Source organism: Gemmatimonas sp., from assembly GCF_027531815.1.
Lineage (GTDB): Bacteria > Gemmatimonadota > Gemmatimonadetes > Gemmatimonadales > Gemmatimonadaceae > Gemmatimonas.
This window is the reverse complement of the sequence record NZ_JAPZSK010000006.1, coordinates 57190-114684: the sequence shown is the minus strand read 5'-3', so window position 1 is coordinate 114684 and position 57495 is coordinate 57190. Positions and strand designations below refer to the sequence as shown.

55 protein-coding genes, 2 tRNA genes and 1 riboswitch (1 of these 58 only partly in view) are annotated in these 57495 nt (G+C 68.3%); of the genes, 50 read left to right on the top strand and 7 right to left on the bottom strand.

All coding sequences use genetic code 11. The features are described 5' to 3' along the window. From O9271_RS08110 to O9271_RS07910, 41 genes are all read left to right on the top strand, one after another. Positions 1-320, top strand: partial view of a sigma-70 family RNA polymerase sigma factor gene (locus O9271_RS08110; RefSeq protein ID WP_298268122.1) — the 3' portion only. The gene continues 289 nt to the left of window position 1, outside the view; 320 of the gene's 609 nt are visible here — the last part of the coding sequence; the start codon falls outside the window, past its left edge; the stop codon is at positions 318-320. Beyond that, the gene (locus O9271_RS08105; RefSeq protein WP_298268119.1) at positions 317-1243 is read left to right on the top strand and encodes an anti-sigma factor; all 927 of its coding nucleotides are present in this window, start codon (positions 317-319) and stop codon (positions 1241-1243) included. The genes O9271_RS08110 and O9271_RS08105 overlap by 4 nt, the downstream gene beginning before the upstream one ends. A gap of 129 nt (positions 1244-1372) precedes the next feature. Beyond that, complete coding sequence (locus O9271_RS08100; protein WP_298268117.1) at positions 1373-2680, top strand: hypothetical protein; 1308 nt, start codon at positions 1373-1375, stop codon at positions 2678-2680. After that, complete coding sequence (locus tag O9271_RS08095) at positions 2680-3378, top strand: hypothetical protein (RefSeq protein ID WP_298268116.1); 699 nt, start codon at positions 2680-2682, stop codon at positions 3376-3378. The genes O9271_RS08100 and O9271_RS08095 overlap by 1 nt, the downstream gene beginning before the upstream one ends. Positions 3379-3432: 54 nt before the next feature. Then, positions 3433-5559 carry a protein kinase gene (locus O9271_RS08090; protein WP_298268114.1) on the top strand — a complete coding sequence of 709 codons (2127 nt, stop codon included), beginning with the start codon at positions 3433-3435 and terminating at the stop codon, positions 5557-5559. Between the two features lie 93 nt (positions 5560-5652). Further along, positions 5653-6981: a CHRD domain-containing protein gene (locus O9271_RS08085; RefSeq protein ID WP_298268110.1), complete on the top strand. Its 1329-nt coding sequence runs from the start codon at positions 5653-5655 to the stop codon at positions 6979-6981. A gap of 283 nt (positions 6982-7264) precedes the next feature. After that, positions 7265-7648, top strand: coding sequence for a DUF5360 family protein (locus O9271_RS08080; RefSeq protein ID WP_298268107.1), 384 nt, complete (start codon positions 7265-7267; stop codon positions 7646-7648). 168 nt (positions 7649-7816) lie between these two features. Continuing rightward, complete coding sequence (locus tag O9271_RS08075) at positions 7817-8014, top strand: hypothetical protein (protein ID WP_298268105.1); 198 nt, start codon at positions 7817-7819, stop codon at positions 8012-8014. Positions 8015-8134: 120 nt separating this feature from the next. Beyond that, complete coding sequence (locus tag O9271_RS08070; RefSeq protein ID WP_298268103.1) at positions 8135-8443, top strand: hypothetical protein; 309 nt, start codon at positions 8135-8137, stop codon at positions 8441-8443. A 67-nt stretch (positions 8444-8510) separates the two neighbouring features. After that, positions 8511-10163 carry an arginine--tRNA ligase gene (argS, locus tag O9271_RS08065; protein WP_298268101.1) on the top strand — a complete coding sequence of 551 codons (1653 nt, stop codon included), beginning with the start codon at positions 8511-8513 and terminating at the stop codon, positions 10161-10163. Then, positions 10160-11104 carry a PfkB family carbohydrate kinase gene (locus O9271_RS08060; RefSeq protein ID WP_298268099.1) on the top strand — a complete coding sequence of 315 codons (945 nt, stop codon included), beginning with the start codon at positions 10160-10162 and terminating at the stop codon, positions 11102-11104. Before argS ends, O9271_RS08060 begins: the two co-directional genes overlap by 4 nt. Continuing rightward, complete coding sequence (purM, locus tag O9271_RS08055) at positions 11101-12156, top strand: phosphoribosylformylglycinamidine cyclo-ligase (protein ID WP_298268097.1); 1056 nt, start codon at positions 11101-11103, stop codon at positions 12154-12156. The genes O9271_RS08060 and purM overlap by 4 nt, the downstream gene beginning before the upstream one ends. Then, positions 12156-13175 (top strand): hypothetical protein, encoded by a 1020-nt coding sequence (locus O9271_RS08050; protein ID WP_298268095.1) that lies wholly within the window; start codon positions 12156-12158, stop codon positions 13173-13175. The genes purM and O9271_RS08050 overlap by 1 nt, the downstream gene beginning before the upstream one ends. Positions 13176-13230: 55 nt before the next feature. Continuing rightward, complete coding sequence (ribD, locus tag O9271_RS08045; RefSeq protein ID WP_298268093.1) at positions 13231-14307, top strand: bifunctional diaminohydroxyphosphoribosylaminopyrimidine deaminase/5-amino-6-(5-phosphoribosylamino)uracil reductase RibD; 1077 nt, start codon at positions 13231-13233, stop codon at positions 14305-14307. 7 nt (positions 14308-14314) lie between these two features. Then, a complete protein-coding gene (locus O9271_RS08040; protein WP_298268091.1) occupies positions 14315-14968 on the top strand; it encodes a riboflavin synthase in 654 nt (217 codons plus the stop codon). Then, on the top strand, positions 14965-16209 hold the full coding sequence (locus tag O9271_RS08035; RefSeq protein ID WP_298268089.1) for a bifunctional 3,4-dihydroxy-2-butanone-4-phosphate synthase/GTP cyclohydrolase II: 1245 nt from the start codon (positions 14965-14967) through the stop codon (positions 16207-16209). Before O9271_RS08040 ends, O9271_RS08035 begins: the two co-directional genes overlap by 4 nt. 7 nt (positions 16210-16216) lie before the next feature. Continuing rightward, positions 16217-16711, top strand: a complete 495-nt coding sequence (gene ribH, locus O9271_RS08030) for a 6,7-dimethyl-8-ribityllumazine synthase (RefSeq protein WP_298268088.1) — start codon at positions 16217-16219, stop codon at positions 16709-16711. After that, entirely contained in the window at positions 16708-17220 is a 513-nt protein-coding gene (nusB, locus tag O9271_RS08025; protein ID WP_298268085.1) for a transcription antitermination factor NusB, read from the top strand. The genes ribH and nusB overlap by 4 nt, the downstream gene beginning before the upstream one ends. Beyond that, a complete protein-coding gene (locus O9271_RS08020; protein ID WP_298268082.1) occupies positions 17217-18365 on the top strand; it encodes a glycosyltransferase family 4 protein in 1149 nt (382 codons plus the stop codon). Before nusB ends, O9271_RS08020 begins: the two co-directional genes overlap by 4 nt. Then, positions 18365-18676, top strand: a complete 312-nt coding sequence (locus O9271_RS08015; RefSeq protein ID WP_298268080.1) for an HPF/RaiA family ribosome-associated protein — start codon at positions 18365-18367, stop codon at positions 18674-18676. Before O9271_RS08020 ends, O9271_RS08015 begins: the two co-directional genes overlap by 1 nt. Then, positions 18673-19647, top strand: a complete 975-nt coding sequence (hprK, locus tag O9271_RS08010; protein ID WP_298268078.1) for an HPr(Ser) kinase/phosphatase — start codon at positions 18673-18675, stop codon at positions 19645-19647. The genes O9271_RS08015 and hprK overlap by 4 nt, the downstream gene beginning before the upstream one ends. Continuing rightward, the gene (locus tag O9271_RS08005; protein ID WP_298268075.1) at positions 19647-20060 is read left to right on the top strand and encodes a hypothetical protein; all 414 of its coding nucleotides are present in this window, start codon (positions 19647-19649) and stop codon (positions 20058-20060) included. The genes hprK and O9271_RS08005 overlap by 1 nt, the downstream gene beginning before the upstream one ends. A 24-nt stretch (positions 20061-20084) precedes the next feature. Next, positions 20085-20579: a PTS sugar transporter subunit IIB gene (locus tag O9271_RS08000; RefSeq protein ID WP_298268073.1), complete on the top strand. Its 495-nt coding sequence runs from the start codon at positions 20085-20087 to the stop codon at positions 20577-20579. After that, positions 20579-21289, top strand: a complete 711-nt coding sequence (locus O9271_RS07995) for a PTS sugar transporter subunit IIC (RefSeq protein WP_298268071.1) — start codon at positions 20579-20581, stop codon at positions 21287-21289. The genes O9271_RS08000 and O9271_RS07995 overlap by 1 nt, the downstream gene beginning before the upstream one ends. Further along, the gene (locus tag O9271_RS07990) at positions 21282-22115 is read left to right on the top strand and encodes a PTS system mannose/fructose/sorbose family transporter subunit IID (RefSeq protein ID WP_298268069.1); all 834 of its coding nucleotides are present in this window, start codon (positions 21282-21284) and stop codon (positions 22113-22115) included. Before O9271_RS07995 ends, O9271_RS07990 begins: the two co-directional genes overlap by 8 nt. Then, the gene (locus O9271_RS07985) at positions 22115-22381 is read left to right on the top strand and encodes an HPr family phosphocarrier protein (RefSeq protein WP_298268066.1); all 267 of its coding nucleotides are present in this window, start codon (positions 22115-22117) and stop codon (positions 22379-22381) included. The genes O9271_RS07990 and O9271_RS07985 overlap by 1 nt, the downstream gene beginning before the upstream one ends. Continuing rightward, positions 22382-24115, top strand: a complete 1734-nt coding sequence (gene ptsP, locus O9271_RS07980; protein WP_298268063.1) for a phosphoenolpyruvate--protein phosphotransferase — start codon at positions 22382-22384, stop codon at positions 24113-24115. A gap of 110 nt (positions 24116-24225) precedes the next feature. Further along, positions 24226-25398, top strand: a complete 1173-nt coding sequence (gene metK / locus O9271_RS07975; protein WP_298268060.1) for a methionine adenosyltransferase — start codon at positions 24226-24228, stop codon at positions 25396-25398. Between the two features lie 148 nt (positions 25399-25546). Further along, positions 25547-26065: a bifunctional nuclease family protein gene (locus O9271_RS07970; RefSeq protein ID WP_298268057.1), complete on the top strand. Its 519-nt coding sequence runs from the start codon at positions 25547-25549 to the stop codon at positions 26063-26065. A gap of 26 nt (positions 26066-26091) precedes the next feature. Next, a complete protein-coding gene (locus O9271_RS07965) occupies positions 26092-27342 on the top strand; it encodes a hypothetical protein (protein WP_298268054.1) in 1251 nt (416 codons plus the stop codon). After that, positions 27343-27558: riboswitch (cobalamin riboswitch) on the top strand. A 144-nt stretch (positions 27559-27702) separates the two neighbouring features. Further along, complete coding sequence (locus tag O9271_RS07960) at positions 27703-28644, top strand: helical backbone metal receptor (RefSeq protein WP_298268052.1); 942 nt, start codon at positions 27703-27705, stop codon at positions 28642-28644. Then, positions 28641-29657, top strand: coding sequence for an iron ABC transporter permease (locus O9271_RS07955; protein ID WP_298268050.1), 1017 nt, complete (start codon positions 28641-28643; stop codon positions 29655-29657). Before O9271_RS07960 ends, O9271_RS07955 begins: the two co-directional genes overlap by 4 nt. After that, complete coding sequence (locus O9271_RS07950; RefSeq protein WP_298268048.1) at positions 29654-30475, top strand: ABC transporter ATP-binding protein; 822 nt, start codon at positions 29654-29656, stop codon at positions 30473-30475. The genes O9271_RS07955 and O9271_RS07950 overlap by 4 nt, the downstream gene beginning before the upstream one ends. Beyond that, the gene (locus O9271_RS07945; RefSeq protein ID WP_298268046.1) at positions 30472-32628 is read left to right on the top strand and encodes a TonB-dependent receptor plug domain-containing protein; all 2157 of its coding nucleotides are present in this window, start codon (positions 30472-30474) and stop codon (positions 32626-32628) included. The genes O9271_RS07950 and O9271_RS07945 overlap by 4 nt, the downstream gene beginning before the upstream one ends. 206 nt (positions 32629-32834) lie before the next feature. After that, positions 32835-33914, top strand: a complete 1080-nt coding sequence (locus O9271_RS07940) for a hypothetical protein (RefSeq protein WP_298268044.1) — start codon at positions 32835-32837, stop codon at positions 33912-33914. Positions 33915-33964: 50 nt separating this feature from the next. Continuing rightward, positions 33965-34741, top strand: a complete 777-nt coding sequence (gene recO, locus O9271_RS07935; protein ID WP_298268042.1) for a DNA repair protein RecO — start codon at positions 33965-33967, stop codon at positions 34739-34741. A 218-nt stretch (positions 34742-34959) separates the two neighbouring features. Then, a complete protein-coding gene (locus tag O9271_RS07930; protein WP_291261623.1) occupies positions 34960-35415 on the top strand; it encodes a hypothetical protein in 456 nt (151 codons plus the stop codon). Between the two features lie 229 nt (positions 35416-35644). Then, positions 35645-38266, top strand: coding sequence for an ATP-dependent chaperone ClpB (clpB, locus tag O9271_RS07925; protein WP_298268040.1), 2622 nt, complete (start codon positions 35645-35647; stop codon positions 38264-38266). A gap of 10 nt (positions 38267-38276) precedes the next feature. Continuing rightward, on the top strand, positions 38277-39314 hold the full coding sequence (locus O9271_RS07920) for a hypothetical protein (RefSeq protein WP_298268036.1): 1038 nt from the start codon (positions 38277-38279) through the stop codon (positions 39312-39314). Then, positions 39311-39787 carry a nucleoside deaminase gene (locus tag O9271_RS07915; RefSeq protein WP_298268033.1) on the top strand — a complete coding sequence of 159 codons (477 nt, stop codon included), beginning with the start codon at positions 39311-39313 and terminating at the stop codon, positions 39785-39787. The genes O9271_RS07920 and O9271_RS07915 overlap by 4 nt, the downstream gene beginning before the upstream one ends. 62 nt (positions 39788-39849) lie before the next feature. After that, positions 39850-40899 (top strand): hypothetical protein, encoded by a 1050-nt coding sequence (locus tag O9271_RS07910; RefSeq protein ID WP_298268030.1) that lies wholly within the window; start codon positions 39850-39852, stop codon positions 40897-40899. A 10-nt stretch (positions 40900-40909) separates the two neighbouring features. On the opposite strand, the gene O9271_RS07905 is transcribed toward O9271_RS07910, so the two are convergent. From O9271_RS07905 to O9271_RS07880, 6 genes are read right to left on the bottom strand one after another with little or no spacing between them, the layout of a single operon-like run. After that, positions 40910-41890 carry a D-2-hydroxyacid dehydrogenase gene (locus O9271_RS07905; protein ID WP_298268028.1) on the bottom strand — a complete coding sequence of 327 codons (981 nt, stop codon included), beginning with the start codon at positions 41888-41890 and terminating at the stop codon, positions 40910-40912. Positions 41891-41894: 4 nt separating this feature from the next. After that, positions 41895-42719 carry an ABC transporter permease gene (locus O9271_RS07900; protein WP_298268026.1) on the bottom strand — a complete coding sequence of 275 codons (825 nt, stop codon included), beginning with the start codon at positions 42717-42719 and terminating at the stop codon, positions 41895-41897. Then, positions 42716-43672 carry an ABC transporter permease gene (locus O9271_RS07895; RefSeq protein ID WP_298269296.1) on the bottom strand — a complete coding sequence of 319 codons (957 nt, stop codon included), beginning with the start codon at positions 43670-43672 and terminating at the stop codon, positions 42716-42718. Before O9271_RS07895 ends, O9271_RS07900 begins: the two co-directional genes overlap by 4 nt. A 46-nt stretch (positions 43673-43718) precedes the next feature. Then, positions 43719-45335 (bottom strand): peptide ABC transporter substrate-binding protein, encoded by a 1617-nt coding sequence (locus tag O9271_RS07890; RefSeq protein ID WP_298268023.1) that lies wholly within the window; start codon positions 45333-45335, stop codon positions 43719-43721. A 4-nt stretch (positions 45336-45339) separates the two neighbouring features. Then, positions 45340-47019, bottom strand: a complete 1680-nt coding sequence (locus O9271_RS07885) for a DUF885 family protein (protein ID WP_298268020.1) — start codon at positions 47017-47019, stop codon at positions 45340-45342. Further along, on the bottom strand, positions 47016-48155 hold the full coding sequence (locus tag O9271_RS07880; protein WP_298268017.1) for a Gfo/Idh/MocA family oxidoreductase: 1140 nt from the start codon (positions 48153-48155) through the stop codon (positions 47016-47018). Before O9271_RS07880 ends, O9271_RS07885 begins: the two co-directional genes overlap by 4 nt. 322 nt (positions 48156-48477) lie before the next feature. Between O9271_RS07880 and O9271_RS07875 the strand changes: the two genes are divergently transcribed. Both O9271_RS07875 and O9271_RS07870 read left to right on the top strand, forming a co-directional pair. Beyond that, positions 48478-48564: transfer RNA gene (locus O9271_RS07875), tRNA-Ser, on the top strand. Positions 48565-48630: 66 nt separating this feature from the next. Continuing rightward, positions 48631-48717, top strand: a tRNA-Ser gene (locus O9271_RS07870). A 76-nt stretch (positions 48718-48793) separates the two neighbouring features. Here the strand turns inward: O9271_RS07870 and trxA are convergent. Then, positions 48794-49594 carry a thioredoxin gene (trxA, locus tag O9271_RS07865; RefSeq protein WP_298268015.1) on the bottom strand — a complete coding sequence of 267 codons (801 nt, stop codon included), beginning with the start codon at positions 49592-49594 and terminating at the stop codon, positions 48794-48796. 109 nt (positions 49595-49703) lie between these two features. Between trxA and O9271_RS07860 the strand changes: the two genes are divergently transcribed. From O9271_RS07860 to O9271_RS07830, 7 genes are all read left to right on the top strand, one after another. Continuing rightward, positions 49704-51299, top strand: coding sequence for a M28 family peptidase (locus O9271_RS07860; protein ID WP_298268013.1), 1596 nt, complete (start codon positions 49704-49706; stop codon positions 51297-51299). Next, positions 51299-52516: an ATP-grasp domain-containing protein gene (locus tag O9271_RS07855; protein WP_298268011.1), complete on the top strand. Its 1218-nt coding sequence runs from the start codon at positions 51299-51301 to the stop codon at positions 52514-52516. Before O9271_RS07860 ends, O9271_RS07855 begins: the two co-directional genes overlap by 1 nt. 52 nt (positions 52517-52568) lie before the next feature. Continuing rightward, positions 52569-53795, top strand: a complete 1227-nt coding sequence (locus O9271_RS07850; protein ID WP_298268009.1) for an ATP-grasp domain-containing protein — start codon at positions 52569-52571, stop codon at positions 53793-53795. A gap of 247 nt (positions 53796-54042) precedes the next feature. Next, positions 54043-54519, top strand: a complete 477-nt coding sequence (locus tag O9271_RS07845; RefSeq protein ID WP_298268007.1) for a hypothetical protein — start codon at positions 54043-54045, stop codon at positions 54517-54519. Positions 54520-54619: 100 nt separating this feature from the next. Beyond that, on the top strand, positions 54620-55171 hold the full coding sequence (gene pyrR, locus O9271_RS07840) for a bifunctional pyr operon transcriptional regulator/uracil phosphoribosyltransferase PyrR (protein WP_298268004.1): 552 nt from the start codon (positions 54620-54622) through the stop codon (positions 55169-55171). A gap of 3 nt (positions 55172-55174) precedes the next feature. Further along, a complete protein-coding gene (locus O9271_RS07835) occupies positions 55175-56134 on the top strand; it encodes an aspartate carbamoyltransferase catalytic subunit (RefSeq protein WP_291268045.1) in 960 nt (319 codons plus the stop codon). After that, positions 56135-57433: a dihydroorotase gene (locus O9271_RS07830; protein ID WP_298268002.1), complete on the top strand. Its 1299-nt coding sequence runs from the start codon at positions 56135-56137 to the stop codon at positions 57431-57433. It abuts the gene before it with no gap. The last annotated feature ends 62 nt before the right edge of the window (positions 57434-57495 follow it).

Genomic DNA, 57495 nt, shown 5'->3' with positions numbered 1-57495 from the left:
ACGACGTGCACGAAACACTCGTCGCCAGTTCGAGCGACTCGGTCTTCGACGAAATCGTGGGCCGGCTCGATCGCGAAGTCTTGCAGGCGGCGCTCGCCGCCATCCCGGAGGATTTCGCGACCGCCGTGGAATTGCACGACATCGAGGGGTTCACATACGCCGAGATCGCGGAAACCGTGGGGGTACCCATCGGCACCATCATGAGTCGTATGTCCCGCGGGCGACGATTGCTCGCGGCGGTGATCGCCGAACGGGGACGAGAGTGGGCACTGGGGCCGCAGCCGGAGTCCGGTGTCCGTCGCATGCCGAGGTCGTCATGAATGAGTTTCCGAGTGGGGCTGCATCCGTCTGGCTGCCACACGACTGGCGGCGTGAGGTCGAACAGCACGACATTATCGCTTCGTTGTTGGCGGCCTATGTCGACGGGGAGTTGCCGCCGGAGACCGCGACGCAACTCGATGCGCACCTGCGTGAATGCGCCCGATGCGCCAGAGACGTGGGGATGCAGCGCCAACTCGCGGCCGGCCTGGGGCAGATCGGTGGCCCGCTGGCCTCGGCCGCACTCCACACACGTATTCGGCAGTCCATCGCCGCCCTGCCGGCGCCGGGAATCGCCCCGCAGTCAGCGCTGTCTGGGACGCGAGGCTGGCGTTTCGGTCGCTGGGGCTGGGGGGCCGTCGTCGTACTCATCGCGGCTCTCTGGCTGGGCCGTGTCCTGCTGCCGGCGCATACCGCCGCGGAAACGGGCGCCGAGGGTGTTCCCGTTGCTGTGGTTGGCGACGCCCCGTTGCTCGACTCGCTCGCCGTGCAGTGGCGTGCGCTGTCCCCGGAGAATCTGCCGGGGCGGGAGCGCGACGTGGATGCGATTCGGCGCGCGCTGGGGGGGCCGGTCTTCCCGCTCGAGTCGCCTGGGCTCGATCTCGCCGCAGCGTGGACGACCACTGCGTGGGGGGAACTGCTCGGCGTGCTCGCCTATCGCTTCGATGGCCGACTGGTGGTGCAGTTCACGATCCCGGAAGCGCTGCTTGCGAGATCGGGATCGTTGAGTGCCGCGCTGGCACGGTCCCCCGTGGTCCTCACGGGTGAGGACGCTCTCAGCATGGTGCTGTGGCGCACGCCAGGCGGCGCGACGGTGCTGCTCGGGAACACGTCGGTGGACCAGTTGCGTGCATTCCAAACGGCGTCAGCGGCACGCGAGCGGGTGGGGACCAGCAGCACCGCGGAGCGAGTCCGCCGCCCATGAGCGCAGCAGCAAACTGCCCTGTGGTGGGCCGTACGCATTGCCAATCGCACGTACGGCCCGCCTATTGGGGACGTGCTTGCTCACACAACTTCCTCGCGTCGACTGTGCCCATGGTGGCTCCTCACCGCCGTGCTCTGGCTTGCGAGCGCGACGGGTGCCGGCGCGCAACAGCGCGACACCGTGTCCCGGGAATCGTCGGTCACACTCGATTCTCTCGCGGCGCGACTCGCCCGCACCGATTCGGCGCTAACGCTGCTGCGACAGCAGATCGCGACCGAATCGGCCAGCAGTGTGCGCTTGCGGTCGCGAATTCAACTGGATCTCTCTGCCCGTGTGGTGGTGAACAGCGCCGTGACGCGGGGAGCGGTGTCCGCTGCCGAAGTACCCGTGTTCGCCGCGCCCGTACGTGGCGCTGCCGCGACGGCCGCGCGCCCGTCGGTGTTCAGTATGACGATGCGGCAGGCCCTGCTGGGGGGCAGTGCGAGTATGGACAGTGTCGCCGGCGCCACGCTGCTGGCCGACTTCGAACTCGACTTCTTCGCGCGCGCGCTCGACGCCACGCCACCGCTCTTTCCCGAGCCGCGGCTGCGCACCGCACGGGTGTTTCTCGTGTGGCCGCGCGCTGAGGTAATGGTGGGCATGGAGACGCCGCTCGTCTCGGACCTCAATCCCATCAGCGTGGCCGGGGTGGCCATTCCGGTGTTCGCGGCGGCGGGGAACCTCTGGAACTGGTTGCCCCAGTTTCGGCTCACGCGCACGCTGGTGACGCGCGGGGAGTGGGCGGTGGCGGCTCAGGGCGCGATACTGTCCCCCAATGCCTCCGAGCGACCGCTCAGCAACACGGTCCCCACTGACATCGGTCAGGCCAGCGGACGCCCGGCACTCCAGTCGCGCGTGCGTCTCCGGCGTGGGCACGACCTCGACGACCGTGCCGCGCAGGGCGTGTGGACGTCGGGCCTCGAGGTGGGACTCGGGACGCATTCGGCATGGCTGCAGTCGGTGCCCGGCGTTAACCGTCGCAGTTGGGCGGTAACCGCCGACCTTCACGCGGCCCTGGGGCACGGTCTCGAACTGCGCGGCGAGGTGTATCGCGGAGCGATGCTCCGTGGGCTTGGCGGCGGTGGGATCGGCCAGAACTTCGGGACGCGCAGTGTGCCCGGCAACGAGTTTGGGCCCCCGTTGACCAACACCGCGGGCTGGCTGCAACTCAACACGCAGTGGCACCCCGTGCTGGTGCACGGCGTGGGATGCGGCACCGATCGCGTGCACGGCGGCAGCGCCGATCGTCGGCGCAATGGTGTCTGTGCCGTACATACGACGTGGCGGCCGGCGATGCCCGTGTTTCTGAGCGTGGAATATCGAGGATTTCGTACCCGATATCCCGACGGGCTGTGGCGCGCGAGTCATTGGAATCTGTCGGTGGGCGTGGATCTCTGATGCGAACGCTCGCCCACGGGCGATGTGCCCGCATGCTGCTGGTGCTCTCCTGCGCGGCGCTCTGCACCCAGCCCGCCCGTGCCCAGGGACACGTACGCGGACAGGTGCGGTTGATAGAGCGGGCTGGGGCGCCGTCCGCTTTGCTGACCGACGTCATCATATCGCTCGACGGTGACGCGGGGGGCGCCAAGCGCCCCTCGTGGCTCGACAAGGCGACCGTCGGTATGCGCCTGCGTGAGTTCGAACCACATGTGCAGATCATCGGCGTGGGCGGCAGTGTGGCGTATCCCAATCAGGATCCATTCAGCCATAACGTGTTCTCGAACTCGTCGCTCGGGGCCTTCGATCTCGGCCTGTATCGGTCGGGAAAGACACGCTCGGCCACGTTCAGCGCGCCCGGTGTGTACGCCGTCTATTGCAACATCCACGCGCGCATGGCGAACTACGTGGTGGCAGTCCGTACGCCGTACGTTACGCGCGTCCGGACGAACGGCACGTTCGAGATTGCCAACGTACCGGCCGGTACGTGGACGTTGCGCGTGTGGCATGAGCGCGCGGCGGAGCACATCGAAACCATCCGGGTGACCACTGAGGATCTCGCGCTCACGCTCGCGCTCGATGCGCGGGGCTACGTTGCCAAGGCGCACAGCAACAAGTTCGGCCAGCCGTACGCGGCAACGCGCGCCGACCGGTACTGAACGGTGTCCGCCCGGAGCGCTGCGCCGAGGGCGTGGCATCGGCTGTCGTGGCGCGTGTTCACCGGAACCGCGGCGCTGGTGTTGCTCCTGTTGGCGATGGTGCTCGCCTTGGGGACCGTCGGGGCGCGTCGGGCGGCGCGCAACGCGGCGCGGCAATCGCTCGAGCAGTCGGCCGATCTCGTGGCACAATTGCTGGCGGGGCGGGGCCGGAGCCTCGGTGGCGGGGCGCGGGTGTTCGTGCAGGGACCGTACTTCCGGACGCTCGTCGCCGAGCGCCGCCGTGACGACATCCTCGACCAGACCTTCGAAGCCGCTGAACAGCTCGAGGCCTCGTGGGTGTTCATCACCGACGACAACGGCAACCTGATCGCCAAGTCGGACGAGCCGTCGGCGTTCGGTGAGCCCATGGCCCGCGTGCCGTTGGTATCGGGGGCGCTGCGAGGGCAGGTCACGACTGGGTTCGGCGGCTCGGGCGACTCGGTGCTGTTCCAGGCCACCGCCGTCCCCATCGCCGCGCCCGGTGGCATGCCGTTCGGTGTGCTCGTCGCCACGCGTGTCCTCGACAGTCTCGCCGCGGCCGATATCGCGCTGGCGACCAATCAGGCGGTGCTCTTCTTCGTGCTCGATGCCGAGGGGCGCAAGCGCATGGCCGCGACAAGTCTGGCCAGCGACACCGCACTCCGCCGTGCCGTAGTGCAGGCGGTCTCCCCCACGGCGCCCGCGGCAGGCCGTGCGCATCAGGAGGTCGAGTTCGACGGTCGCACATGGATGCTGCATCGCAGCACGCTCGCGACTGCCGGTGGAACGCCCGTCGGCGGGTATGTGGTTTTGCGGCTCGCCGACGACGCACTCGTCAGTCTGGAGCCCGTACGTCGCTCGCTGCTGCTCGCCGCGATCCTCGGCCTGCTCGGCGCCCTGATCGCCGCACGGCTGACATCGCGAGCGGTGGTACATCCTGTCGCGGCCATGACGCAACTGGTGCGTCACGTCGTGGAGCAGGGTGGGGCACCGGCCAACCCGCTGGGCAGTACGCCAACGGGCGCATTGTATGGCTCCGCGGAACTGTCGGCGCTCGCCGACGCGGTCGACTCCCTGGTTGTTGAATCGAACGATCAGGATACGGTGCGAGCGCTCCTCGCGGCGCATCCCATGATTGGGGCCGAGTTTACCATGAAGCCGCGAGCCACCACGGCGCGTACACTGGCGTTCCGCCCCACGGCGTCGCGCGCGACGGCGTGGGCGCCGGGGATGTTGTTCGCACAGCGCTATCGCCTCGACGAGGAACTTGGCCGCGGTGAACTGGGCATCAGCTTTCGTGCCCGAGACACGGCCCGTGGCCAGGTGGTGGCGCTCCGTCTGCTCCCGACGGAGCCTTCCGCGGCCGAGGGCACGGCGGCATCGCCGCGGGGCGACATGGTCGCCCCGCCACGACCTGCCGTGGTTCACCGACATCTGGTGCAGACCCTCGACGTCGGCGAGGCCGACGGCGTGCGATTCGTGAGTGTCGAATTCGTGGACGGTCTATCGCTGGCCGATCTCCTGCAGCTGCGTGGGGCGCTCGACACGTGTGCTGTCGCCGCCATCGCGCGCGCCATGCTGCGTGGGGTGGCCGCGTTGCATGCGCACGACATCACGCATGCGAACATCACGACCCGCAGCGTGCTGCTGTCGCGCGCTGGCGTGGTCAAGCTCGGTGACTACGGGATCACCCGTCGCGCCCGTCGCCAAGCGCGAGAGGCCGCGGGAAGCGACACGGCTCCCGCCATCACCGGCGGGCGAGTCGGTGCGCCGGAGTACATGGCACCGGAGCTGTTGATCGGTGGCATGCCCAGCGCCAAGGCCGATCTCTACTCGATCGGCGTCGTCTTGCACGAGTGTCTCATCGGGACCACGCCGTTCGGCTCGCGGTCGCCGATCGAGGTGCTGGGGAGCAAGCTGGGTTCGCTGACCCCGCGGGCCGCGGCGTCGATGGCGAGCGAGCACGAACCGGTGTCCGAGTCGCGGCGGTCGGAGCGGTCGCCACTGCCCGTGCGCACGCCCGGCGCAGCGCCCCGTCCGTCGGAATTGCTGTCGCTCGTTCAGTACATGATTCACCCCGATCCCGATCGCCGCCTCGGGGTAGCCACCGAGGCCCTCGCCGCCTGGGTGAGGGTGGGCCACCTGTCGGGAGTGCTCCGATAACCGGGCCCGCGGGAATAGTGTGCGGGCCCATTCCGTCTGCCATCCGGTTCGACGCGACGCGCGTCATGCTTCCACTCACCCGGAGAGATCGGAATGTCGTTACCAGCTATGCAGGCCGTATGGATCCGCGCCGTGCGGATCGGCGCCGTGCTCCTCGTCAGCCTCGCGGCAGCGTGCGGAGGTGGCGCCGATGGCGGAACGTCGCCAGCGCCGGTTGCCGCCACCATTACCATCGCGGCGGCGTCGAGCGGGCCGCTGGTGAGTGTGGGAGATTCGCGCGCGCTTACGGCTACCGTAACTGATGCGCGCGGCGCCAGTATTTCGGGGGGCTCGGTCACCTGGATCACCAGTGACGCGAGCATCGCCACGGTGTCCGGAAGCGGCACTACCGCCACGGTCACGGCCGCCGGCAACGGAAGCGCCACCATCACGGCCACGAGTGGCACCGCGCGCAGCACCATTGCCGTGGAGGTGGCCCAGCGTTATGCGCAGCTCACCGCCACGGTCGGCGCCTCCAGCATGGCCATCGGGGCCACCGGTCCGCTGACGGTGACGGCACGCGACGGACGCGGTAATCCGATGAGTGGCAGCACGGGCGCGACGTTCACCACCAGTGATCGAACGAAAGTGCTGGTGAGTCCCACAGGGGTGCTCACCGCCGTGGCGCCAGGTACTGCAGTCATCACCACGTCGCTCACGCGCGACGCGACGACCGCGACCGCCACGACGAACATCACGGTCACCGCGCCCGTGGCAGCGGCCGCTTCCGCAGCGGTACAGGCCACCGACGCCAACCTCTTTACGCCGCCCACGATCAACGTGGCGCAGGGCGGAACGGTCACGTGGACCTTCGGCGGTATCGGCCACAACGTGGTGTTCCAGTCGAGTGGGGCACCCACCAACATCGGCGTGACTTCGGGATCCTCGGCACAGCGCGTCTTCGAAACGATCGGCAGCTACCCATACGCCTGCACCCTGCATGCCGGCATGACGGGAACCGTGAACGTCGTGGCGAGTGCGCTCTTTACGCAGATGAATGGGGCCAACGAGCGGCCCAATGCCGTGAACACCATGGCCAACGGTGCCGCCGTGTTCACGCGCAGCGGGAGCACGATGACCTACGTCGTCACCTATCAGGGCATCGCCAGCAATCCCACCGGTATGCACATCCACGCGCCGGCGGGCCCCAATGGCACCGCGGGGATCATCGTCGATCTTATGCGCACCCCGCTCACGGGCACCAGCGGCGTACTCACTGGGTCGTTCTCGGCCACGGACATTCGCGGTATCGCCGGGCAGCCGCCCATTTCGCTCGATTCGCTGTCCACCATTCTTCGGAATGGGCAGGGGTATGTGAACGTGCACTCGTCACAGTTCCCCGCCGGCGAGATCCGGGGCCAACTCGGCCCCGCGTCCCCCTGACCACGCGCATCGCGCTCGCCGGGATGGACTTCGGCGAGCGCGATGTCGTTGGTCACGGAGCGCACGAACGCGTCGGCGGGCACGCTGCCGCCCGCCAGACGGTGCTCGCGCGGTCGGCGATCGCGCCCTATACTCGACGGGTCGTCGACCCGCCCCGATTGGAATTCTTATCCCGACGCGCTGGCGCGGCCTGCGCCGGTTCTTCTCCACTCGTTCTGGAGGTCCTGTGCCGCCGCCTCAAGGCTTCGCAGCGCTTGCTGCGCCCCGAGGCCTGTTCGGGCTGATGGTCGGTACCGACGTCGCGCTGCTTGGCTACTGGCTTGTCACCGCGCTGGCGGGTGCAGGCATGGTTGCGCTGCCGCCCGAATGGCTCTATTCCGACTACGCCAATCCGGCGGTGGTGGCCTGGAACTGGTCGTTCATGCCGCTGGACGTGGTCTTTTCCTGCCTCGGTTTGCTGGCTGCGTGGCGCTACCGCCGCGGCCACCCGGGCTGGCGCGAGCTGGCGCTGCTGTCCCTGCCGCTTACCTCCACCGCCGGGTTGATGGCGGTTTCCTACTGGGCCATCCGCGCCGAGTTCGACCCGGCTTGGTGGCTGGCGAACCTGTTCCTGCTTGTCTGGCCGTTGCCCTACATCCTGCACCTGGTCAGGGCTCCGCGAGGGTAATGAGCGGTGTTTCCATGGGGCGGGTGCGATGCCCCCGATCAAGGGTGTCGGAACCCGCGTCATCGGATTCTCCCTACCCGAATCCCCGTGCCGAGATGGCGTGTTGCCAAGAGACCGTGCGTCGCGCGCGGCGTCGCGGGCAGCGTCGGAAACCTCAACACCACGCCGGTGACCCTCGTACGCACCGGAGCGACCCGCGTCGCGGCCTTCTCCATGTTCTGCCCGCACGCCGGAACGCGGATCTACGTGGTGAACAACGCGAGCTTCCGCTGCCCGAATCAAGGGGCGCTCTCGTATAGCGCCGGCGTCAATCTCCCCTCGTCGCCGCCGCGCACCACGAACCTGCTGCGCCTCACGGTCACCTAAACGCCCGGGGCGCCAACGTTGCTCGTGTCCCGACCCGGAAATCGGCCCCTCAGCCGTTGAACCCGCTCCCCGGAATGGCTACGTTAAAGGGCTGTCAGACCTCAGCCAACTTTCGTAGCCATGCCAACTTACGAGTTTCGCACGCCCGACGGCACCATCATCGAGCGGATCTTCAAGATCAGCGAAGTCCCCGACACCGTCACGCTCGACGACGGAAGCGTGGCCGCGCGCATCATCTCCGGTGGTGCCGGGCTGCTCTTCAAGGGGTCGGGGTTCTACATCACCGACTACGGCAAGGACGGCAAAAAGGATCAGCGCGCCGCGCCCGCCTCGGGCGGCGGATCGTCCGACACCAAGAGTGACGCGCCCAAGGCGGAATCCAAGAGCGAGTCCAAGCCGGCTGCGGCTCCTGCGCCCAAGTCCGAGTGATGCCGGCCGTCGGGCACCGTCCCGTGCATGACGGCCGCGCGCCGTCTTTTCTCTTTTCGCCCCTCCCGTGACCCACGCCGACGCCCTGCGCGCGGAACTCGCACGCGCGGCGCGCACGCTCGGTGCGCCCGACGACGTTTCCCCCATTCTCGAGCGGCCGCGTGATCCGGCGTTCGGTGACTGGGCCACCAATCTGGCCATGACGCTGGCCAAACCGCTCGGCAAGAAGCCGCGCGACATTGCCGAGACACTCATCGCGGCGCTCGATCGGCCCAGTGTGGGCATCGTGTCGGCGGAGATTGCCGGCCCGGGATTCATCAACATCCGTCTCGATCCCGGCTATCAGGCGCGCGGGCTCCTGCAGATCCTGGCGGCGCCGGAGCAGTGGGGGCGCCTCGACATCGGCCAGCAGCAGCGGGTGTGCGTGGAGTTCGTGTCCGCCAATCCCACCGGGCCGCTCCACGTTGGCCACGGCCGGCAGGCCGCCCTCGGCGACGCCATCAGTACGCTGCTCGAGTGGACCGGCTGGAACGTCGACCGCGAGTTCTACTACAACGATGCCGGTGCACAGATCGCCAACCTGGCCAAGAGCACGCAGGCGCGCGTGCGTGAGCTCGTCGGACACTCCCTCGAGATTCCCGAGGGCGGGTACCACGGCGCCTACATCGCCGAGATCGCCGAGCGCTACGTGCAGCAGCACCCCGAGGACCGTGACGGCAACGACCTCGATGCGCTGCGGCAGTTCGCCGTGGCGGCGCTGCGTCACGAGCAGGATCTCGACCTGCAGGCCTTCGGCGTGAAGTTCGACACGTACTACCTCGAGAGTTCGCTCTACACCGACGGGCGCGTGGAGCAGACCGTCGAGGCGCTCAAGGCCAGCGGCCATACGTACGAGGAAGACGGCGCGCTGTTCCTGCGCACCACCACCTTCGGTGACGACAAGGACCGCGTGATGAAGAAGAGCGCGGCCAAGGGGGGCGATTACACGTACTTCGTCCCCGATGTGGCGTACCATGTGACCAAGTGGGAGCGTGGCTACACCCGCGCCATCAACGTGCAGGGGGCCGACCATCACAGCACTACCACCCGTGTACGCGCCGGGCTGCAGGCGCTGGGGATCGGCATTCCGCAGGGATACCCCGACTACGTGTTGCACCAGATGGTGACGGTGATGAAGGGGGGCGAGGAGGTGAAGATCTCCAAGCGCGCCGGGTCGTACGTCACCGTGCGCGATCTCATCGACGAGGTGGGACGCGATGCCGTGCGCTACTTCTACCTCATGCGCAAGGGCGACTCCCAGCTCGTGTTCGACGTGGACCTCGCGCGCAGCCAGTCGGAAGAAAACCCGGTGTACTACATCCAGATGGCGCACGCCCGCATGTGCGGCATCTTCCGCGTGGGCGAAATCCAGGCCGCGACCGTCACCGGCGACGGCGTGGATCTGGGCGTGCTCAGCGAGCCGGCCGAGCAGGAGCTCGTGAAGCAGTTGCTCGATTTCCCCGCCATGGTGAAGGGCGCCGCGGACAACCTCGAGCCGCACCGCATCGCCGGGTGGTTGCTGGAGACCGCGCGCGCGGCGCACACCTGGTACCACAAGCATCACGTCCTCGGTGAGCCCGAGGCCATCACCAACGCGCGGCTCGTGCTGGCGCGTGCCTCGCAGCTCGGCATCGCCGCCGGGTTGCGCATCCTCGGACTGTCGGCGCCGGAGCGCATGTGAGCATTGCTGCACCCCGCATCAAGAACCCCGTGCTCGTCGTGGGGTCGGTGGCCCTCGATTCGGTCGAAACCCCATTCGGCAAGGCGGACGAGGTGCTTGGTGGGTCCGGCACGTACTTCTCGTCGTCGGCGTCGCACTTCACGCCGGTGCAGCTCGTGGGGGTCGTCGGTGACGACTACCCCGTGGACAAGCTCGAGCCGCTGGCCGCGCGCGGCGTGGATCTGGCCGGCCTCGAGAAGGCGGAGGGCACCAGCTTCCGCTGGCGCGGCCGCTACCGGCACGACCTCAACTCGGCCGAGACGCTCGAGACCCACCTCGGCGTGTTCTCGCACTTCCGCCCCAAGATTCCCGAGCAGTTCAGGCACTCGCCGTTCGTCTTCCTCGCCAACATCGATCCGCGCCTGCAGTTGCAGGTGCTCGAGCAGGTGGAGAAGCCGCGGCTGGTGGCCTGCGACACCATGAACTTCTGGATCGAGTCCCGCCGCCCCGAGGTCGTGGAGCTGCTGGGCCACGTGGATCTCATCACGCTCAACGACGCCGAGGCGCGCCAGCTCACCGAGCACACCAATCTCGTGCAGGCCGCGCGCTGGATCATGGACAAGGGCCCCAAGCACGTACTCATCAAGAAGGGCGAGCACGGGGCGTTCATGTTCACGCGCGAGAGCATCTTCTTCGCGCCCGCGTACCCGCTGGAGAGCGTGTTCGATCCCACGGGCGCCGGCGACTCGTTTGCCGGGGGCTTCATTGGCTATCTCGCCGCAACGGGCGATCTGAGCGAGCACAGCATGCGCCGCGCGGTGGTCGTGGGATCGGCAATGGGCTCCTTCGCGGTGGAGAAGTTCTCCAACGCGCGCCTGCTCGAGATCACGCGTGACGACATCGATCGCCGAGTGCACGAGTTCCGTCAGCTGGTGGCCTTCGACGCGGAGCTCGGCGCATGAGTACCCCACAGGACAAGCCGCCGCTCGACTACCGCAGCGCCGGCGTCGACATCGAGGCCGCCGACGACGCGAAACACCGCCTGGCGAAGCTCGTCCACAGCACCATGACCGCCGGGGCGCGCGGCGCGTTTGGCGGCTTCGGCGGCATGTTCCGTGTGCCCGAGGGGTACAAGGCGCCGCTGCTCGTGGCCAGCGCCGATGGCGTGGGCACCAAGATCAAGATCGCCATCGAGGCCGGTCGCCACGACACCATCGGGCACTGCCTGGTGAACCATTGCACCAACGACATTCTCGTGCAGGGGGCGGTTCCGCTCTACTTCCTCGACTACGTGGCGTTCGGCAAGCTCGAGCCGCCCGTGGTGGAAGGCGTCGTGGCGGGTGTGGCCGCCGGCTGCCGCGAGAACGCCTGTGCGCTCATCGGTGGTGAAACGGCGGAAATGCCCGGCGTGTACACGCCGCCCGACTATGACCTTGCCGGCTTCATTACCGGCATTGTCGAAGAAGACGCCGTGCTCGGTAGCGCGCGCGTGCAGCAGGGCGATGTGCTGGTGGCGCTCGGTGGCAACGGGCTGCACACCAACGGCTATTCGCTGGCGCGTCGCATCATCAGCGATCGACTCAAGCTCGGCGTGCACGACGTGTTCCCTGACGCGAACGGCGCCACCGTGGCCGACGTGATGCTCAAGGTGCACCGCTCGTATCTGCAGTGCCTCCGGCCTGTGCTTGGGCACGTCCACGCCATGGCGCACATCACCGGTGGTGGCCTGCCGGGCAATCTCAACCGGGCCCTCCCCGAAACACTCGATGCCGACGTGCATACGTCCACGTGGACCGTCCCCAGCGAGTTCCGGGTACTCGCGGAGGCGGGGCAGGTGGCCTCGCTCGAGATGTTCCGGGCCTTCAACATGGGAGTGGGCATGGTGGTCATCACGTCGGCCGACAACGTGTCGCACATCACGTCGCGCGCTGCGGCGTGTGGTATTGCGGCGTGGGAGTTGGGTACCGTGGTGCCCGGCACCGGCCGTGTACGGCTCGATGGGCAGGTCAGCTGATGCCAGGCGCACGCAGGGCTGCGGCTGCCGCACTGGTGCTGGTGTCGGCAACGCACGCGGGCGTGCGTGAACTTGGGGCGCAGACCACCGCCGGGAACTGCGCCACAGCCACTTTCGGCGGATTCAGCGGGGAGGACGCGTGCGTCAAGGCGCGCGACCTCTTCGCCTTTGTCATGCCGCAGGTCGGGGTGGCGTTGTCCGGCGGCAACCCCGTGCTCGGGGAGGGCGGCACCCTTGGTGGATGGGGGAAGCGAGCGCTCTCTCTGCGCGTCACGGCCGTCGATGGCCGCGTGCCGGCCAAGGCGGTGCCCATTCGCCTCACGGGTCCCGCCAGTTCCAACTTTGGGGCGAGTCGCGTGCCGGTCCCGGTGCCCTCGGTAGACGCCGCGATCGGGCTTTTCACCGGCGTTCCGGCGGGGCTCACCAACATCGGCGGGGTGGACCTGCTCCTCGGCGCCACCTATCTCCCCAACGTCACCAAGAACGGCTTCTCGGTGGCCCCGCAGACGTCCAGCGTGGCCTTGTCGTATGGCGTGCGCGTTGGCGCCCTGCAGGAGTCGTGGCTCGTGCCGGGGGTGAGCGTCAGCTACATGCGACGCCGGTTGCCCACCACCTCGTTGGGATACACGGCGGGCAACGACTCCATCACCGTGCGCAATCTCGCGGCGACGTCGAACAGCCTGCGGGTGGTTGTCAGCAAGCGCGTGACGATATTCGGATTTGCCGCCGGTGTGGGGCGTGACCAGATCGAGAACACCGCGGGCATGGAGGCGGTGGTGAACGAAACGGTGCTCAATCAGCAAACACGCGCGTTGGTCTCGCTCTTCGGGCTGCGCAACACGGTCACGCGCAAGAGCGCCTTTGCGAATGTGTCGCTGGGGCTCGGGCTGGCGCGGCTGGTGGCCGAATTTGGCTGGTCCGGCGCCGGCGATGCCGATCCGACCACCAACACCTTCGGCGGCCGCGCCGCCAACGAAGGCTATCGTTTCGGGTCGCTTGGACTCACGGTTCGGTTCTGACATCGGGCCGGCCCCCGGCCACGAAGCGCACGCGCCGGGAGCACCGCCCGACGACGTGCGCTTCCTGCGTCGGGCCCTCGAACTCGCCCAGCGCGGGGCGGGGCGGGTGTGGCCCAATCCCAAGGTTGGATGCGTGCTCGTGCAGGGCGGCGAGATCGTGGGTGAGGGGTGGCATCAGGAGTACGGTGGCCCGCACGCTGAAGTGCATGCGCTGGCCGCCGCCGGCGAGCGGGCCCGTGGGGCGACGGCCTATGTGACCCTTGAGCCGTGCAACCACCATGGCAAGACGGGTCCGTGCACGGAGGCGCTGCTCACCGCCGGCGTGGCCCGCATGGTCTGCGCCACCCGCGACCCCAATCCCGCGGCGGCCGGTGGGCTCGAGCGACTCGCCGCTGCCGGCGTTCGTGTCGTATCGGGGGTGTGCGAGGCCGAGGCGCGGGTCCAGAACGCCCCGTTCCTGCATGTGGCGCGCGGGGGCTCGTTGCCCTTCGTGACCCTCAAGCTGGCGGTGTCCATCGATGGCGCCATCGCGGGCCCCACACGCAAGCGGGCCTGGCTCACCGGGCCGGAGAGTCAGGCAGTGGTGCATGCCCTGCGGGCCGAGGCCGATGCGGTGGCCGTGGGGATTGGCACGGCGCTCGCCGACGATCCCGACCTGACCGTACGCCTCGGGCCGGCGCCGCGGGTCATGCCCGCGCGCGTGGTATTCGACCGAACAGCCCGACTGCCACTCGCCAGTCGCCTTGTGCGCACTGCCGGGGAGGTGCCGGTGTACGCGATCACGGCCCCGGGTGCCGCCCCGTCGGACCGGCTTCGCGCCCTGGAGGCCGCCGGCGTGATCCTCCACGCCGCGACCAATCTGACCGCCGCCCTCAGCACCCTGTGCAAGCCCAGCGGCATCAATCACCTGTTCGTGGAAGGCGGCGCTACGCTCGCCTCGGCCCTGCTGGCCGCCGGTCTCGTGCATCACCTGATTATCTTTCAGGCTCCGGTCATTCTCGGGGCGGGGGCCATGCCGGCCTTCGCTGCCCTGCCTGGGCGCGAGGCCGATGAGGCCCCGCGCCTCACCGTGCTCGAGCGCCGTGTGTGTGGCGCCGACCTGATGACCCGTTACGCTGTTTCCGGAGACTGAGGACAGGATGTTCACGGGGCTCGTGGACGACGTGGGGCTCATCGAGCACGTCGCCGATACGCCGGCCGGGCGCGAACTGCGCATCGCAAGCCGCTACACCGACCTCACCGACGGCGAGAGCATCGCCGTGAACGGCGCCTGTCTCACCGTTCGCGAGCATGGGAGCGCGTCGCCCGGACGCGGCTGGTTCACCGTGGCCGCGGTGGTCACGACCCTCGACCGCACAACCATTGGCGGCTGGCGTGCCGGTGACCGCGTCAACCTCGAACGCGCCATGAAACTCGGCGATCGGCTGGGCGGGCACTTGGTCCTCGGCCATGTCGACGGGCTCGGGCGGGTGCTCGCCACCCGAGACGCCAACGATGCCTGGCTCGTCGATCTGGAACTGCCCCCATCCCTGCAGCGGCTCATGGTCGACAAGGGGTCGGTGACGGTGAACGGCGTGAGTCTCACCGTGAACGAACTGCTCCCCGCCGGGGTGCAGCTGTCCATTATCGATTACACGCGCCGGCACACCACCCTCGGTACGCTGGTGCCGGGCATGGCGGCGCATGTGGAAGCCGATGTGCTGGCCAAGCACGTCGAACGTCTGTTGTCGCCGTGGCTGCGCACCCCTGGTGCCCACACGCTGACGACCGCTCTCACGGAGTTGCAGTCATGATGCAGGATACGGAAACAGCGACCGCCGATCATGCCGAGCCGGTGTTCGGCACCGTCGAACAGGCACTGGCCGACATTGCCGCTGGCAAGTTCGTGGTCGTGGCCGACGACGAGGATCGCGAAAACGAGGGGGATCTCGTCTGCGCGGCCGAGTTGGTCACGCCCGAAATGGTGAACTTCATGCTCGAAGCCAAAGGCATGATCTGTCTTGCCATGACCAACGAGTGGGCGGATCGCCTCGGGCTCGAGATGCAGGTCGATCACAACACCGAGGCCATGAGCACCGCCTTCACCGTCAGCATTGACGCGGCGGCGAAGTACGGCGTGAGCACCGGCATCAGCGCCAGTGACCGGGCGACCACCATTCGGGTGGCGGTGGACCCCAGCGCCACCCGCGCCGACCTGCGCGTGCCGGGACACATTCATCCGTTGCGTGCACGCAACGGCGGCGTGCTGCAGCGCGTGGGGCACACCGAAGCCGCCGTGGATATCGCCCGACTGGCCGGGCTACACCCCGCTGGCGTCATCTGCGAGATCCTCAACAAGGACGGTACCACCGCGCGCCGCCCGCAACTCGAGGTGTACGCCAGGGAGCACGGCCTCACCTTCATCACCATCGCCCAGCTGGTGGCGTACCGGCTTCGCCACGAACGGCTCGTGCATCGCATGGCCGACGCCCGTCTCCCCACCGATTACGGGGATTGGCGCATCGTGGGCTATCGCAACGACGTCGACAACCGGGAGCACATCGCCATCGCGTACGGTGAGGTCACTCACGGGGAGGACATCCTCGTGCGCATGCACAGCAAGTGCCTCACCGGCGACGTGTTCCACTCGCGGCGCTGCGATTGCGGCTGGCAGCTGGAAACGGCCATGCAGATGATCCAGGCTGAAGGGCGTGGGGTCATTGTGTATCTCGACCAGGAAGGACGCGGCATTGGCTTGCTCAACAAGCTCAAGGCATACGAGTTGCAGGACACCGGTGCCGACACGGTCGAGGCCAACGAGCGCCTCGGCTTCGCTCCCGACCTGCGCAACTACGGCATTGGCGCACAGATTCTGCTGGATCTTGGCGTGCGCTCCATCCGCATCCTCACCAACAATCCGCGCAAGCTCGTCGGGCTCGATGGCTACGGCCTCGTGCTGAAGGACCGGGTGCGCATCGAGGCCCCGTCCACGAGTGAGAACGCTTCCTATCTTGAAACCAAGCGAACCAAGCTTGGACACCTCTTCGCCGTCTGAGATCAACGTGGCTGAATTCACGGGGGAGCCCCGCGGCGAAGGACGTCGCATCGTGGTTGTTGCCAGTCGCTTCAACGAAAGCATCACGGTGCCCCTTGCCGAGGGGGCCGTGAGCACCCTGGCCGCACGTGGCGTCGCTTTCGACGACATCGACGTGCTCTGGGTGCCCGGAGCGTGGGAGCTGCCCACGGCCGTGCGGCGGGCACTCGCCACCGGCAAGTACGATGCAGCCGTGGTCGTGGGCGCCGTGGTGCGCGGCGACACCCCGCACTTCGACTTCGTGGCCGGGGAGGCGTCGCGCGGCCTCATGGACGCGTCCCGCGACTTCGAGGTGCCGGTCACGCTCGGCCTGCTCACCACCGATACCATGGCACAGGCCGAGGCGCGTGCCGGTGGCGCACATGGCAACAAGGGGGACGACGCGGCGCTGGCCGCACTCGAAGTGCTCGACCTGTTCGACCGGGCGTTCCCCGACGAGTCGTTCGGTGAGGAGGATGCATGAGCACGCTCCGTGACGATGATTTCTGGGATGGACCGACGCAGGAGCCGCTGCTCCCCGCGAAGGGGCGGCGCGCTCGCGGCAAGGCCACCAGCAAGACCGAACGGGTGGAGACCCGGGGACGGGCGCGGGCCCTGCAGGCGCTGTATGCGGCCGACCTGCGCGACCACACGCAACTGCGACGTATCGCCACGACGGTCTTCGATGACCTCGCCGTGGCCCCCGACGAACGCGCCTTCGCCTCGCGCCTGGTGGCCACGGTGGCCGACCGCGGCGAGCAACTGGATGCGGCGCTTGGCGAGGTCACCAACAACTGGCGGCTCGAACGGTTGGGCGCCATCGAACGGGCGGTGTTGCGGCTCGCGGCGGCCGAGCTGGCGCGCGATGAGGCGCCAGTGAAGGTCGTGCTGCAGGAGGCGGTGCACCTGGCGGAACGCTACGGCACCGAACGCAGCGCCCGCTTCGTGAACGGGGTGCTCGACGCTTACGCGCGCAAGCTCGGCAAGCTGTGAGCGCTGGCAGCAACCACGGTGGGCCGGAACGCCTGCGCATTGCCGTCGTGAACTGGCAGTGTCGCGACAATCCGCTAGCCGGTGGTGCGGAGATCCATCTGCACGAGATCTTCGGCCGTCTGGCCCAGTGGGGCCACGAAGTGGTGTTGCTGTGCGGCGGCTGGCCAGGGTGTCCGCCCCGCGCCACGCTGGACGGCATCGAGGTGCACCGCGTGGGAACGCGACAGTCGTTTCCGTTTCTGGCGCGCCGCTACTGGCACACGCACCTCGCAGACCGCGGCTTCGACGTGCTGGTGGAAGACATCAACAAGGTGCCGCTGTTCACCCCCACCTGGCGCGTTCCGCGGCTGGTCGCACTGGTACCGCATCTCTTTGGTGGCACCGCCTTCCAGGAGCTGTCCGTGCCGCTGGCAACCGCGGTCTGGCTCTCCGAGAAGCCGCTCCCGTGGGTCTACCGGGGGCGCGATTTCGAGGCCATCAGCCAGAGCACCAAGGACGACCTCGTGCAGCGCGGTATCGCCGCCGAGCGCATTCGCGTCATTTTCCCGGGAATCGACAGCTCCCACTACACGCCCGATCCCGCCGTTCGTGCGGCTCAGCCCCTGTTTGCGTATCTGGGTCGCTTGAAGAAGTATAAGGGCGTAGATCTCGTGTTGCGTGCCTTCGCCGCCTGCGGCGTTCCCGAAGCCACCCTCGAAGTGGCCGGGGCTGGCGAGTTCCGCCAGGAACTCGAGCGGTTGGCGGGAAACTTGGGGGTGGCTTCACGGGTACGGTTTCTGGGGCGTATCGACGAGACTGCCAAGTGTGCCCTGCTGCGACGGGCGTGGGCCACCGTTTTCGCTTCACCAAAGGAGGGATGGGGAATCACGAACCTGGAAGCGGCTGCGAGCGGCACCCCGGTGATTGCGTCGAACTCCCCGGGCATCCGCGAGTCCGTGAAGCACGACGAGACCGGATTTCTCGTGCCCCACGGCGACGTGACCGCGATGGCTGCCTGCATGCGGCGCCTCAGCGGCGAGCGGACGCTCGTCGAACGCCTGGGGGCCAATGCACGACGATTCGCCGAGGGGTTCACCTGGGCGAACGCCGCGAAGGAGACCGAAGCCCACCTCCGTGAGGTGGTGGGAAGGGAGGAAGGTCGCTGATGGAGATCATCCTGCACGCGCACCATGCCGAAGTGTCCGAGACACTTCGCACCCAGGCCGAAAAGGCCATCCGCCGCATTGCGACGCGACTGCACAACGTCGCCAACGCCATCGTGCGATTCGTGGGCGATGGGCCTACGCGTCGCGTCGAGATCGTCCTGCGCGGATCCCGCCATCGTGAACTCTTCGCCGTGGCCGATGCGCACGCCTTTGCGCCGGCACTGTCCACGGCCGTCCAGCGACTCGAGAGCCAGGTGGCGCGCGTCCGGCGCTCACGCCGCGTTCCGCGTGACGGAGATCGCACCGGGTGACACGACGCCTGACCGTTGGCACGCTCTACGAGCGCATGAAGGATGTGCTCGAGCTGGAGCTGCTCGGCCCGGCCACCGGTCTCGATCGCGAGATCACGAGCCCCGAGGCGTCCAGCCCGGGGCTCGTCCTCGCCGGGTACATCAACCGGTTTCCGTACCAGCGCATCCAGGTGCTCGGCGAAACCGAGATCACCTATCTGCAGTCGATCGACGCTGCCCAGCGCGCCATCAACCTCGAACAGTTCTTCGGATTCCCCATCCCCTGCGCCTTCATCACGAAGGCCCTCGAGCCGCCGGAGCCGCTTGCGCGGCTCGCCGACGAGGCCGGCGTGACAATGCTGCGCTCGCGCCTCAAGACCGCCGAGTTCTATCGGCTCATCAAGCCGTTCCTCGCCGACCAGTTCGCGCCCACCACCACCATGCACGGGTCACTTGCCGACGTGTACGGCGTGGGGCTCTTCTTCACCGGCAAGAGTGGGATCGGCAAGTCGGAGTGCGTGCTCGATCTCGTCGAACGGGGCCACCGGCTCGTGGCCGACGACCTCGTGTTCGTCTCGCGCCGAGGCAACGACGTGCTCATCGGCAAGGGACACGAGCTGCAGCGGCACTTCATGGAAATCCGTGGCGTGGGGCTGCTCGACATTCCCGCCATCTTCGGCATTCACGCCGTGCGCCAGCAGAAGCGCCTCGAAGTCGTCGTCGTCCTCGAGGAATGGGACGCCGACGCCCAGGTGGATCGCACCGGGCTCGACGTGCAGACGATCGACATCCTCGGCGTGGAAATCCCCAAGATCACCGTGCATCTCAACCCCGGGAAGAACATCACGGTGATAGCCGAGGTGATCGCCATGAACCATCTCCTGCGCTATTATCGCGGATACGATACCGCGACCGCCTTCAACGAACGCCTCATCGGCCAGATGCGCCGACAGTCGGACGTGCAGCGGTACTTGCAGGAGGATGACGAGTAGTGACGGATACGCAGCGGACCGTGCCGGTGCGGGGGGTGGTGGCCGGGCACGGCACCTTTGCCAGCGGCATCATTTCGGCGGTCGATCAGATCACCGGGCGCGGCGGACAGTTCGTGGCGATCTCCAACACCGGCCTCTGCCTCGATGACATTCAGGGCGCGCTGGCGCGCGCGCTCGACGAGACGGGGGCGCGCGTGGTGTTCACCGACCTGCCGGCCGGCAGCTGCACCATGGCTGTGCGTCGCATGATCCGCGAACGCCCTGGGGTACTGCTGGTCACCGGCATCAACCTCTCGTTGCTCCTCGACTTCGCCATGCAGGATGAGGCCGATCCGCTTCAGGCGGTGCAGGGGGCGCTCGATCGCGGGCGCGCGTCCATGACTGCGCACGGTGTACCCGTGCACGGCGCCTGACGGCGCCCTCGTTCTCCCCATCGCATGCCCATCGCGCTCTATCGTATCGATGATCGCCTCATCCACGGCCAGGTGGTCGTGGGATGGGGACAACCACTGGAACTGCGCTTCATCGTGCTCGTGGATGACGATGTGGCGGCGAGCGAGTGGGAGCAGGAGCTGTACCGCATGGGCGTTCCGCCGGAAATGCAGGTCTTCTTTCACGGCGTGGATGAGGCGGCGGCGCAGCTCGCCACCTATGCGCAGCGTACCGAGCCCGGCGTGCTGCTGGTAGGCGATATCGGTACCATGGAGCGCCTGGTCGCCGCGGCGCGCGGCGCCATCCGGGCGGTGAACGTGGGGGGCGTGCATCACTCGCCCGGTCGCACCGGACGGCTGCGCTACGTCTTTCTTACTGCGGCCGAGGAGCAGGGGCTGCGGGCCATCGAGGCGCACGGCGTGGACGTCACCGCCCAGGATGTGCCTTCGGCGCGCCCCGTACCACTCGCCGAGTTGCTCACCTCCACCGCCGGCGCCTGATGGAGTGGTTCGCCGTCCTGGTCGATGTCATCCCACTCGCGTTGCTGGCCGCCGTGGTGGGACTCGATGTGGTCAGTTTTCCGCAGGCGATGATCTCCCGACCCATCGTGGGCGCCACGCTGGGCGGCGCGTTCCTGGGCGCGCCCGAGGCGGGACTCGTATGCGGGACGGCGCTCGAATGTCTGGCACTCGAATCGCTCCCGGTGGGCGCCTCGCGTTACCCCGAATGGGGCAGTGCCTCGGTGGTGGCCGGTGCCGTAGCCTCGGTGGGGGCCACGCATTCCTCCTTTCCCGACGTGGGCGCTTTTGTTGTGGCTGTGCTGGTTGGCATCATGGCCGGGTGGGTTGGTGGCTGGAGCATGGTCAAGCAGCGCCAGCTCATTGCCGCCTTCGCCCGTCCCCGACTCGATCAGCTGGCAAGCGGGTCGCGCAATACCGTGGTGGGGCTGCAGGTCTTCGGCATGACCGTCGATCTCGCTCGCGGGGCCCTGCTGGGGGCGCTCATGTTTCTCGTCGCGCGGCCGCTGGCCGTGTTGGTGAATGCCCGCTGGACGATGGGTGAGGACGTCTCCCGCGCCATTGTCGTTACCGCCGTGGCCGCCGTGGCCGCCGCGTCGGTTTGGAAGGACTTCCACGCCATTTCCGGTACTCGGCGCCTCTTCGTGGCGTCACTGGCGGTGGGCACGCTGCTGGTGGTGGCCCGTGCCTGAGACAGGACTCGACAACCCCGCGTTGCGCACCGACACGGTGAGCATGCCGGTCCCCGACACGCGCCCGCTGGCGGAGTTGCCGACATCGCTGCGGGCCGCCATGCTGCTGCGCTGCCTCGCCATTCAGGGCTCGTGGAACTACGAAATCCTCGTGGGGAACGGCATGGGATTCTGCGTGGAGCCGGCGCTGCGCCGGCTGCCGGGCGGGATCGACGGGCAGCCCTACCGCGAGGCGCTCGCCCGCCAGGCGATGTACTTCAACGCCCATCCGTACCTCGCTTCCCTGGCCGTCGGCGCGCTGGCGCGTGCCGAACTCGAACAGGTGCCGCCCGCCCGCATCGAACGCTTCCGTACCGCGCTGTGCGGCCCGCTGGGCAGCCTGGGCGACCGCCTCGTGTGGGCGGCATGGCTGCCCGCCTGTTCCCTGGTGGCGCTGCTGCTGTTCGGGTTCGGGTGGTCCCCCCTGGCCGTGGTCCTCGGATTCCTCGTGCTGTACAACGTCGGGCACCTGGGATTGCGTGATTGGGGGCTGCGCGCAGGCTGGAAGTCCGGCCTGCGCGTGGCCACCGCCATGGGGCACCCGGTGCTGCAGCACGGACCACGCTACATTGGACGGGTATCAGCAGTGCTCGGCGGCTTGGCGCTCCCCCTGGCGGTGCATCGGGCCATCGGTGGTCAGGAGCCACTGTCGCCCATTCCGATGGGAGTGGCGGTCGCCACTCCCGTGTTGGCAGTACTCCTCGTGCGACTGCGGGGCCGTGCCGAGGGGTGGCGCGTCGTCCTGCTGCTGCTCGCGGCCTTCGTCCTTTACTCGGTGGTCCCTTGATGGCTGAACGATCTGTCCAAATCGTGAACAAGCATGGGTTGCACGCGCGACCCGCGGCCGAAATGGTGAAGGCGGCCTCGAAGTTCAAGAGTGACATCACCATTTCGCGTGATGACCTCGAGGTGAACGGCAAGAGCATCATGGGAGTCATGATGCTGGCCGCCGAGTATGGTGCCACCATTACGCTCAAGGCGACCGGCCCCGACGCTGATGACGCTCTCGATGCCCTGTCGGCGCTGGTCGCCGCCCGGTTCGGAGAGAGCTGAATGCTGTCGGTCCTCCGCGGCATCCCCGCGTCGCCGGGGATCGTCGTGGGTCCGGTGCACCTGCTGCGCTGGGAGGTTCCGGAGGTTCGTCATCGCGTCATCGAAGACGGCGACATCGACCAGGAGATTGCCCGCTTCCACGTCGCGGTCGAGCGCGCACGCGAGCGCCTGCGCCACCTGCGCGCCCGCACCGAAGCGCAGGCGGGGCCTGAGGAGGCGGCCATCTTCGATGTGCAACTCTCCATTCTCGACGATGGGGAGTTGATCAGGAGCACGATCGCGCTCATCCGGCAGAATCTCGGCGCAGAGAAGGCGTTTGATATCGTCCTCCTCGAATGGCGGCAGCATTTCGCTCGATCGAGCGCTCCCATGCTGCGCGAGAAGGTGGGCGACTTGACCGACGTGCACATCCGGGTGTTGTCGCTGCTGCTCGACCTGCCTGACCACGACCCGGTCGACGTGCCCCGCGGCAGCAACACCATCCTCGTCACGCACGATCTCACGCCGTCGCTCACGATGCAGCTCGATCGGGAGTGCATCGCGGCCATTGCCACCGAGGCCGGTACCGCCACCGCGCACGTGGCCATCCTCGCGCGGTCGCTGGGATTGCCCGCCGTGGTCGGGTTGCGACAGGCGCTGTCCGTCCTCCACGGCGGTGAGGTGGCCATCCTCGATGGTGCCGAGGGGACGCTGGTCATCGCCCCCACCGACCATGAAGTGGAGGAGGCGCGGCAACGCGTGGCCGAGGAGGAGGGGCGCGCCGACGTCCTGCGCGAACTCGCCATGAGCGAGCCGGTCACGCGCGACGGCGTGCGCCTCGTCGTGCGCGCCAATGTCGATATCCCCGAAGAGGCCGAGGCCGGGGCCGACAGTGGCGTCGAGGGCGTGGGGCTCATGCGCACCGAGTTCCTGGTGGTGGGGCGCGCCAGTATGCCCGACGAGGAGGAACAGTACCGCGCCTACCGAAAGGTCGTGCTCGCGTTTGGTGGACGCACCACCGTCATTCGCACCTACGACGTGGGCGGTGACAAGTTGCCGGTGGGTGGTTTCCCACACGAGGCCAATCCGTTCCTCGGCTGGCGCGCCATCCGGATGTGCCTCGACGAGAGCGAGCTGTTCAAGGTGCAGCTGCGGGCACTCCTGCGGGCCGCTGTGCACGGCGACCTGCGCATCATGCTGCCGCTGGTTGTCACCGTGGATGAAGTACGGGAAACGCGACAGCTCATCAGCGAATGCGTCGAGGAACTGGCCGCGCGCCGCGTCCCGTTCCGCGATGATGTGCCCCTGGGCGTGATGATCGAGACGCCGGCTGCCGCCGTGGCCTGCGACACGCTGGTCCGCGACGTGGACTTCTTCAGCATCGGGTCCAATGACCTGGTGCAGTACATGCTGGCCGTCGACCGGGGCAATGCCAATTTGGCCCCGCGCTACACCCCCTTTCATCCCGCCGTGCTGCGGCTCATGGCGCAGGTGCAGGCTACCGGGGCGGCACACGGCATCGATGTGTGCGTCTGTGGGGAGATGGCGTCACAGCCGCTCGCCGTCTTCGCCCTGCTGGGGCTCGGGCTGCGGCAGCTCAGCGTTGCCCCACGGGCCGTGGCCGACGTGAAACGCATCATTCGCGGCGTGCGCGCCGACGTCGCCACCGACGCCGCCGTGGCGGCGATGGCCTGCAGCACCGCCCGTGAGGCCGAGGTGCTGCTGCGTCGCCGCCTCCGCGCCGAGTTGGGCTGAACAGGGCGCCGCCAGGGCGGGGCGGCGTGCGTCCAGTTGTCCCGGCTGCTACGCCGGACTAGTCTACGCAGACCTTTTTCCTCCTTCAATCAACGCGAGCGCTGCGCACCGTGGCCGATCGTCATCTCTTCACTTCGGAATCCGTCACCGAGGGGCACCCGGACAAGATCGCCGACCAGATCTCCGACGCCGTGCTCGATGCCATCCTGCGGGAGGACGCGGCGGCGCGTGTGGCCTGCGAGACGCTGGTGACCACCGGACTCGCCGTCATCGCCGGCGAGATCACCACGTCGGCCTATGTGCATCTGCCGGACATAGTGCGGCAGACGATCGAGGGAATCGGGTACAACGACGCCAACTTCGGCTTCGATTCCAAGACCTGCGCCGTCATGAGCACCATCGACCGCCAGTCGCCCGACATCGCGCAGGGAGTGGACACCGGCGGCGCCGGGGATCAGGGCATGATGTTCGGCTACGCGACCGACGAAACGCCCGAGCTCATGCCCATGCCCATCCAGCTCGCGCACGCGCTCACGCACCAGTTGTCCGTGCTGCGCAAGGACGGCACCTATCCCTGGCTGCGCCCCGATGGCAAGGCCCAGGTCAGCGTGGTCTACGAGGACAACCGCCCCGTGGCGGTGGACACCGTCGTCATCTCCACGCAGCACGACGAGAAGATCTCCAACACCAAGCTGCGTCGGGCCATTCTCGACGACGTCATCCACGCGGTCATCCCGGACGAGTTCATCGGCCGCCGCATGAAGACGCACATCAACCCCACGGGACGCTTCGTCATTGGCGGCCCCCAGGGTGATGCCGGGCTCACGGGGCGCAAGATCATCGTCGACACCTACGGCGGCATGGGCCGGCATGGCGGCGGCGCCTTCAGCGGCAAGGATCCGTCCAAGGTGGATCGCTCGGCGTGCTACGCCGCGCGCTGGGTGGCCAAGAACATCGTGGCCGCGAAGCTCGCGCGCCGCTGTGAAGTGCAGGTGGCCTACGCTATCGGGGTGGCCGAGCCCGTGTCGGTGTACGTGCAGACCTTCGGAACCGGTGCCGTGCCCGACCGGGCCATCGAGGCGGCGGTGAGCGAGGTATTCGACCTCACCCCGCGCGGCATCACCAAGGCGCTCGATCTGCGCAAGCCCATCTATCAGGCCACCGCCGCCTACGGCCATTTCGGTCGCACCCCGGAAACCCACGGACGCGGCGCCTCGGCGCGCACTACGTTCACGTGGGAGCGTACCGACCGGGTAGCCGCCCTGCGCAAGGCCGTCAAGTAAGGGGCCTGTGTAGGGGCAACCGATCGCTGGCGTGGCGCTGCATGGTCCGTGCAGCATGGCCCGCCGGCGGTCGGTTTGGTGTATAGGCACTCGAGTCGTCACGAATCGGGAAGAACTCCGATCGTCGCCCCCCATCCGGAGGAAGCACATGGTGGAACTCTCGGTATCCCGCCTCGGCCTCGACAGTGCGACGAACGCCTACGTGGTCATGCTGCGCGAGAAGGCCGGAACCCGCGTGCTGCCCATCTGGATCGGCAAGCCCGAGGCCGAGTCCATTCTCATGCAGATGAACCAGCTCAAGCGTGAGCGTCCACTGACGCACGACCTGTGCAAGTCGCTCATCACCGCGCTCGGCGGAGCGCTGCGTCGTGTCACCATCTCGCGGGTGGAGAAGAACACGTACTTCGCCGAGCTGCATCTCGATGGAGCCAATGGCCTCGTCACGCTCGATGCCAGGCCGTCCGACAGCATTGCCATTGCCCTGCGGCTGGCGTCTCCCATCTTTGCCGCCGAGGAACTGCTTGCCGCAATGGACCTGGAAGACGAGGAAGCCAGTGATCGTGCGCTTGCCGCCGATTCGCCCTCGGGGCAGGAACTGACCCCCGAACAGCTGCAGGCCTATCTCGAGACCCTTCGCCCCGAAGACTTCGGTAAGTTCAATCCGTGAGTCCACGCCCCTCTCTCTCCCCCTCCATGCATCGCGCCCGTTGGTTCGAGTTCATTCGGCGGCCGCTGGCCCTCCTGGCTGGTGCCACGTTCCTGGTTGCCGCCGACGCCAGTGCCCAGAGTGGCGCCGCCACGAACGCGGGCGGCGCGACGAGCCCAGCCCGCACCGTGGATGGTCGCGTGCGCATCCCGGTGTCGAGTGGCGGTGACTCCACGGGCATGGGGGCAGCGGCCAACGTGTGGGTCACGCTGCATCGCGTGGGGAAGGATTCGGCCGGGCCCATCGACTCGGTTCGCAGCGACGCCGGCGGACGGTATCGGTTTCGCTACACCCCCTTCGGCGTTGGCGAGGCCGTGTACTTCGCATCCACCACGTACGGCGGGATTGCGTACTTCACGGCCCCGCTGCGCGTGGCGGCCGCCAGTGGCGCCGATACGGAAATCACCGTGTTCGACACCACGTCGCGGACCTTTCCCCTGTCGGTAAAGGGGCGGCACTTCATTGTCAGCAAGGCCGACAGCAACGAGATGCGCACGATCGTGGAGGTGTTCGAACTCTCGAACGACAGTGTCCGTACGCTCGTGGCCAGCGAAGCCGCGGGGGCGGCGCCCACGTGGAGCGTGGCGATCCCCGCGGCAGCGGTCGATGTGCGTGCCAATGAGGGCGAGATCTCCCCCGATGCCTTTGCGGCCCAGAACGGGCGCGTGTCGGTGTTTGCGCCCATCGCTCCCGGGGTGAAGCAGGTGGCGTTTTCGTACAAGCTGCCCGCCAGCAGCTTCCCGCTGCGTGTCCGCTCCGAGTCACCCGTGGTGGTGTTCGAGGTGCTCGTGGAGGAGCCGCAGTCGCAGGTCCGCGGCAAGGGGTTCACGGCGGTCGATCCGGTCGCGCTCGAGGGGCGCAACTTCCGCCGCTTCCTTGCCCAGGATCTCAAGGCCGATGCGGATTTGGTGGTGGAGGTCCCCGCCGGCGCTACCCCCGGGCGCAATCTCTACATTGCCGGGCTGCTCGTCGCGGTGGGTTTGCTCATGATGCTGGCGCTCACGCGCAGCATGCAGCGCGCGTCGGCGAAGCGCGGCGTCGTGGCCCCTTCACTGCGCCCCGTAGAGCCAACCGTGCCGCTCGGTGATCGGTTGGCGCAGGAAATCGCGGCCCTCGATGCCATCTACGCGAGGCAGGAATCACCAAGTGCGGCGGTCACCGCCGCCTACGAAGCTCGGCGTGCCGAACTCAAGGCGGCGCTGGCGCAGGCGCTTGCCGAAGCGCCGGCTGGACGGTAGGTTCGGACTGTCACGCACAGGGCGTGACGCACAACTGATTTCGAGCGCGGGACACGGAAGCCGGTGCGACACCGGCGCGGCCCCGCCACTGTAACGGGCTCTGCATCGCGCTATGCGCTGCAGCATCGACACTCCGTACACCACTGATCGGTTCGATCGGGAAGGTGAGTGTCGTGGCCCGAAGCCAGGAGACGACCCGCGCTCTTTCTTTGACGAAGACCCTCGAGGGGGGGCTCGTGCAAACGTGACAACGTCGTTGGCTTGGCGTGTGTCATGGGTGCTCGGGCGTCTTCTCGTGGGAGAGGATGCCCGTTCGTGTTTCCTCACCCACGATTGGTACGCCGCGCACGTCGATGGTTGGTGCTCGTTCCGGGCATCATCGTGTCGGCATGCGTCGATTCCAACCGTTCGTCGTCCGCCGCCGGTGCCGCCGATACGGCGCGCGCGGGGGCCGTGGCGGCGAACGGCGTGCGTGCCATCGCGCCGGCCGATACCGACGATTTCGGCGTGCCGCTGCCCACTGACGCGCGCTACGCGCGGCGGGTGGTGTCGCTCAATCCGGCGGCCACCGAGGCGGTGTTCGCGATCGGCGCCGACGCCGTGCTCGTCGGTCGCTCCCGGTGGGATCGGTATCCCGCCGCGGTGGCGCGCGTGCCGGCCATTGCCGATGGCCTCCGCCCGTCGCTGGAGGCGGTGCTGGCCGCACGCCCCACGCTGGTGGTGCTCTACGCCACGGCCGAGAACCGTGCCGTCGCCGACGCACTCACGCGGGCCGGCGTGCGCACCATCGCGCTGCGCGTCGATCGCATCGCGCACTTCCACCGGCAGCTGCGGGTGCTGGGCGTGGCGCTCGGGGCGTCGTCGCGGGCCGCGGTGGTGAGTGACTCCGTGCAGCGCACACTCGATCGCGTGCGGGCGCAGACCGCGCGCGTGGCTGAACGGCCGGCCGTGGTGTGGCCGGTGTGGAACACGCCCCCCATGGTGATCGGCGGCGGGAGCTACATGGACGAACTGCTCGAAATCGCGGGCGCGCGCAATGTGTTCCATGACGCCACCCAGCCATCGCCTTCGGTGAGCATGGAGGAGATCATCGCGCGTGCGCCGCAGTTCGTGGTGGCGAGCGACACGCAGGTGGCGTCACTGGGCCGTGCCGACACGTGGCGGGCGCTCCCCGCCGTGCGCGCGCAGCGGTTCGTGCGTCATGACCCGGCCGTGACCGGACGCCCTTCGGTGGTGCTTGGCATGGCCGCCGTGCAGCTCGCGCGCGCGCTGCACCCCGCGCTCGCCGATTCGCTCCCATGACGCAGGCCGAGGTCAGCCTCCGCTCCGTGGCCGACCGCGGTCGCTGGCCGTGGGTGGTGGGCGTCGTGCTGCTCGTGATGGTCTCGTTGCTGGCGATCGCCCTGGGCGCGGTGTCGCTGCCCGTCGACACCGTGGTCAACGGCCTGCGTGGATCGGGTGACGCGGCCACGGTGGCCATCGTGCAGGAGCTGCGGTTGCCGCGGGTACTCCTGGCCGCCCTCGTGGGCGCCGGGCTCGCCATGAGTGGCGGCGCCCTTCAGGGAACCATGCGCAATCCGCTGGCCGAACCGTATCTGCTGGGGGTATCCGGTGGGGCGGCCGTGGGGTCGGTGACCGCCATGGCGCTGGGCGTCGAGGCACCGGCGCTCATTACCGCGTGCGCGTTTGCCGGCGCCGCTGCGGCCACGTTGCTCGTGACGGCGCTCGCGCGTGTGGTGGGGGGAAGCGGTGATACCCGTCTGCTCCTCATGGCCGGCGTGGTCGTGGGAGCGTTCGCCAATGCCGCCATCCTCGTCGCGCTCGCCGATGCGCCGCCGGAACGGCTGCGTGGGGCGCTCTGGTGGATGATGGGCAGCGCAGCCGATGCGTCGTGGAGCGCTGTGGGACGCAGTGCCGTGGCGCTGGCGCTGCTGGGCAGTGTCCTCGTCTGGCGCGCGCGCGATCTCGACGTGCTCGCGCTCGGTGGCGAGCCGGCCGCCGCACTCGGGGTGCACGTCGAGCGCGCATCGCGCACGCTGTTTCTGGTGGCCAGTTGGCTCGCGGCGGCCACCGTTGCCGCCGCCGGACTGGTGGGGTTCGTGGGCCTGGTGGTGCCGAATCTCGCGCGAGCGCTGGGCGCACGTCGACATCGCCCCATGCTGCTGTTGTCGGCACTGTACGGCGCGGTGCTGCTCGTCGCCGCCGACCTGCTGGCGCGTACCCTGCGCGCACCAGCAGAACTGCCGCTCGGGGCCGTGACCGCGCTCATCGGGGTTCCGTTCTTCCTGTCGCAGTTGCGCAAGGTGACCCCGTGACCGCCACGATGGCGGGGCAGGGGGCCACGCTGGCCTTCGAGTCGCTGGGTGTGCACTACCCGGGGCGCCCGCAGCCGGCGCTGCATGACGTGTCCTTCGTCGCGCCGCCGGGGCTGGTGACCGCGGTGGTGGGCCCCAATGGCAGCGGCAAGAGCAGCCTGGTGCGGGCGCTGCTGCGGCGTGTGCCCGTGGCGTCGGGGCGCATTCTGCTGGCGGGCCAACCCATCGCGGCCATGGCGTCGCGCGCCATGGCGCAGCAGGTGGCCGTGGTGCCGCAGCGCGAGGAACCGGGAATGCCGCTCTCGGTGCGCGAGTTCGTCATGCTGGGCAGGCACCCGCATCGCGGCGCCTTCGGCGGCGCGTCCCGTGAGGACCGGAGTCAGGTGGAGCAGGCGATCGAGCGGGCCGGCATTGCCGATGCGATCGACCGCACCACCGACTCGCTCTCCGGCGGCGAATGGCAGCGTGTTCGTATCGCCCGTGCCCTGGCACAGGATACGCCGGTGCTGGTGCTCGACGAACCCACCACGTTTCTCGACATCGCGCACGAAATGGCGGTCTTCGAACTCGTGGATGCTCTCGCGCGCGAGGGGCGCACGGTGCTGCTCGTGAGTCACCAGCTCAACCTCGTGGCACGCTTTGCCGACGCCATCGTGCTCCTGCATCGGGGCCGCGTGGCCGCCGCCGGCAACGCCGACACTGTCATGCGCGGGGAGATCCTGGAGGCGGTGTACGAATGGCCACTCGTCGTAACGCGCGATCCCGCCGTGGGGGCCCCCGCGCTCCTGCCGCTGCGGGGGCGGGGGCGCACGCGATGATGGCGGGCATACTGGGGCCCGCGAAGGCCGCCGCGTGGTGGCTGCTGCAGGCGCCCACGACATCGGCGTTCGCGCTGGCGGACAGTGTGGCGCTCTGCTTCCTCGATGTCGTCACGCAAGCGCCGGTGGTGGGAGTCACGGTGCGCGAAGAACGCGCCGCCCCCCGCGTCCTCACCGGCAGCTGTGGGCAGGTGTCCACCGGTGGCGTGGTGCGGGTGGCGCGCATCGGCTACGAGCCCCGGCGTCTCGTCGTGCCACCGTCCGCGACCGTCGCGCGAGACGCCGGGCGGGCCAGCGTCACCGCCGACACCCTGCGGTTGTATCTGCACCCCTCCCGTGGCCGCCTCGCCGCCGGAGTGGCCTCCGACTCCGTGGCCGTGCTCGCAACGCAACGCATCACCGCACGTGCGCCGACATCACCCCCCGGCGCCACGTCCGCCGCCATCACCACCACGTCGGCGCGCGAGCGCGGTGTGGTGAGCATGAATGGCGTGGTGACCTTGCTGCCCTACACCAGCATCCGGTCGGCGCGCGGTGAGTCCGGGCTGTCGCTGCGTGGTGCGCGGCGCGAACAGGTCGTGATCACGCTCGATGGTCTGCCGCTCAACGACCCCGCCACCGGGCTGGCGGACGTTTCCGACTTGCCATTGGTGGCGGTGCAGTCAGCCACTGTGCGTCCCGGCGCTGACCCGGTCGGTACCGGCAGCGGCGCGGCGGGTGGCGTGTTGGCGCTCTCCAGCGCCCCGCAGCGGGCCGTCAGCGTGCGCACCGGTGCCTTCGGTCACGTGGCTGCCGAAGCCGCCTGGGCCGCGAGCGCCATGGGAGTGCGCTGGAACGCCACGGCGGCGCTCCAGCAGGCGGCCAACGACTTCGCCTTCACCAATGAGGCCGGCGCCGCGCCCGTGCGCGAGCAGCGGGTCAACAACGACGAGCGCCGGGCCGTCATCAGCGGCGGGCTGATTGCCGCGCAGACGCAGTGGAACCTCTTGGTCTCCACCGGCGAGCGCGGCATGGTGGGGCCTGCCAACGTGCGGGCGTTCGACAACGATCGGTCGGTTACGACACGCACATTGCTGCGTGGACAGACCACGTGGGGCACGACCGTGCTCACCTCCGGCGTGCGGCACTTTGCCCTGCGCTACCGCGATCCCGCGCGCCCCGCCCTCGATGCTCAGGCCCGCGCGTGGGCGGGCGAGGTGGAGTGGCGCGGTTCGGCCTGGCGCGGCATGTGGCGTGTCGGTACCGGCGCCGACGGGCTCACCGGAACGGGCGCCGTGTCGCAGCGCCGCGCTCGTGGCTTTGCGGCGTGGGCGTGGCAGCGTGCCACCAGCGGCACCGAGGGGCGTGCTCCGCGCCTCGACCTGGATCTCGGCGTGCGGGCCGATGCAGTGGAACGCAACGGGGTGCAACCCACGGCCAGCGCCGGCCTCGCCTGGCGTGCGCGGGGCGCACCGGGTGGGTCCTCCCTGGTGCTGCTGGCGCGTGGCGCACAGGCCGTGCGTGTACCCACCCTCTACGACCTCTACTTCTCCTCGCCGCAACGACTCTTCGTGCGCGCCCTGCGCGCCGAACGGGTCACCCTCGACGCCAGTGGTGGGGCGCAGGGCGTGTGGCACCGTGGAGAGCGTCGGCTCACCGGCGAGCTGCTGCTCGTGGCGCGCGACACGCGCGACGCCATTGTGTGGTTCCCCGGCAACTTCGGCTGGAGTCCGGCCAATGTGGGGCGTGAACAGCTGCGCGGTACCGAGTCGCGCGTCGAGCTCACCACGCCGGTAATCACCCTGTCGGCCTGGCATACGCGCTACGCGTCCACGCTGCGCAGTGGGCTCCTCACCATTCCCACGCCGTACGTACCGCTGCACAGCGGCGCGGTTCAGGCGCTCTGGCGCGTCGGGGCCCACACGCTCAGCGCCAATGTGCGGCATCAGGGGCGTCGGCCCTTCACGGCCGGCCCTCGTGATCCGCGCTTCGAATTGCCATCGGTCACGCTCACCGATGTCGCCTGGGCACGGCGACAGCGCGTGGCGCAGGTCGAGGCGCTCGTCTCCCTCACCATCGACAACGTCACCGGGGTGCGGTGGCAGTCGGTACGTGGGTTCCCCATGCCAGGACGCGGCTGGTCCGCCGCGCTCACACTGCAGCCGCGAACGTAACGCGCGGCGACGTTCGCGGTGTGGTTACGCACACTGCGACTGGCCAGTAGGACCGATCCGTTCACTCCCCCCGAATCACTCTAGTGCCGACCCATTTCTCCGTCCCTCCGCGTCATGCGCGCACCGTCTGTCCGCCACGCCTGCTTCACGTACCACGTCGTTTCGGCCGTCTGCGGGAACTCGCCCTTCTGAGCGCCCTGCTCGGCGTGGCGGCCTGCGGAGAGTCCACCCCCATCGCCGTTCCGCCGCAGCCCCCGCGCGGCATCGTCGTCCTCGACGGCTTCATCCAGCCCGGTCTCACGTTCCTTGGTGACACCGGACAGGTGACGTCGCGGCTGCCGCTCGCCCCACCAACGGAGCTCGACGCCGGCGGCTTCACGCTCGAGCGCGATACGGTCCTCACGGTCTCGAGCCGCGGTGCTGGCGACCTGCTGTACATCGTCGACATCGGCGCCCTGAGTGCCCGACGCGTACAGCTGCCGCCGCGCAGCAATCCCTCGCGGGCACGCCTCTTCCGCGGCAGCAACGGGCAGGCCCTCATTGCGGCGGCGCTGCGTGATTCCAGCGCCATCGCGCTGGTGTCGGTGGCCGGTACGGCCGCTCCCACCATTGCGCGCATCGCCAATGCGGGGCTCTGTCCCACCGACATGTTCCAGTACGACAATGCCACCTGGGTAGTGGATGCGAACAGCAACTGTCGCACGAATTACGCGGTGCAGGGCGACGTGCGGCTCATTCGCATTCCTGCGACCGGCGGCACTCGGGATACCATCACGCTGCCAGGGGTTCGTGGATCGGGGGCGTCGGCGATCCTTGCCGGGCAGGTGGCGTATGTGAGCGCCGGCGGGGAAGCCAACTTCGCCAGCTTCCCGTTCTCGCTCATCGCGTCGGGCGCCGTGGCCAAGGTGGATCTGGCCGCGCGTCGCGTGCAAACGATTCGCCCCATGCCGACCGGGACCTTCGGCGCCGGCACCAAGCGCGGGCTCGACGGATTCCTGTATGTGAGTCTCTCGGAAAACCTTTCCACCTTCACCAGCCGCATCCTCAAGCTGCGCGCGGACGACCTCTCCGTTGTGCCCACGGGGACCGCCCCATGGCTGGACTTGCGTACCGCCGCCGGCACCCCGGTAACCTGCGGCAGCGGACAGGCCGACGCCCTCGGCAGACTGCACTGCATCGTCAATGGCGCCGGTTCGGCCACCTCGCTCATCGTCTTCTCCCCGGCGCTGGTGGAGACTCGGCGGGTACCGGCCGGGCAGGGCGGCGTGGATCTCGCCGTGCGCTGAGCCGGCAGGCCGTTCTGCCCATTGCCCCACCGGGTGGCTAACGTTGCTGCATGTCCCTGCTGCAAACCGACGCCATCGTGCTGCACGTGGCCGATTACCTGGAGTCGAGCCGCATCCTGAGGCTGGTGACCCGGGAGGCCGGGGTGCAGTCGGTGGTGGCGCGCGGGGCGCGCTCCTCGCGGAAACGGTTCGGGAGCGCCGTCGACCTGTTCGCCGAAGGGCAGGCGCAGATCCAGACGAAGCCGGGGCGCGACCTGCACGCCCTCCATGGCTTCGACGTGACGACGGCGCGACCGGCGCTGGCGCTCGACCTCGGTCGCTTCACGGCGGCCAGCGCCATCGCCGAGTGCGCCCTGCGGCTGGTGCATGAGGAGGCGGCGCCGGTGGCGTACGGAACGCTCGTGGAGGGGCTCGATCAGCTCGCAATGGCGGCCCCGCACGACACGGTCACCGTGACCGTGGGCGTGCTCTGGCGGTTGGTGGCCGAGGTGGGGTTTCGCCCCAGCGTGGGGCACTGCGCGGAGTGCCACGCCCCGGTCGAGGCTCCGCTCACGGCGCGATTTTCGGTGATGGCCGGGGGCACGCTATGTGCCACCTGTGCGCGGCGCACACCCGGGGGGCGGTTGCTTCCCCCCGACGCCCGGGCGGCGCTCGAGGCGTGGCTCGGCGGGCATCCCGTGCCCCTCGACGCCAGTGCTGCACGGGCGCACCAGCGTCTTCTGCGGGAGTTTCTCCTGGAGCATGTGCCGGAGCGGCGGCCGCTCAAGGCCTATCAGGTCTGGGAACAGGGGCAGTGGGACGGCAGCATCAAGTCGCACATCAAGTAGCACATGAGGTCTGTTGTTCTAACTGGTTGATGCAAAATTTCTTGTAGCGTTGTCGCCGCGATTATGGCGGTTACGGGGCGACGCGATGCCCGGAATGTTGCTTGACGGGCGGGGGTGTGCGTCCTAAGCTTTACAGTGGATTCGATTCCCGAATCCAAGTTTCTCACCCTTAAAGGAGACGTCGACTCAGAACCTGATTCGTCAGTCGGAGAAGCACCATGAAACGTTTGTGGGGAGCACTGGGTCTGGTGCTCGCTCTCAGCGTGTTCATGCCACGAGTCGCGGAGGCTCAACCGTCGCAAGACGGGAGGGAACGCCGCGCCGGAGCGAGCCTCGGGCAGAACTACCCGAATCCCTTCAATCCGGAAACTCGCATTCCGTTTAGCGTGGGCGATGCGCCCACCTGTTCGCAGCCTGGAAGGCAGTACCGGGTCAGCCTCAAGATTTACAACGTCCTGTCGGACGTGGTGGCGACCCCGGTGTTGCAGGGCGGAACAAGCGGAGTGGCCGGTGGTCAACCGCTGGAAAAAATCGCGGTCCCATGTGGTGATTACGTCGCCTATTGGGATGGCAAAGTCCAAGCAACCGGGCGGGAGGCCGCCTCAGGCGTGTATCTGTATCGCCTCGAGGTGGATGGCGTGCCGCTGGTGAAGAAGATGATCGTGGTGAAGTAAGCTGTTGCCGGTCGAGCACCACGAGACCCGATGTACCAGGTGAAGAAGCGCCCCGGGTGAGCGGACCCGGGGCGCTCTTTTTATGTCGCCGTTCGCGGTGCGATTCCGCCACATTGCCATCAGGCTGCAGTATTGTCACACGCCTGTTCCCTGCTCCCGGCTTCCTGCCTCATGCTCCCTGCAGATAAGGCAGTCCGCATCCGGCATCCTCATTGCCTCTCGTGACGGCATGATCAATCCCGACCGTCTCACCGTAAAGAGCGCCGAGGCGCTCAACGACGCCGTGGCGTTGGCCCGCAAGAACGGCAACCCACTCGTCTACGATCTGCATCTGCTGCTGGCCCTGCTGGCGCAGGACGAAGGCATCGTCGTCCCGGTGCTGCAGCGTGTGGGAGCCAATGTCACCTCCGTCCGCACGGCGGCCGAGCAGGAGGCGGCGCGGTACGCCAGGCAGAGCGACGCCCAGCCCACGTTCAGCCGTGAACTCACGCAGGTCGTCGATGCCGCCGAGCGTGAAGCCAAGGCGCTGGCCGACGAGTATGTGAGCACCGAGCACCTGCTGCTGGCGCTCGCCGATGCCAAGGGCACCGACAGCACGCGTGTGCTCACCAGCGTCGGCGCCCATCGTCAGGCGCTGCTCGACGCCCTCAAACTGGTGCGCGGCGCGCACAAGGTCACCGACCAGAGCCCCGAGCAGCAGTACCAGGCGCTGCAGAAGTTCACGCGCGATCTCACCGAAAGCGCCCGCAAGGGCAAGCTCGATCCGGTCATCGGTCGCGACGAGGAGATCCGTCGCGTCATTCAGGTGCTGTCGCGTCGCACCAAGAACAACCCCGTGCTCATTGGCGAACCCGGCGTGGGCAAGACCGCCATCGCCGAGGGGCTCGCGCAGCGCATCGTGAGCGGCGACGTGCCCGAGGGACTGAAGAACAAGAAGCTCGTGTCGCTCGACCTGGGCGCCCTCATTGCTGGCGCCAAGTTCCGCGGCGAATTCGAGGAGCGGCTCAAGGCGGTGCTGAAGGAAATCACCAGCGCCGACGGGCTGTACATCGTCTTCATCGACGAACTGCACACGCTCGTGGGGGCCGGCAAGGCCGAAGGCAGCATGGACGCGGGGAACATGCTCAAGCCCATGCTCGCCCGTGGCGAGCTGCGCGTGGTGGGCGCCACCACCCTCGACGAGTACCGCCTGCACGTGGAGAAGGACGCCGCCCTCGAGCGGCGCTTCCAACCCGTCTTCGTGGGTGAACCGAGCGTGGAGAGCACCATCGCCATCTTGCGCGGCCTCAAGGAACGCTACGAGGCGCACCACGGCGTGCGCATCACCGATGGCGCCGTCGTGGCCGCCGCCACGCTCTCCAACCGCTACATCGGCGATCGCTTCCTCCCCGACAAGGCCATCGACCTCATCGACGAGGCCGCGTCACGCCTGCGCATCGAGATCGATTCGGTCCCGCAGGAAATTGACGAGGTGGAGCGCCGCATCGTGCAGCTGGAGATCGAGAAAGCGGCCCTGCAAAAGGAAACCGACGCCGCGTCGCTCGAGCGCCGACAGAATCTCGAACGGGAATTGGCCGACAAGAAGGAACAGGCAGCCGGTATGCGCGCGCAGTGGCAGCAGGAGAAGGATACGCTGGGCGCCGTGGGGCGCATCAAGCAGGCCATTGAACAGGCCAAGTTCGAGGCGGAGCAGACCACCCGCGCGGGTGATCTCAGCAAGGCGGCGGAAATCACCTACGGGCGCATTCCGCAGCTCGAGCGTGACATGAAGGACGCGGAGTCGAAGCTGGCAAGCCACGGTGGTCGCCCGCAGTTCCTCAAGGAAGAGGTGGCCGCCGACGACGTGGCGGAGGTGGTGGCGCGTTGGACCGGCATCCCCGTGACCCGCATGCTGGAGTCCGAGCGGGAACGCCTCACCAAGCTCGAGGAGGTACTGGGGACGCGCGTGATCGGACAGCAGGAGGCGGTGAAGGCAGTCTCCAACGCCGTGCGTCGCTCGCGTGCGGGGCTGCAGGATCCCAACCGTCCCATTGGCTCCTTCATCTTTCTCGGCCCCACCGGCGTGGGCAAGACGGAGACGGCCAAGGCGCTCGCCGAGTTCCTCTTCGACGACGAACACGCCATGGTGCGCATCGACATGTCGGAGTACATGGAGAAGCACGCGGTGGCGCGCCTCATCGGTGCACCGCCGGGGTACGTGGGTTACGAGGAGGGCGGGCAGCTCACCGAAGCGGTGCGCCGTCGCCCATACAGCGTCATCCTCTTCGACGAAATCGAGAAGGCGCATCCGGATGTCTTCAACATCCTGCTGCAGCTGCTCGACGACGGGCGCCTCACCGACTCGCAGGGGCGCACGGTGGACTTCCGCAACGCGGTGGTCATCATGACCTCCAACGTGGGCAGCCACCTCATTCTGGAGCGCGGGCAGAGCGGGGGCGCGGAGAATTGGAAGCGCACGGAGCAGGAGGTGCTCACCGCCCTGCGCGGGGTCTTCAAGCCCGAGTTCCTCAACCGCATCGACGATGTGGTGGTGTTCCATCCACTGGGCCGCGAACAGCTGGACTTCATCGTCGACCTGCAGCTCGGGCACCTGCGCAAGCTGCTCGCCGACCGCAAGCTTACGCTACGGCTCACTGAGGCGGCGCGGCAGAAGCTGGCCGACGAAGGGTACGACCCCGTCTTTGGCGCGCGACCGCTCAAGCGCGCCGTGCAGCGACTGCTGCAGAACCCGCTGGCGCTCGCGGTGCTCGAGGGACGGTTCAAGGAGGGTGATGCGATCGTGGCCGATGTGCGCCCCGACGCCGACACGCTCGACTTCACGCACGGTGACGCCGGCGAGCCCACGGCGTAGTTTGCAGGGCATGACGAGTGCCCATGATGTCTTGTGGCTTTCGGTGGCACGGACTGGCCGGCGCCGCCTTGCGGCGGCGCTGTGCCTGCTGCTGGCCGCTTGCGGAGGCGAGTCGGCACCGTCGGCCGTGCCCGCACCCACAGGTCCTGGCCCCACGCCACCGCTGACCCCGCCGCAGCCCACGGGGCCGCTGGGGCCGCTGGTGGTCGGGCAGATGTACACCGACCGGTCGGAGTTCGTGGAGTACACCCCCGGGGATGCCCCGCTCGTGCTGGTGGCGCCGCACGGTGGGGCCCTGCAGCCAGCCGGTGTTCCCGATCGCAGCTGCAGCGGCTGCGTCACCGTCACCGATGCCAACACCCAGGAACTCGCGCGCGCGATCGCCGACACGTTTCAGGTCCGTACCGGTGCCCGGTTGCACCTGGTGGTCAATCGCCTGCATCGGCGGAAGTTCGACGCCAATCGTGATCGCGATGAGGCTACGGGTGGCACACGCGCCCTCGATACCACTTGGCTGTGGCTGCACTCGGCCATCGATTCCGCGCGGCAGCGGGTCGCCGCGAACGGAGGCCACGGCCTCCTCATCGACCTGCACGGCCATGGCCACGCCGTACCGCGACTGGAACTGGGGTATCTGCTCTCCGCCGCCACCTTGCGACAGAGTGATGCCGCGCTGCAGGCCGCGGGCGTCATGAACAGCAGCAGTATCGCGCGCGCCGCGTCCGGTACCCGAAGCCTGTCAGATCGCGGGGTGGCCTTGCTGCGCGGGCCGTTCAGCCTTGGCGGACTGCTGGGCACGCGCGGCGTTCCGTCCGTGCCCTCGCCAAGCGATCCCGCGCCGCTGGTCGGGCAGGAGTTTTTCGACGGCGGTTACAACACCGGGCGCCACGGTTCCCGCAACGGTTCCGCCGTGGACGCCATTCAGATCGAGTGCCATTTCCCGGGTATTCGCGACACCGCCGCCAGTCGCGGGGCGTTTGCCCGCTCGCTCGTCGATGCGCTGCTCGTCTATCTGGAACGGCACTACGGATGGGTGCCGCGACGGTGACGTCGCAGGTGCCGGTGCCCCCGGTGCTGCAGGCGGCCATGCACGAGGCGCTGCAGGAAGCGCGCGCTGCGGCCGCGGCCAATGAGGTGCCGGTCGGCGCGGTGGTGCTGGACACGGCCACCGGCAACGTCCTCAGCCGCGCCCAGAATCGCATGCGCCGCGATGCCGACGCCACGTCGCACGCCGAGCTGCTGGCCTTGCGCGATGCGGCCCGTGCGCTGGGCGATCGCGCGCTTGGTGACTGTACCCTGGTGGTGACGCTGGAACCCTGCGCCATGTGCGCCGGTGCCATCGTGCTGGCGCGCGTGGGCGCGCTGGTCTTTGGCGCCTGGGACGAGAAGGCCGGCATGTGCGGCAGCGTGGGTGATCTCGTCCGCCACCCGCGCCTCAATCATCGGCCCCAGGTGCGAGGCGGCGTGCTGGAGCAGGAAAGCGCCGCCTTGCTGCAGGAGTTCTTCGCTCGGCGCCGCTGACGTCTCCCCCCCGCGACGGCGGCCCCTTTGCCCATCGGCGCGTCGCGCGGCACTTTCAACGCATGACATCCTCATGCACAGCAGTCCAGAACCTGCGCCGCGCCATAGAGGGCGCGTTCGCGGGTGCCATGATCCTGCTCGCGGGCACCCCGTTCACTAACGTGCAGGCCCAGGCGACCCCCGGTGGTACGCCGGCCACCGCGGCGGCCAACAGCCGCCCTCCAGCCACACCGCGCTTGCAGGCCCTTTCCCTGCTCGGTGATACGCTACGCGACTTCCCGCTCGCCCCAAACGTGCGGGCGCGCTACGAGCGCCAGCTGGCCGAGGCGCGGCGTGCGTATGTGGCGGCCCCCACCAACCTCGACTCCATCATCTGGTACGCACGCCGCCTCGGTTACCTGGGCCAGCTGCGGCAGTCGATCGAGATCTACACGCGCGGGCTCGCGCGGTACCCCGACAATCCGTGGCTGCTGCGCCATCGCGGACACCGCTGGATTTCCGTGCGTGATTTCGACGCCGCCATTCGGGACCTCAAGCGGGCCGATCAACTCACGCGTGACAAGCCCGACGAGGTCGAGCCCGATGGACAGCCGAATGCGGCCAACACCCCCATCGGTACGCTCAAGTCCAACATCGGCTACCATCTGGCGCTTGCCTACTATTTGAACGGCAGCTGGGGAGAGGCCGCCGAGGTGGCGCAGCGTGAAGTGAACGCGGCCACCAACGACGATCGCCGGGTGTCCATGGCGCATTGGCTCTACATGTCATTGCGTCGCGCGGGGCGGAACGCGGAAGCGGCCCGGGTGCTGCAGCCCATGCGCCGCGACATGCGCATCGTCGAGAATCAGGCATATCACAAGCTCATGCTGCTCTACAAGGGGCTGCTCCCCGCCGACTCCGTGCTTACGGCGTCGCCCACCGGCGAACTGTCGGTGCAGGATGCCTCGGCAGCATACGGCGTGGCCAACTGGCACTGGTACAACGGGCGGCGCGCCGAGGCCGAAGCCCTCTGGCGGCGCATCGTCGCGGGAGGTCAGTGGGGCGCGTTCGGCACCATTGCCGCCGAGGTCGAACTGGCCCGACTCCCCGGTGGCGCCACGCTCAGACGCTGAGCCCCGGCGATCAGTAGCCTCGGGCGCGGTCCACCACCCAGGTGGGCCACACGCCGCGCCCGAGGCTCTCCGCGCACGCCAGAAACCCCTCGGCGGCGCCGGCCACCGTGGTGAGTCCCGAAATGTGCGGCGAGATCAGCACACGCGGATGACCCCAGAGCGGTGATGTAGACGGCAGGGGCTCGGTTACGAACACGTCGAGGGCCGCCGCCCGCAGCCAGCCGTTGTCGAGCGCGTCGGGAAGCGCGGCTTCGTCCACGACCGCGCCGCGTCCGGCATTGAGCAGCACCGCACCACGGCAGCGCTCGAGTACTGCACGCGACACCAGCCCGCGCGACACCGGGGTGTCCGGCACCGACAGCACGATCCAATCCGCGTCGGCCACGAGGTCGGCCAGCCTGTCCACCGTGTACACGGCACGGAACGCCGGGTGCGTGGCCTGCCCGGTGCGCGACACACCGGTTACGGTGATCCCCAGCGCGGTGAACGCCGCCGCGATGTGCGAGCCGATGTCACCAGTGCCCACCAGCAGCGCGCGGGTACCGGCCACACGGGCGATGTCCCGCGGCGCCCACCGCTGCTCACGCTGTGCGTCCATGAGCGAGACCAGCTGCTGCTGCACCGCAAACACGCGCGCCACGGCCCACTCGGCAATCATTGGCCCAAACGATTCCGGCGAACGCGTGAGCAGGATGCCCGCATCGAGCCCCTGACCCAACCAGCCGTCAACCCCCGCGCCGGTGCTGTGGACCCACTGCACCGCCCCCATGTCGTGGGCAGCCGGTGGTCGGCGAAAGCCGATGTACGTGTCGGCCCAGGCGAGATCGGCGGCCGTGATCTCCATGAACGGCGCACCGCGCACCTCAAGCTCCGGGCGCGCCGCGCGAATCATCGCCGCAAGGTCGGCGTGCGCACTGGCGCCGATGACCACGCGCCGAGGCACGAACGGGAGCGGGAGCAAGAGGGCGGCGGGTGCTGGCGTGGCAGTCATGACGTCAGGGGCTGGAGCGGAGTGGCGTGTGGCCGAGGGCATCGCCTACGGCATTGCACGCCAGCACGGTGATGAAGATGAAGAGCCCGGGAAAGATGGCGAGCCAGGGTTCGGAGCTCATCGTACTCTGCGCCTGATAGAGCATGTTGCCCCAGCTGGCGGTCGGGGGCTGCACGCCCACGCCGAAGAAGCTCAACGTACTCTCGAGCAGGATTGCGCGCCCGATGGCGAGCGTGGTGGCCACGGACAGCGTGGGCACGACGGCCGGCAACAGATGGCGGCGCCACACACGAAACGGTGCGGCGCCGACTGCTCGCGCCGCCTGCACGAAGTCGCGCGCGACCAGTGACTGCACATCCGCCCGCACCACCCGCGCCGTTTCCATCCACCCGCTGAGCGCCACCAGCCCGATGAGCAGCGGCACCGTGGGTTGCACGATCGCCGCGGCGAGCATGAGCAACGGTAGCCGCGGAATGGAGAGCATGGCGTCGGTGGCGCGCATGAGCAGGTCATCGGCCCACCGTCCCATCATGCCGGCCGCGCTGCCAATCACCGTCCCCAGCCCCGCGCTCGCGAGCGCCGAGAGCAGGCCAATGGCCAGCGATACCCGCGCGCCGCTCAGGACCCGCGTGAGCACATCGCGCCCCAGTTCATCGGTGCCGAACCAGTGTGCTGCCGACGGGGCGGCCCGGCGGTTGGCCAGGTCGAGCGCGTCGGGGGCGTACGGGGCAATGAGCGGCGCGGCAGCGGCACACAGCACGAGCGTGGCCAGCACGAGCAGGGCAGGCGACCACCGCCACGGCCAGACCGCCGGCGTGTGCCTGGTCATGTACGCTCCCACGAGCGCGCTCCCGTACGTGGGTCGAGGCGCTGCACGAGCAGATCGGCGAGCAGGTTGAGCACCACCACGGCGGTCGCGGCCAGCATGAGGAAGGCCATGAGCACGGGGTAGTCACGCTTCACGAGCGCCTCGGTGAAGAGGCTGCCCACGCCGGGCCAGGCGAAGACGCTTTCCGTGACCACGGCCCCCGACGCGAGCATGGCTGCATCGAGGAGCACCACGGTCACGAAGGGGCCGACTGCATTCGGCAGCGCATGGCGCCATAGGACACGGGACTCCGACAGGCCGCGCAGTCGGGCCGCGCGCAGGAAGGGCAGGGCCAGCGTGTCGCGCAATGCGCGGCGCAGATACCGCGTCCACGCCGCGCCCTGCACGGCGGCCAGCACCAGCGCCGGCAGGACCAGGTGTGCCACACGGTCTGCCACGCTGCTGTTGCCGAACGACTGTCGCCCCGACGAGGGCAACCACCCCAGGTGGATGGACAGCAGCAGCTGCAGCACCAGCCCCAACCAGAAAACCGGCAGCGAGACGCCGGCGGTGGTGAGCAGGCGGGTAAACCGGTCGGCGCGCACGCGCGTGGCGGCCAGCATGCCTGCGGGGAGCGCCAGGCACAGCGCCAGCACCGTGGAGCTCAGCACCAGTTCCAGGGTCGCCGGCATGCGCTCGAGGACACGATCCAGCACGGGGCGGCCGTCGGCGTAGCTGTACCCCCAGTCGCCGCGCACGAAGGCGGCGAGCCAGCGCAGATACTGCACACCCAGCGGCGCGTCGAGCCCCATGGCCACGCGCAGACGCTCGAGGTCCTCGGGGCGGACGTTCGGGTTTTCGAGGTAGGCCGCGAGCGGGCCACCGGGCACTGCCCGCATGAGAAAGAACACGAGCGCCGAAATCATCAGCAGCAACGGCACGCTCTGCATCAGGCGCCGCCACACGAGGCGCATCACCGGTCGCCCCTCACCACTGGCCCAGACGCCGTGGCCCGCACCCTCACCGGGCGACGATCTCCCACGCGTGCACGTTCCAGAAGGGACCGGCATTGGTCGGGTTTCCGGTGAACCCCTGCAGGGTGACCGGCACGGCGTCCACCTTGGCCGTGTTGTAGAGCACGATCTCGGGGGCCAGCTCGGCAATGCGCCGCTGCGCACGGCGCAGCAGGTCGTATCGCGTCGTCGTCTCGATGGCGCGATCGCTGGCGTAGAGCAAACCCGACAACGCCGTGTCGTTCACGAAGTTGATGTTGCGCCCGGCCGGTGGTGTTCGATCATGCGCAAAGAACAGCGTCAGCTCCGGGTCGGCGCCCATCTGCCACCAGTGCAGCATGGCATCGAACTCCCCCTTGAACCACAGGCTGCTGATCGCGGTGCCGTCGATGAGCCGGATCTGCATGTCCACACCGATGGCTCGAAAGGCCTGCTGCAGCGACTGTGACACATTCTCGCGAATCGCGAACCCCGATTGCGTGATGAGCGTGAACGCGAGCGGGGTGCCCGCCTTCGCGCGCATGCCGTTGGCGCCGCGCTGCCACCCCGCCTCGTCGAGCAACCGGTTGGCGGTCGTCGTGTCGTAGTCGTACCGCGCCACGTTCGGTTCGTAGGCCGGATTGAGCGGCTGGATGGGGCCGTTCACGATCTCCACCTGCCCATCGAGGATCGTCTTCACCAGCAACGGCCGGTCCACGGCATGCGCCAGCGCACGTCGCACCCGCACATCGGCAAAGGCCGGAATCTGCCGCTGGTTGAGCGTCACATGCTCGTAGCCGTTCCCCACCACGGTGTTGAGCCGGAGTCCCGGGACGGTGCGCAGGGCCCGTACCTGATCCCACGGAACCAGCGCCACCATGTGCACCTCACCCGACTTGAGCAGGTTGATGCGCGTGGTGGTGTTGGTCAGAAAGCGGAAAAGCAGCTGGCGAATCTTCGGCGCCGTTCCGGTACGCCAGTAGCGCGGCACCGCCTCGAGCAGCACGTATTCACCGGTCTTCCATTCCTTGACGCGGTAGGGGCCAGTCCCCAGCGGTGCCCGGTTATAATCGTTGGCGGTGTTGAGATCACGCCCAGCCAGCAGATGGCGGGGCAGCGTGCCCCGCACGAACTGCAGCTGGTAGGGCGCGTACGGCTCGCGATAGTGCACCACGGCCGTGAGGGAATCGGGAGTGTCCACGCCGGTGATGCGATCGAAGCCGTCCACGCTTTCCGGCTTCCAGTCGCCCTTGTTGATGGCCTCCACCGTGAACTTCACGTCGGCCGAGGTATGCGGTGTCCCGTCATGCCACGTCACGCCGGAGCGCAGCTTCCACGTCACGTCCATGCCGCCGTCGGAGCGCAGCGTCACACCGCCATTCTCCACGGTCGGAATTCCGGCGGCGAGCAGCGGCACGACGCGCATCTGCTCGTCGTTGGTGACCAGTCCTTCCACCACGCACGACTCGATGTCCTCGAGGATGTGCGTGGCATAGCGGTTCATCGTATCCGGCTCGCGGTCGTAGCCGATCACGAGCAGGTCGTTGCTGGCTCCGGCAGCACCAGGGGCGTCGGTGCCGCCGCAGGCCGTCACCGTGAGCACGGTGCACGCAGACCACACCCACCGGCGGAAAGGCGTGCGCATGGGGTCAGTCCTCCGCCAGCAGCAGCCGCGCCGCCAGCAGGACAGGAATCGAGCCACGGCTCAGCAGTGCGTCGTGAAAGGCGCGGTACGAAAATGCGGCACCGTCGCGCGCACGCACGGCCTCGCGCAGGTCGAGAATGCCCTGGGTGCCCAGCCAGTACATCACGGCGGTGCCGGGAAACATGGAGTTCTTCACCGCTTCGGCCGTGGCGGCACTGTGCGGCATGCCGACTTCGGCTTCGTAGAACTCCACCGCATCGTCGAAGGTCATGCGCCCCGTATGCAGTGAGATGTCGACGATGGTGCGCGCCAGCATGCGCAGGCGACTTTGCTGCTCGGACGCCTGCTCGAGCGGCGTGAGGAAGCCCAGTTCGTCGGCGAGCTCGGTGGCGTAGCAGGCCCACCCTTCCGCCATGGAACCGCCCTGAAAGAGGCCAATGCGGCTGGCACAGTCCACGGCCGCCACGCTGCCAATGCGGGATGTGGACCGGTGTGTGGCGTGCCAGTTCTGCACGTGGTGCCCCAGCGCGCCGTGGTGCACCACGTGATTGAGCGTGATGGCGCTGTGGTTCCACTGCCGCAGCCGCCGGTCGCGCTCGGTCTCCGATACGGGGGGATCGATGGGGGGGACCAGGTAGACGTGGTCGTCGCGCGATTCGAGCGGGGCAGGAGACCGGTAGAACAGGAAGTACAGCTGCGGGGCGGCATCAGCGGCCCACGCCGGCATGGGCACGTAGCGCAGCGGCCAGTCGCCCCAGGTCACAAGATCATGATCGGCCGCGAACTCGCGGCACTGCTCCCACTTCTCGGCAAAGGCGGAGAGGTACCAGGCGGGGGCGGGGTGGTCGTCGGCGAGCGCCTCAGCCAGTGCCTCGACGCTTCCGGCGACCTCTATGGCGAGCGACTCGAACCGCTCGCGCGCGTCGGGAAGCGCCTGCTGCGCCCGCTCCAGCAGGGCGTCGGCATTCACCTCGCAGAAATGTCCCCGGCGCAGCAGCACGTCGTACGCCTCGGCACCGAGGCTCATCGACGCCTCATGCTGAACGGGCTGTGCCGCGAGCCACGCGGCTGTGGCGTCGAGTGCCGCGGCCGCCACGTCGCCCGCCTCCAGCACCCACATCCGCGAGGCGTCGTCGGCCCCGTGGGCATCCAGCCACATCGCCAGCTTGAAACGAAAGAGATCGGCGCCCACGGCGCACTCGCGCACGGCGCGCGCCACCCACTGCGGTGGCATCGGCTCCGTGAGGGTGTGCGGCATGTCCGCGAGAAAGCGTGGCAGGTCGTGCAGGCGCATGGCGATGGACGCAAACGCCTCTTCGACCGTGGCCGGCGGGCGCAGCATGAGCCCGATCACTCCGAACAGCGCCTCGCCGGTCCACAGGGCGGGGTTCTTGTCATGGAAGTAGCGGCTTTCGAACTCCAGCTGCCGCACGTCCATGCTCGCGCGCGCCAGCTCCGCGTCGAGTTGGGCCGGGTTGCGCGCCAGTTCCCCCCAATCCTCCGACGGCGGGTAGGCATCGTCGAGCGCGATCGTGAGCGCTTCGAATTCGTCCTGCTCATCGTCGCGGACTTCGCGCGTCCAGTCGGGCAACTCGTGGTCGTACAGGCGGATGCCGGTGAACGTTGCGTTCACCGGATGCCGGAAGAAATACTGCTCGAGGAACTGCTCGATGGGAGCGCTCATGCCACACCATCCTGCTCGAGCGGAATGGTGACCCAGCGCCGTTGCCGGAAAGAGCGCTCCACCGCGTTGATCAACTCCTGCACGTGGGCCCCGTCCTCGAAGCTGCCTTCGTTCCCCGCCACGTCGCCACGAATCTCCGAAATGAACGAGTGGGTGAGATTCGCGTAGAAGAGTGACCGCCACGATTCGCGCGGACTCCCGCCCGTGGGGTAGAAGCGCGATGGGATCTCGAGCGGGCGAAACTCCACCGCGTCCGCGCTGGCAGCCTTGAGCGTCTCCGCCACGCCCTCCTCCTCCACCATTCGACAGATGAGCGCCCCCTTGCTGCCATAGACCCGCGCTTCGATTCCTGGGTAGTTGCCCACCGTCACGAAGCTGGTCTGGATGGAGCCGATGGCGCCGTTGGCGAACTCTCCAATGAAGATGTCGCCATCATCGATGTTCATGCGCATCATCGTGCCGGTGGCGCGCACCATGCGTTCGGGAATGAAGTTCTTCATGGTGCCCACCACCTGCGCGAAGCGGCTCCCCATGCAGAGATGCCCGATGTCCATGATCGGCGCCCCGTATCCCTCGAGCGACGATACCTGGAGGCGGGACTGGTCGGCGGTATGGTCCACCTGTCGCAGCGGGTTCTGCGGATCGAGCCACTGCGAGTTCTGCTCGAAGCCGTTGAAGATGAACGGTTCGCCAATGAACCCCTCGTCGATCAGGGCCTTCATGTACCGCATGCCGGGGCTGTAGCGGAAGGTGAACCCCAGCTTCGTCTTGAGCCCCTTCGCCGCCGCGAGCGCCGCGGCGCGCCGCGTGTCGGCGTACTCATAGGCGACCGGCTTTTCGCACAGCACATGCTTGCCGGCCTCGAGCGCCGCCCAACTCAGGGCGAAGTGCGTGGCGCTTGGCGTGCACACGTCCACGGCATCGATGCCGTGATGTGCCAGGAGCGCCTCGTGCGAATCGTACACATGCGGGATGTCGAACTCGCGCGCGAATGCTTCGGCCTTTTCCCGCACGGGGTCCGCAATGGCGACCACCTTGCAGCGCGGGTCACGGGCGTACCCCGGCAGGTGCGCCCCCTGCGCCCAAGTCCCGGCCCCCAGCAGCCCCACGTGAACTACCGAATCCCTGACGGTCACTGCGTGCCCCGCGAAAAGTCGTCCGGCCGCTGTCGCTGCCGGGAGCCCAGAAGGGGCGATGCCGGTGGAAGTGCTGTGCCCGCGTACTCCCCGAGACGGCGTGGCGGACCCTCGGGGGGCGTCCGGGCGCGGCGGGGTAACGTGCCGACTGGGCGGCGGTTCGGCAATGGATCCGCGGTGCCTGTGCGGCGCGCGACGCCGACCGCCGACAAGGTCCCGTGGGGCGCCCTCGCAGGGCTCGAGGGGCTTGATCCGGGCCCTCCCGCCGGTTAACTATCGCGGCTCTTGGAGTGCCGCCGTGTTCATGCGGAGGTGGGTCCGAGGACAGGTGGCCGAGTGGTTGAAGGCACCGGTCTCGAAAACCGGCATACCGGCAACGGTATCGTGAGTTCGAATCTCACCCTGTCCGCTGTTGGCAGTATCCAGCACGAACGCGCCGCCACGGCCTGCCGCGGTGGCGCGTTCCTGCTTCCCCGGATGGGTGGCCGAGTGGTTTAAGGCGCACGCCTGGAAAGCGTGTTGGCGCGAAAGCGTCTCGGGGGTTCGAATCCCCCCTCATCCGCTGTGTGGTTATGACACGACAACGGTCCCCCGTGCCTCACGCGCGGGGGACCGTTTCGTACTGCCATGGCCAGCGCCTACGCGAACAGGACCGCCGCCATCCGCCGCCGAGTCTCGCGCACCACCGCCTCGTCGTCGAGCGACGTCATCGCATCCACCAGCGCCGCCTTGGCTGGACTCTCGTCCATCCCTTTCTGTTCGCGCACGGCGTCCAGCAACTGCGCCAACCCCGCCTCCGTGTGGCCCTCCAGGAACGTTTCCACACCGGCACGCACCCCGTCATCGGCGGCCAGCGAATCCAGGCGCGCCAGCAGCGACAACCGCGCGCGGGCCCGCACGGCGCGCGCGTCCCCGTACACGTCACCGGGCAACGCTTCAACGGCGGCGCGGGCGGCGTCGAGTTCGCCGTGCGCCAGCAGCGCCAGTGCCAATTCCAACTGCCAGTCGCCGCGCGAGGCATCGCGCGCGACCGCCTCACGCAACTGCTGCACGCGCGTCCCAGGGTCGTCGGACCACGCTTCTGCGGCTCCGCCCTTCGCGACGCCATGCTGCGTGAGGAAACGGCGAATCTGTCCCTCGGGCAGGGCCCCCGGAAATCCGGCTACCACCTTGCCGTCCTTGAACAGCATGACGGTGGGAATCGAGCGGATCTGGAACTGGGCCGCGAGCGCTTGCTCCCGGTCGGTGTCGACCTTGGCCAGCACGAAGGCGCCGTCGTACTCCACAGCCAGCTTCTCCAGCACCGGCCCCAGCGCGCGACATGGTCCGCACCAGGTGGCCCAGAAATCCACCAGCACCGGCGTGCTCTGCGATCGCGTGACGACGGCCTCGAGGAACGACGCCGTGGTGATGTCCTGAATGTGCGGGGACTCGGTCATATGGGAAATCTACCGCCGACGGTGCCCATCACGAGTCCGCCCTGACGCCGTGCCCCGCTCAGGAGCCACTGCCCCCAGCGCCAAAGCGAGTTTGGCCGTAGCGTTGGGTATGCCCAGATCCCTGCGCCCCAAGCAAGCGACCGTGACCATGCGCACGTGCGCCGCAGCACTCCTCTCAGCCACGCTGGCGTTCCCCGCGTTGACACTCAGCCCTCTCGGCGCACAGTCAGCTCCGCCGCGCTCCGCACGTGCGCCCCAACTCCCCGCCGCCTACGCCCTCATCCGGCAGGCCGACATCAAGCGTGACCTGTACGCCATGGCCGGCGATGCCATGCGCGGGCGCGAAGCCGGCACTCCCGATGAAATGCGCGCCTCGGTGTGGGTGGCAGAGCAGCTGCGCGCCATCGGCGTCAAGCCGCTGGGCGACGATGGCTCGTACTTCCAGTGGTTCACCATGTTCCGCACACGCGTCTCCACGGTCTCGTCCCTGGGCACACTCGGTGAGCAGCCGCTGCAGGTGTGGAAGGATTTCATTCCCCTCGGGAGCTCGGGCGCTGACGTGCAAGGGCCCGTGGTGTGGATCGCCAACAGTGCCGACTCCACCATCGACGTGCGCGGCAAGGTCGTCGCCACCCCCATGCTGCGGCCCTTCTCGGCCAGTATCCGCACCACGACGAACAGTCCGGAGGTGCGCTACACGCAGGCGGCCGTCGCGGCCATGCAGCAGCGGTTCGCGCGACGGGGTGCGCTCGCGCTCCTCATCGTGGCCGACACGGTGGCCGATCGCGCCTTCGATCCGCTGGCCATCCTGCGGGCACGAGGCACGTACGATGTAGATGGAGCCGCACGCCGGTTCGCCAATCAGTCGAATCGAGCCGAGCTACCGGTCCCCGCACGCCAGGCGGGGACTCCCGCGTTCCTCGTGCGTGGCGGCATGGCGGCTCGCCTCCAGCAGGCCCCCACGCTCACGTTGCAGGTACGTCTCGAACGGTTCGAGACGCCCAGCACCAACATCGTCGGTGTCATCCGTGGCACCGACCCGGTGCTGCGCAACGAGTACGTCCTGTACAGCTCCCATCAGGATCACGATGGGGTGCGCTACCTGATCGACGGCGATTCCGTCTGGGCCGGGGCTGACGACAATGGCACGGGCAGTGTGGCGCTGCTGGCCGCGGCGCGCGCGTTCGCCCGACAGCCAGGCAAGCGCTCGGTGCTCTTCGTGTATCACGGCGCCGAGGAGCGTGGGCTGCTGGGTTCCCGGTGGCACGCCGCGCACCCCGTGGTGCCGCTCGCCAGCATCGTGGCCGTACTCAACGGCGAAATGATGGGCCGCAACCACCCGGATTCCGCCAGTCTCCTCGGCGTGCAGCCGCCGCATCGCAACTCGACGGAACTGGTGGACATGGCGCTGCGGGCCAACGCCCTGACCGGCAAGTTCTCGCTCGACTCGCTCTGGGACCGTCCCATGCACCCCGAAGGCTGGTACTTCCGCAGCGATCACGTCCCGTATGCGCGCCTCAATGTCCCGGCGGTCATGTATACCACCAACCTGCACGACGATTACCACACGCCGCGCGACAAGCCCGACCGGATCGACTATCCCAAGCTCACGCGCATGACCCAGTGGATGTATCTCACCGGATGGTTCGTGGCGAACGCCCCGAAACGACCAGGCGTCGATCCGGGATTCAAGCTGGAGCGATAATGCTCGTCATCTTCGTCTGTCCGTTCTTTTCGCCGGCCGCCTCTCAGATGATCGAGGCGGCGCTGCGCCTGACGCACATCCGGCTCGCCGTCGTTGCGCAGCAGCAGCTGGCGGAGCTTGCCCCCGCGTTGAGCTCACGACTGGTAGCACACTGGCAAGTGGCCGACGTCACGAACGCCGATCAACTGGCGGGGGCCGTGAACGCCATTGCCGGCGCCCACGGCGCGGTGGCACGCTGCTTCGCGGCCTATGAGCAGTGTCAGCTCCCGCTGGCGCAGGTGCGCGAGCGCCTGGGCATTCCCGGGCTGCCTGCCACCGCGGCGCACAACTTCCGCGACAAGGCCCGCATGAAGAACGTCCTGCGCGCCGCCGGCGTGCCGGTGGCGCGGCACCAGCTCGTGCACGATCCGGCCGACGCGCGGCGCTTCGTGAACGAGGTGGGCTTCCCCATTGTGGTCAAGCCGCCCGCCGGTGCTGGGGCCAAGGCCACGGAACGGGTACGCACCGTGGCTGAACTCGAGCAGGTGCTGCAGCGCTACGCCCCGTCGGCGCACGATCCCATGCTCGCCGAGGAGTTCCTGCGCGGGACCGAGCACTCCCTGGAAACGGTGAGCATCAACGGACACGCCGTCTGGCACTCGCTCACTCGCTACGCGCCCACGCCGCTCGAGGTATTGGAGACGCCGTGGATTCAGTGGACGGTGCTGCTACCCCGGGAAGTGGATGATCCCAGCTACGCCGATATCCGCGCCGTGGGCGACCGGGCGCTGCGGGCGCTCGGCATGACCACCGGGGTCTCGCATTGCGAGTGGTTCCGGCGCCCCGACGGCTCCGTCGCGGTGAGTGAGATCGCCGCCCGCCCGCCGGGGGCCAACATGACCACGATGATTTCGCGGGCCAACGACATGGACTTTGTCGGGGCCTGGGTGCGAGTCATGGTGGACGGCACCTTCACCCCGCCCGAGCGCCGATATGCCGTGGGGACGGCCTACCTGCGGGGGCAGGGGCAGGGCACCGTGGTCGCCATCGAGGGACTCGACAAGGTGCAGCGTGAATGGGGGCACCTCATCTGCGACTACCGCCTCCCGCACATCGGCCAGTCACCCACCGGGAGCTACGAGGGTGAGGGGTTCATTATCGTGCGACATCCCGACACCGGGGTGGTGCAGGCGGCGCTCGAGCGTATCATCTCCACTATCCGCGTGGTGCTGAGGTAGGGGCGTGCTCCCGCTCCCGCCTCACCCTCCTCCGACCGTTCATCGGAATTCCATGTCGCAGACTGTTCTCATGATCACCCCGGGGTTCCCCGGGGAAATGCCGCTCTTCACCCGCGGGCTCTCTGTGCAGGGCGCGCAGGTGCTGGGGGTGGCGAATGGCCCCGCCCACGACCTGCCGGAAATGGCACGCCGGCACCTCAGCGACTATTTGCAGGTGCCCGACCTCTTCAGCGACACCGCCAGCGCCATCGCGCAGATCCGCCGGTGGCTGGGCAGCCGCACGCTCGATCGCGTCTGCTGCCTCTGGGAGCCGGGGATCGAACTGGCGGCGCACCTGCGTGAAGCGTTCGACGTGCCTGGCCAGCGCTTCGAGCAGGCGGTCAAGTTCCGCAACAAGGACCTCATGAAGCAGGCGCTGGCCGAGGGCGGCGTACGGGTCCCCCATCATGCGGTGGCCAGCAGCGCCGCCGACGTGTGGGCGGCCGCCGAAGTGGTCGGCTATCCCCTCATCATCAAGCCCATCGCCGGCGCCGGGTCCATGGACACCTTCCGCTGCGACGACGCCAAGGAGGTGGCGGCGGCCATCAGTCAGCTCGGCCACATCGAAACCGTCGACGTGGAAGAGTTCATCGACGGTGAGGAGTTCACCTACGACACGATCTGCGCCGGCGGCGAGATCAAGTACTTCCATGTGGGGCATTACCGCCCGCGGCCGCTCATTGCCCGTACCAATGAGTGGATCTCGCCCCAGACGCTCTCGTACCGCCACGTCGACAACCCCTGGGTCACCGACGGCATGGCGCTGGGGGAGCAGGTCATCCGGGTGCTCGGCTACGACACCGGGTTCACGCACATGGAATGGTACCGCAAGTCCGATGGCGAAGTGGTCTTCGGCGAAATCGGGGCCCGGCCGCCCGGTGCCCGCACGGTGGACCTGATGAACTTTGCCAGCGACATCGACCTCTTCGCCGGATGGGCCGAGGCCGAGCTGCACGGCACCTTTTCGCCCGTCGTCGAGCGCAAGTTCAACTGCGCCTGCATCACGAAGCGGGCGCACGGCCAGGGGCGCATCCAGCGCATTGAAGGGCTGGATCGCATCAAGAGCCGGCTGGGCGATGCCCTGTGCGCCATCGATCTTCTGCCGGTTGGCACGCCACGCCGCGACTGGAAGAGCACGCTGCTGTCGGACGGCTACGTGACCCTCCGGCACCCCGACTGGGACACCTGCAAGGCGCTCGCCGACTTCGTGGGGACCGACCTGCACCTGTACGCGGGCTGACCTGCCGTCTGGCGCTTGCCTGAGAAGGAAGAACCACCGGTGGGTGTGGCGCACATGCCGCACTGCCGGTGGTTTTGTTGCAACGTGTGGCGGCCCCGGCCGTAAGCGCCGGCACCTCAAAGTGACGATTTCAGAGGGAAACATGCATCGGGCCAACGGCCCCGACCGCGGCACACCGCTTGCCCTAGCCGTATGGTGAAAGCGGCGATTGCCGCGACCGTTGGACACCATTCTGCCGGAACCAGCCATGTCCCCGATCCTCGAAGAACCGCCGGTCGATCCCATTCGCAGCTACTTCTCGCAGCACTGCGTGCTGCTGACGGGGATTGCCACGGGGGTGGTCGAGGCGCCTGCCGGCGACGCGCTCCAGTCGCCCACGTACCATATGGGCCGACGGGACGGACTGCATGTGGTGGTGGCGCACCTGGCCTCCAGCCGCTCGCTCAAGGAAGCGGCCGACAAGTGCGTGGCCTTCGGGCATGGCGTCGAGGAGCGCGCGGATTCACACCCGTACGGTCCCGACTGGTCACTGGGCTTCGCGCTGGCCACCATGGAGGCGGCCGCCGACATCGCCATGTACGCGGCCACTTCGTATGTGCCGCCCATCGACAAGGCACGGCTCCGGGCCGCACGCACGGCGGCGCGGCATCTCTCGCCGCTGCACGGTCTCTGGTCGCCCAAGCCCAAGTCCAGCGAGCAGCCGCGATCGCATCACGAATGGTAGGCAATGGCAGGATCTCCACGTAGGACGCAGGGGTAGGGGAGCGGCGGGCGTCCGGGGGGGCGCCCGCCGCTTCGTGCGTGGCGCTGTTAACTTGTCCGCCATGCCAAGGAAGCCAACCACCGTGCTGGATGCGCGTGCGCTTGACCGCACGTTGCGTCGCATGGCCGACCAGATCATCGAGCTCAACGCCGGCTGCGACAACCTCGTCATCGTCGGCATTCAACGCCGCGGCGTGCAACTCGCCGAGCGCATCGTCCGCATCATCGCGGCGCAGGAAGGGGTCACGGTGGCCTCCGGTGCGCTCGACATCACGCTCTACCGCGACGACCTGCAAACGGTAGGGCCGCGCCCCGTCGTCGGGGCGACCTCACTGCCCTGGGCACTCGATGATCAGCGTGTGGTCATCGTGGACGACGTGTTGTACACCGGACGCACCGTGCGCGCCGCGCTCGACGAATTGGCCGACTTTGGTCGGCCGGCGCGCATTGCGCTCGCGGTCCTCGTGGATCGCGGTGGCCGCGAGCTCCCCATCCACGCTGACATCGTGGGGCGCCGCATCGATGTCGCCCCCGGTCAGCGCGTGGATGTGTGCATCGAGGAACTCGACGGCCGCGACGAAGTGCTCATCGTCTCCCGCGACGAGGAGAGCTGACCCGTGCCTGGCCCCCTCGGCAAGGATCTGCTGGGACTCGCGCCGCTCTCCGCCGAGCAGATCCGGCTGGTGCTCGACACCGCCGTGCCGTTCCGCGAGATCTCCGAGCGCGCCATCAAGAAGGTGCCCACACTGCGCGGCGCCACCATCGTCAACCTGTTCTTCGAAGCCTCCACGCGCACGCGCATCTCCTTCGAGTTCGCCGAGAAGCGGCTCAGCGCCGACACCGTGAACGTGGCGTCCGCGGGCTCCAGTGTGAGCAAGGGTGAGACGCTCGTCGATACCGCGCGCAATCTCGAGGCGATGAAGATCGACATGGTCGTCATTCGCCACGGGGCCTCCGGTGCGGCGCAGTTCCTCGCCGAGCGCATCGAGTCGAATGTGATCAATGCGGGGGATGGGACCAACGAGCACCCCACGCAGGCACTGCTCGACCTGCTCACCTTGCGCGATCGTTTCGGCGACCTCGCGGGCAAGCGCATCTGCATCGTGGGCGACGTGCTCCACTCGCGCGTGGCGCGCTCCAACATCTGGGGGCTCACCAAGCTCGGCGCCGAGGTGGCGGTGTGCGGTCCGCGGTCGCTGCTCCCCAATGCCATCGAGGCCATGGGGGTCTCGGTGTTCAACCGCATCGAGGAAGCCATCGAGTGGGCCGATGCGCTCAACGTGCTGCGCCTGCAGCTCGAACGCATGCAGGCCGGCTATATCCCGTCGCTGCGCGAATACAATCGCGTCTTCGGCGTCACCAGCGCGCGCCTCGAGAAGGCGTCGCGCGACCTGCTCATCCTGCACCCCGGTCCCATGAATCGCGGCGTCGAGATCGACAGTGATGTCGCCGACGGTCCGCATTCGGTGATTCTCGACCAGGTCACCAATGGGGTGGCCGTTCGCATGGCGGTGCTCTACCTGCTTGCCGGTGGCAAGCCTGAACTGGCTGAAGCGGCCAAGAAAGGAAACGCATAGATGGCGCACCCGATCGGAACGCGCGACCTGCTCATCAAGGGCGGACGCATCATCGATCCCTCACAGGGGCTCGATGCCGTGGGCGATGTGCTGCTGCGCCACGGCGTGGTGGAGGCCTGCGGGGGGATGCTCGGCACCCCGGACGGCGCTGAGGTGATCGATGCCACCGGCCTGGTGGTGGCGCCCGGCTTCATCGACGTCCACGTGCACCTGCGCGAGCCGGGGCGCGAAGACGTGGAGACCGTGGCGTCGGGGGCGCACAGCGCCGTGGCCGGCGGCATTACCGCGGTGTGCGCCATGCCCAACACCAAGCCGGTCACCGACAATCAGGCGGTGGTGGGTTTCGTGAAGCGCCAGGGAGAGAATGCCGGACTGGCTCGCGTGTATCCGTACGGTGCCATCTCGGTAGGGCAGAGGGGGGAAACGCTCGCCGAGATCGCCGAAATGGTGAGCGCTGGTGCTGTGGCCTTCAGCGACGACGGCAAGCCGGTGGAGAGCGCGCAACTCATGCGCACCGCCCTCGAGTATGCGCGCGCCTTCAACGTGCCCATCGCGGAGCACTGCGAGGACATGACACTCGCGCGTGGCGGCAGCATGAACGAGGGCATCATGAGCGCGAAGCTTGGGCTCAAGGGTATCCCCGCCGAGGCCGAGGAGATCTATGTCATTCGGGACATCCTGCTGGCCAAGCGCACTGGCGGCCACATTCACCTGTGCCACCTGAGTACCAAGGGGTCGGTGGAACTCGTGCGCTGGGGCAAGGAGCGCGGCATCAACGTGACCGCCGAGGTGTGCTCGCACCACATCTCGCTCACGGAAGATGCCGTGGACGGCTACAACACCAACGCCAAGATGAACCCGCCGCTGCGCACCGCCGAGGATGTGGAGGCGCTGCAGCAGGGGGTGGCCGATGGCACCATCGACCTGCTCGTCACCGACCACGCGCCGCACCATTACGACGAAAAGGAGCGCGAGTTCGCCGACGCGCCGAATGGCATCGTGGGGCTCGAGACCGCGCTGGCGGTCAACACCACGTACCTGCTGCAGCGCGGAATCATCACCCTCTCCCAGCTCGTCGACGCCATGAGCTGCAAACAGGCGAAGATCTTCCGCTTGCCGGGTGGCTCGCTCGCGCGTGGCAGTCTCGCCGACGTCACGGTGTTCGATCCGGCCCGCCGCTGGACCTGCGACCCCACGCGCTTCAAGTCGAAGGGGCGGAACACGCCGTACGCCGGCCATGCATTTACCGGACAGGCGGTGCACACCGTGGTCGGTGGACGCCTTGTCTACAGCGCCTGACCGGTCCCACAGGTCGGGACGCGCGGTGTGACGCCCGTCACGCCGCGCTGCTGGTGGGTCGC

Excerpts from the sequence above, each read along its gene's own strand:
- O9271_RS08105 (WP_298268119.1), top strand. The coding sequence starts at position 317 with ATGAATGAGTTTCCGAGTGGGGCTGCATCCGTCTGGCTGCCACACGAC.
- O9271_RS08095 (WP_298268116.1), top strand. The coding sequence starts at position 2,680 with ATGCGAACGCTCGCCCACGGGCGATGTGCCCGCATGCTGCTGGTGCTC.
- O9271_RS08085 (WP_298268110.1), top strand. The coding sequence starts at position 5,653 with ATGTCGTTACCAGCTATGCAGGCCGTATGGATCCGCGCCGTGCGGATC.
- O9271_RS08080 (WP_298268107.1), top strand. The coding sequence starts at position 7,265 with ATGGTCGGTACCGACGTCGCGCTGCTTGGCTACTGGCTTGTCACCGCG.
- O9271_RS08070 (WP_298268103.1), top strand. The coding sequence starts at position 8,135 with ATGCCAACTTACGAGTTTCGCACGCCCGACGGCACCATCATCGAGCGG.
- purM (WP_298268097.1), top strand. The coding sequence starts at position 11,101 with ATGAGTACCCCACAGGACAAGCCGCCGCTCGACTACCGCAGCGCCGGC.
- O9271_RS08050 (WP_298268095.1), top strand. The coding sequence starts at position 12,156 with ATGCCAGGCGCACGCAGGGCTGCGGCTGCCGCACTGGTGCTGGTGTCG.
- O9271_RS08040 (WP_298268091.1), top strand. The coding sequence starts at position 14,315 with ATGTTCACGGGGCTCGTGGACGACGTGGGGCTCATCGAGCACGTCGCC.
- O9271_RS08035 (WP_298268089.1), top strand. The coding sequence starts at position 14,965 with ATGATGCAGGATACGGAAACAGCGACCGCCGATCATGCCGAGCCGGTG.
- nusB (WP_298268085.1), top strand. The coding sequence starts at position 16,708 with ATGAGCACGCTCCGTGACGATGATTTCTGGGATGGACCGACGCAGGAG.
- O9271_RS08015 (WP_298268080.1), top strand. The coding sequence starts at position 18,365 with ATGGAGATCATCCTGCACGCGCACCATGCCGAAGTGTCCGAGACACTT.
- O9271_RS08000 (WP_298268073.1), top strand. The coding sequence starts at position 20,085 with ATGCCCATCGCGCTCTATCGTATCGATGATCGCCTCATCCACGGCCAG.
- O9271_RS07995 (WP_298268071.1), top strand. The coding sequence starts at position 20,579 with ATGGAGTGGTTCGCCGTCCTGGTCGATGTCATCCCACTCGCGTTGCTG.
- O9271_RS07985 (WP_298268066.1), top strand. The coding sequence starts at position 22,115 with ATGGCTGAACGATCTGTCCAAATCGTGAACAAGCATGGGTTGCACGCG.
- ptsP (WP_298268063.1), top strand. The coding sequence starts at position 22,382 with ATGCTGTCGGTCCTCCGCGGCATCCCCGCGTCGCCGGGGATCGTCGTG.
- O9271_RS07970 (WP_298268057.1), top strand. The coding sequence starts at position 25,547 with ATGGTGGAACTCTCGGTATCCCGCCTCGGCCTCGACAGTGCGACGAAC.
- O9271_RS07965 (WP_298268054.1), top strand. The coding sequence starts at position 26,092 with ATGCATCGCGCCCGTTGGTTCGAGTTCATTCGGCGGCCGCTGGCCCTC.
- O9271_RS07955 (WP_298268050.1), top strand. The coding sequence starts at position 28,641 with ATGACGCAGGCCGAGGTCAGCCTCCGCTCCGTGGCCGACCGCGGTCGC.
- O9271_RS07945 (WP_298268046.1), top strand. The coding sequence starts at position 30,472 with ATGATGGCGGGCATACTGGGGCCCGCGAAGGCCGCCGCGTGGTGGCTG.
- recO (WP_298268042.1), top strand. The coding sequence starts at position 33,965 with ATGTCCCTGCTGCAAACCGACGCCATCGTGCTGCACGTGGCCGATTAC.
- O9271_RS07930 (WP_291261623.1), top strand. The coding sequence starts at position 34,960 with ATGAAACGTTTGTGGGGAGCACTGGGTCTGGTGCTCGCTCTCAGCGTG.
- clpB (WP_298268040.1), top strand. The coding sequence starts at position 35,645 with ATGATCAATCCCGACCGTCTCACCGTAAAGAGCGCCGAGGCGCTCAAC.
- O9271_RS07920 (WP_298268036.1), top strand. The coding sequence starts at position 38,277 with ATGACGAGTGCCCATGATGTCTTGTGGCTTTCGGTGGCACGGACTGGC.
- O9271_RS07910 (WP_298268030.1), top strand. The coding sequence starts at position 39,850 with ATGACATCCTCATGCACAGCAGTCCAGAACCTGCGCCGCGCCATAGAG.
- O9271_RS07905 (WP_298268028.1), bottom strand. The coding sequence starts at position 41,890 with ATGACTGCCACGCCAGCACCCGCCGCCCTCTTGCTCCCGCTCCCGTTC.
- O9271_RS07900 (WP_298268026.1), bottom strand. The coding sequence starts at position 42,719 with ATGACCAGGCACACGCCGGCGGTCTGGCCGTGGCGGTGGTCGCCTGCC.
- O9271_RS07895 (WP_298269296.1), bottom strand. The coding sequence starts at position 43,672 with ATGCGCCTCGTGTGGCGGCGCCTGATGCAGAGCGTGCCGTTGCTGCTG.
- O9271_RS07890 (WP_298268023.1), bottom strand. The coding sequence starts at position 45,335 with ATGCGCACGCCTTTCCGCCGGTGGGTGTGGTCTGCGTGCACCGTGCTC.
- O9271_RS07885 (WP_298268020.1), bottom strand. The coding sequence starts at position 47,019 with ATGAGCGCTCCCATCGAGCAGTTCCTCGAGCAGTATTTCTTCCGGCAT.
- trxA (WP_298268015.1), bottom strand. The coding sequence starts at position 49,594 with ATGACCGAGTCCCCGCACATTCAGGACATCACCACGGCGTCGTTCCTC.
- O9271_RS07860 (WP_298268013.1), top strand. The coding sequence starts at position 49,704 with ATGCCCAGATCCCTGCGCCCCAAGCAAGCGACCGTGACCATGCGCACG.
- O9271_RS07855 (WP_298268011.1), top strand. The coding sequence starts at position 51,299 with ATGCTCGTCATCTTCGTCTGTCCGTTCTTTTCGCCGGCCGCCTCTCAG.
- O9271_RS07850 (WP_298268009.1), top strand. The coding sequence starts at position 52,569 with ATGTCGCAGACTGTTCTCATGATCACCCCGGGGTTCCCCGGGGAAATG.
- O9271_RS07845 (WP_298268007.1), top strand. The coding sequence starts at position 54,043 with ATGTCCCCGATCCTCGAAGAACCGCCGGTCGATCCCATTCGCAGCTAC.
- pyrR (WP_298268004.1), top strand. The coding sequence starts at position 54,620 with ATGCCAAGGAAGCCAACCACCGTGCTGGATGCGCGTGCGCTTGACCGC.
- O9271_RS07830 (WP_298268002.1), top strand. The coding sequence starts at position 56,135 with ATGGCGCACCCGATCGGAACGCGCGACCTGCTCATCAAGGGCGGACGC.